Origin of the sequence: Alterileibacterium massiliense (genome assembly GCF_900104645.1) — a bacterium.
Taxonomy (GTDB): Bacteria; Bacillota; Clostridia; order Peptostreptococcales; family Anaerovoracaceae; genus Alterileibacterium; species Alterileibacterium massiliense.
Window position 1 is genome coordinate 1 of record NZ_FNWE01000002.1, and the last position, 57,671, is coordinate 57,671.

Here is a 57,671-nt window from a genome sequence, read left to right on the forward strand (position 1 = left end):
ATAAAAAAACCGGCGACGACCTACTTTCCCGGGCGGCTGCCCACCAAGTATCCTCAGCGCAAAGGAGCTTAACTTCTGTGTTCGGGATGGGAACAGGTGTATCCTCCTCGCTATTGTCACCGGATATTGAGGTTTGTACCCTCAAAATTGAATAACACTAAAGTGTTCTCCTAAACCATTTGGTCAAGTTGTCGACCTATTAGTATCGGTCAGCTAAATACATTACTGCACTTACACCTCCGACCTATCTACGTGGTAGTCTCCCACGGGTCTTACCTTACGGAGGAAATCTTATCTTGAGGGGGGCTTCGCACTTAGATGCTTTCAGCGCTTATCCCGTCCATACTTAGCTACCCAGCTATGCCCTTGGCAGAACAACTGGTGCACCAGAGGTATGTCCATCCCGGTCCTCTCGTACTAAGGATAGCTCCTCTCAAATTTCCAACGCCCACAGCGGATAGGGACCGAACTGTCTCACGACGTTCTGAACCCAGCTCGCGTACCTCTTTAATGGGCGAACAGCCCAACCCTTGGGACCTACTTCAGCCCCAGGATGAGACGAGCCGACATCGAGGTGCCAAACACCATCGTCGATGTGAACTCTTGGATGGTATAAGCCTGTTATCCCCGGGGTAGCTTTTATCCGTTGAGCGATGGCCCTTCCACTCGGAACCACCGGATCACTAAGCCCGACTTTCGTCCCTGCTCGACCTGTATGTCTCGCAGTCAAGCTCCCTTTTGCCTTTGCACTCTTCACGCGATTTCCGTCCGCGTTGAGGGAACCTTTGGGCGCCTCCGTTACTCTTTAGGAGGCGACCGCCCCAGTCAAACTGCCCACCAGACACTGTCCCCATACCGGTTAACGGTACCAGGTTAGAATTCCAACATTACAAGGGTGGTATCCCAACGGTGACTCCTTATATACTGGCGTACATATCTCTCAGTCTCCCACCTATCCTGTACGTGCAATGCCGAAACTCAATATCAAGCTACAGTAAAGCTCCACGGGGTCTTTCCGTCCTGCTGCGGGTAATCGGCATCTTTACCGATATTTCAATTTCACCGAGCCTATTGTTGAGACAGTGTCCAGATCATTACGCCTTTCGTGCGGGTCGGAACTTACCCGACAAGGAATTTCGCTACCTTAGGACCGTTATAGTTACGGCCGCCGTTTACTGGGGCTTAAGTTCACTGCTTCGCTTACGCTAACACTTCCCCTTAACCTTCCAGCACCGGGCAGGCGTCAGCCCCTATACTTCAGCTTTCGCTTTAGCAGAGACCTGTGTTTTTGGTAAACAGTTGCCTGGACCTATTCACTGCGGCCTGCATTCGCAGGCACCCCTTCTCCCGAAGTTACGAGGTTATTTTGCCGAGTTCCTTAACAATAGTTCGCTCGCTCACCTTAGGATTCTCTCCTCATCTACCTGTGTCGGTTTGCGGTACGGGCACCTTGGATCTAATTAGCGGCTTTTCTTGACAGCGTGAAATCAGTTGCTTCGTCTCTATCGACTCCCCATAACAGACCAGCCTTTCAATATGCGGATTTGCCTACATATTAGCCTCTCTGCTTAGACACGCTCGACCAACGGCGTGCTCAACCTATCCTTCTGTGTCCCCACTTCATTCATGCAATCCTCGGTGGTACAGGAATTTCTACCTGTTGTCCATCGCCTACAGCTTTCGCTCTCGGCTTAGGCCCCGACTAACCCTGAGTGGACGAACCTTCCTCAGGAAACCTTAGATTTTCGGCGGACGGGATTCTCACCCGCCTTACGCTACTCATGCCAACATTCTCTCTTCTATACAGTCCACCTCGCCTTTCAGCTCAACTTCTACCCGTATAGAATGCTCCTCTACCAATTATTTCTAATTCCAAAGCTTCGGTGGTAAGTTTTAGCCCCGTTTATCTTCGGCGCAACATCACTCGACTAGTGAGCTATTACGCACTCTTTAAATGTATGGCTGCTTCTAAGCCAACATCCTAGCTGTCTGTGCAATCTCACATCCTTTTCCACTTAACTTACTCTTTGGGACCTTAGCTGTTGATCTGGGCTGTTTCCCTTTCGACCATGGAACTTATCTCTCATAGTCTGACTCCCAAGTTTAATATCACGGTATTCGGAGTTTGAGAGTTGTTGGTAGCCGGTGAAGGCCCCGCGAACAATCAGTGCTCTACCCCCGTGTATCTTGACTTGAGGCTAGCCCTAAAGCTATTTCGAGGAGAACCAGCTATATCCGAGTTCGATTGGAATTTCACCGCTATCCACAAGTCATCCTAACCTTTTTCAACAGATATAAGTTCGGTCCTCCATAACCTTTTACGGTTACTTCAACCTGCTCATGGATAGGTCACCCGGTTTCGGGTCTACAGCATATAACTTTCGCCCTTTTAAGACTCGATTTCTCTTCGGCTCCGTTACTCCAGTAACTTAACCTCGCTACATACCATAACTCGTTGGCCCGTTCTACAAAAAGTACTAGGTCACTTTCGCTCCCTACGCTTGTAAGCATTAGGTTTCAGATTCTATTTCACTCCCCTCCCGGGGTTCTTTTCACCTTTCCCTCACGGTACTTTCCTCTATCGGTCACTGGGTAGTATTTAGGCTTGGAGGGTGGTCCCTCCTGCTTCAAACCGGGTTCCTCGTGTCCGGTCCTACTCCGGTGCCACCTGTCTTGACTTCGCTTCGCTTACGGGAATTTTACCCTCTTCGTTTGTACTTTCCAGTACTATTCAGCTCACTAAGTCTTCAACTTTTTGGTGGTCCACTACCCCTAACTGCTTGCAGTTAGGTTTGGCCTCTTTCCATTTCGCTCGCCGCTACTTTGAAAATCGATTTTTCTTTCTCTTCCTAGGGCTACTTAGATGTTTCAGTTCACCCCGTTCCCTCCGTATGACTATGTGTTCACCATACGGTACCAGTGCATTACCACTGGTGGGTTCCCCCATTCGGATATCTATGGGTCAAGGGATATGTGCTCCTCACCATAGCTTTTCGCAGCTTATCACGTCCTTCTTCGGCTCCCAGTGCCAAGGCATCCACCTGATGCTCTTCTTTACTTGACCTTGCCTGATTTGCGTTAATCAGGTCTTTCTCTTCACTATTGTTTCTCGTGTGAATCTCTTTCTGGTTTTCTCTCAACAAATTCTTCTTCGAAATTTACCCTTACTCTGATTTCTCAAGGAAATCAGGCTTCTCTCGATTTCGTTGTCTATTTGTCTTTTCTACACTTCTGTGTTATTCAATTTTCAAGGTGCTAACCGTTATTTTATAAAAAAATAACATGGTGGAGAATAAGGGGCTCGAACCCTTGACCCCCTGCGTGCAAGGCAGGTGCTCTCCCAGCTGAGCTAATTCCCCAAATAAAACTAACATAGTATAGAGACCTTAGTCTCCTTAGAAAGGAGGTGATCCAGCCGCAGGTTCTCCTACGGCTACCTTGTTACGACTTCACCCCAGTCATCGGATTTGCCTTAGGTAAACTGTTTTTGTCCAACTTCGGGCACCCCCAACTTCCATGGTGTGACGGGCGGTGTGTACAAGACCCGGGAACGCATTCACCGCAGCATTCTGATCTGCGATTACTAGCAACTCCATCTTCGTGCAGGCGAGTTTCAGCCTGCAGTCCGAACTGAGATCGGTTTTTATGTTTTGCTCCGCATCGCTGCTTTGCTTCTCTCTGTACCGACCATTGTAGCACGTGTGTAGCCCAGAACATAAGGGGCATGATGATTTGACGTCATCCCCACCTTCCTCCGAGTTAACCTCGGCAGTCTCGTCAGAGTCCTCAACTTAATGTTAGTAACTGACAACAAGGGTTGCGCTCGTTGCGGGACTTAACCCAACATCTCACGACACGAGCTGACGACAACCATGCACCACCTGTCTCCTCTGTCCGTAGAAAAAAACGATTAAGTTCCTGTCAGAGGGATGTCAAGTCCTGGTAAGGTTCTTCGCGTTGCTTCGAATTAAACCACATGCTCCGCTGCTTGTGCGGGTCCCCGTCAATTCCTTTGAGTTTTAGTCTTGCGACCGTACTCCCCAGGCGGAGCACTTAGTGCGTTAACTGCGGCACCGAAGTCTATCGACCCCGACACCTAGTGCTCATCGTTTACGGTGTGGACTACCAGGGTATCTAATCCTGTTTGCTACCCACACTTTCGTGCCTCAGTGTCAGTTGCTGTCCAGAAAGCCGCCTTCGCCGCCGGTGTTCCTCCTAATATCTACGCATTTCACCGCTACACTAGGAATTCCGCTTTCCCCTCCAGCACTCAAGTAACCCAGTTCGCATGGCAATTAACGGTTGAGCCGTTAGTTTAAACCTTGCGCTTAAATTACCACCTACGCACGCTTTACGCCCAATAATTCCGGATAACGCTTGCCCCCTACGTATTACCGCGGCTGCTGGCACGTAGTTAGCCGGGGCTTCCTCCTTGGGTACCGTCATTTTTTTCTTCCCCAAGAACAGAAGTTTACGACCCTAAGGCCTTCTTCCTTCACGCGGCGTTGCTGCATCAGGCTTTCGCCCATTGTGCAAGATTCCCTACTGCTGCCTTCCGTAGAAGTTTGGACCGTGTCTCAGTTCCAATGTGGCCGTTCACCCTCTCAGGTCGGCTACTGATCGTCACCTTGGTGAGCCGTTACCTCACCAACTAGTTAATCAGACGCAGGCCCATCTCTCACCGATAAATCTTTGGTCAGCTTAACATGTGTTATTTTGACTTTATGGGGTATTAATCACCGTTTCCGATGGCTATCCCCCTGTGAGAGGCAGGTTGCCTACGCGTTACTCACCCGTCCGCCGCTTTCCATCACTTTACTTCTTCCGAAGAATTAGTAATGTGACTTCTCGCTCGACTTGCATGTATTAGGCACGCCGCCAGCGTTCATCCTGAGCCAGGATCAAACTCTTAATTAATTGTATTTGCTCTGACCTTCTTCGTCAGTTCAAATCTATCCTCTCAGAACGACTTTTGACTTGCGTTCTCTCGAATTACTCTCGAATTGTACGTGAACCTGTTTGTTCTTTGTACTTCATCAATTCATTTCGAAGATTTTATCTTCTTTTTATTGACTAGGTTCTATACTATGTTGTTTTCAAGGTTCTCTGCCACTTTTTTAGGGGCTACCTTGTACCCCCTGCCTTAGTGACAGCTTATACAGTATAGCCCCTTTTCTTTTACTTGTCAATCTCTTTTTTTGCTTTTTTATGCTTTTTTTGTATTTTTTTCTTTTTTTATGTTTTCCTATTATTTATCTCGGTTTTTTGCTATATTTTTTACTCTTCCTTCTTGATTCACCTATCTTGTTATGCAAAGTTTCTTCTTTTATAAGCTCTTCTGTATATTTTGATATTCTCTCCCTTGCTTCTTTGGAGTCTTTCATTGCCTCTTTTGCTCTCTCCATGGCTTCCTTCTCGTCCATCTTAGCATCCTCAAGTTTTTCTTTCGTGCTACTAAGGAGCTCAGACTTTTTATATTCAATTTGAAGTGAAAGCTTGAAGCAGTCAAGCCCGATAAGCATTATAGATATTCCTACTAAAATTAGAAGTCTTATATCAAAAATAATTTCATTAAAGAAAGTGTATAATCCAACCAAGGTCGTTATTATGCCAAGAATCTGAGAAATGTTTTCTATGGTAGAATTAATTCTGTAGTTCATCTTATTGATAGATATGGACTTCAGTCCCTCTAAAGTTGTCCAAAGTGCGAAAACCGGAAGTACCCCAGTAGCATCAACAATCTGCCCCGATAAAAATACAATTCCTATAATTGTTGATAGCGTAGCTTCAATTCTCACAAAATTTCTTACCCTGTCATCAGCATTTATCTTGCAAAATAGGCTGACAAACAATTTTGCTATTCCCATTATAATTGCAATTATTCCAATAATAGCAGCCAGTGATATAAATGGCATATTGGCATTCGCAATGCAGAATGCTCCTGCTCCTGTCATAAGCAAGCTAGAAATCAGCATGAATATTCTCATTTAAGTCGCACCTCCTAAATTTCTCTGATATGATAACATTTTTTTAATCTTCTTTCAATTTTTATCTTCTTTAAATTAATATCAGCTTGTCTAATGATATGTGAATATGCAAACTTCATATATCTTCATATATAATGTGTCTAATGTGTGCAGTTTTTCATCTTTTAAAATTAATTTCCTTTTTAATGTCAGATTTAAACTAAAAATTTAAATAAAAACGCCCTCGCATAAAGCGAAGGCGTTTCTTTCTTAAATATTTCATTTTAGATGGTTATAATATTGTAAAATTATACTAATTCATAACCCTTTTTAAATGCTTCGATGTTTAGCTCTTTGAACTTTGGCTTTACATTAGCTGCGATATATTTATCCCAGTCAACATCGTCAAGTCCACCGATTGCCTTAACTAGAGCACCAAGAAGAACGATGTTCATTGCCTTTGGATTTCCAAGTTCTCCAGCAATCTCTCCAGCCTTTAGAGTTGTAACTTCTGCCTTACTCTTTAGAAGTTCAATTATGTCAGCTGGATATTCTGCTGCACCTAGATTTACAGGAGCAGGCTGGATAGCAAAATCATTTATTACCATCTTTCCGCCAATCTTGAGATATTCTAACCATCTCAATGCTTCCATTCTCTCAAATGCAACGATTACATCGGCTGAACCCTTACCAACGATTGGTGATTCAACTTCTTTACCGTAGCGAACCTGTGTTGATACATTTCCTCCACGCTGTGACATTCCGTGAATCTCACTCATTTTTACATCATATCCTGCTTCCATAAGACCGCTTGTTAAAATCTTACTTGCAAGGATTGTACCCTGTCCACCTACTCCTACGAGTAGAATATTTTTTACATCACTCATTATCTTGGCACCTCCTGAATAGCTCCAAATGGACATACCTGTTTACATACTGTACATCCTACACAGTTGTTCTTATCGATAACAACGCTGTCCTTAGTAGAGATTAGAGCTGGGCAACCTGTCTTAACGCACATCTTACAGTTTCTGCACTTCTCCTGATCAATCTCGCACTGTCTTGTCATCAATCCTGAAGATGTAAACTCATCAATATCCTGCTGGCTGAATTTCTTTAGCGCACATGGCCATCTTGTTATAACAACTGTAGGCTCATCCTTAGCGATTGCTGCCTTAACTGCTTCCTTAGTCTCCTCAAGCTTGTTAGGGTTTACAATCCAGATATTCTCTTCCTTGATTCCTATTGCCTTACATACTGCAGGAATGTCAATCTCTGCTGCTTCATCTCCCATGAGGGTAAATCCTGTTCCTGGGTTCTGTTGATGTCCTGTCATTCCTGTAATTCTGTTGTCAAGAATGATTGCAGTATTGCTTCCCTTATTATAAGCCAAATCTTCAAGTGAGTTAATTCCTGTATGGAAGAATGTTGAGTCACCAATTACAGATACAACCTTAAGGTCCTTATCGCCAAACTCTCTAAGAGCGATAGATGCACCGTGACCTGTAGAAATACTTCCACCCATGCAGAAGCAAGTGTGAAGAGCATTAAGAGGTGCTGCTGAACCAAGTGTGTAGCAACCGATGTCTCCTGTAATCATAATGTTCTTAATCTTAGAAAGAACATAGAATAGACCTCTGTGTGGGCAACCAGCACAAAGTACAGGAGGTCTAACAACAGCCTTAACATCAGATGAATAATTTTCTGGCTTTTCTCCGAGAAGAGAAGCTCTTACGATGTCTGTATTTAGCTCGTAATATCTAGGAATTAAATCCTTACCAATGCACTCAATACCATTCTGCTTCATGTATTCTTCGAGGTATGGATCCATTTCTTCTACTACATATACCTTGTCAACCTTAGAACAGAAGTCCTTAACAAGCTTCGTAGGGAATGGGAATGTCATACCAAGCTTTAGATATGAAGCCTTATCTCCGAATGTCTCCTTAACATACTGATATGAAATACCTGATGTTACAACACCAATCTTTGTATCATTCCACTCAGGCTGGTTGATTTCGATAGTATTTGCATACTCTTCCATTGCCTCAACTCTATCCTGAAGTTTAGCTCTTAGAACTGTAGCATTTGCAGGTGTAGCAACATATTTCTTGATATTAGGTTCAAATGGGATTGTTTCCTTAACAACTCTCTCACCTAATTCTACGATACCCTTTGAGTGGCATACTCTTGTTGTAACATGGAAGAGTACAGGTGTATCGAATTTTTCTGAAAGATCAAAAGCAATCTTCATATAATCCTTAGCTTCTTGGCTTGAAGATGGCTCTATCATAAGTAATCTTGCAGACTTGGCTGTGTTTCTGTTGTCCTGCTCATTCTGTGAGCTGTGTAGACCTGGGTCGTCTGCAACAACAATTACGAGTCCGCCTGTTACTCCAGTATATGCAACTGTAAATACAGGGTCAGCAGCTACATTAAGACCTACATGCTTCATTGCCGACATAGCTCTTACGCCTGCAACAGATGCTCCGATAGCAGCCTCTACAGCTACTTTCTCATTAGGAGCCCACTCTGAATAAACGCCCTCATCTTTATACTGAGGCATATTCTCGAGAATTTCGGTACTCGGTGTTCCCGGATATGCTGAAGCAAACCTAACTCCGGCCTCATAAGCACCGCGAGCAATTGCTTCATTGCCCGACATAATTACTTTCATCTATTTACCTCCTTAAAATCAAGTAATACAACTTGTGTTTTTAACTCCGAATATTATACATCTCGTCAAGCTATTAGTCAACAAAGATTATTTGCTTAGTTAGTTGCCTCTAACATAGTAATGCGAACGCTTACAATATCCCTGCCCTTATATTTTTATTAATTTTAATTTGATGATTTTCACAAAAATATTTCTGTCTTTTTTGTTTTTTCTATTGACAATCAACAAATTTTGTTGTTTAATATTGAACAACCATTTGAATAACAACTGACACGATAGAGGTTGCGGTATTCATCAGTAACAATTGTATATTCTCGGGAAGGAAGCAATTGCGAAAGGGAAAACCGCCGAAGATTAGATATTTCCCGATATTTATTCTGGGGCGTAGTAATAAGATGCTGCGTACTGTCACATTTATGTGGAGCGCTATCAATGGTCATGAATTTAGTAAATTCTTTAAATGCCATGGATAGGTTTCAGACGATATTCATGGTTTTTTATTTACTATTTTTTATTTTGAATGGAGGTTTATCATTATGAATCGTTCATTAAGAAGCAGGATATTATATATAATGTGTCTTGCAAGTTTTCTAATTATTTCCGCTACTTCCCTATCCTTGGCTGCAACCGAGCCGGCTCTTTACGCAACTGCTTGGTCTATCTTGCCACCAATTGTAGCTATTACTTTGGCTCTCATAACTAAGGAAGTATATAGCTCTCTTTTCCTAGGAATCCTTACAGGTGCTTGCTTATATGCAGGTCCGAATTTTTCCGGAATTGTTAAGAGGGTGGTAAATGACGGAATCGTTGCCTCATTATCCGACCCATATAATGTAGGAATTTTAATCTTCTTAGTCGTCCTTGGAATGTTAGTTTCGATGATGAACAAATCGGGTGGGTCCATGGCTTTCGGTCGCTGGGCTTCATCAAAGATTAGATCTAGAAAGGGTGCTGAGCTTAGCACAGTAGGTCTTGGTCTATTGATTTTTGTAGATGATTATTTCAACTGTCTTACAGTCGGAAGCGTAATGAAGCCTTTGACAGATACGCATAAGGTTTCAAGAGCAAAGCTCGCATATTTAATCGATGCCACAGCTGCACCAATTTGCATACTTGCCCCAATTTCATCTTGGGCGGCGGCTGTAAGCGGTTTTGTAAAAGGTCAAAATGGTTTGACTTTGTTTATAAAAGCAATTCCATATAATTTCTATGCCTTGCTAACAATCGTCATGATGATCGCTATTACATTGATGAACTTCGATTATGGAAAAATGGCAAAGTATGAAAGAAATGCTATTGAGAAGAATGACCTATTTACAGTTAAAGATATAAATTCAGAAAATGCTGATTCACAAAAAGACGAAGTAAATCCTGACGGAAAGGTCATAGACCTTATCTTCCCTGTAATCGTGCTAGTAATTTCATGTGTCATAGGAATGATATACACTGGTGGATTTTTCAAGGGGACTTCATTTGCAGCAGCATTTGCAGGCTGTGATGCGGCAGCAAGCTTGTCCATGGGTTCTCTTGTAGCCTTGATTATTTCAATAATCTACTATGCTATCAGGAGAGTACTGACCTTCGAATCATTAATGAAGTGTGTTCCTGATGGTTTTCAATCAATGGTAGCCCCTATACTTGTTCTAACCTTTGCATGGTCGTTAAAGGCAATGACAGATCAGCTTGGACTTGCAGAATATGTAGCCAACCTCGTTGATAACCTAGGTGATGGCTTTGTATCATTCTTCCCAGCAATTATATTCTTAATTGCCTGCGGACTTGGAATAGCTTCTGGAACATCATGGGGAACATTTGGAATATTAATTCCTATAGCTCTCGCAATTACATCAAACAGACCTGACCTTATGATAATTGTGATTTCTGCTTGTATGGCAGGAGGCGTTGCAGGAGACCACTGTTCACCAATTTCTGATACAACAATCATGTCATCTGCAGGTGCGGGTTGCAACCATGTGAGCCATGTTGAGTCGCAGTTCCCTTATGCTCTAACTGTTATGGGCGTATCATTTGTAACATATGTGATTGCAGGCTTTACAAGAAATGCTTGGATTTCACTTCCTGTAGGAATTATTGCAATGCTACTTGTGCTATTCTTTATTAAAAAATCAAGGCTGTTTGGAGCTGTTTGCCTAGACGAGCTTTCGGAAGAAAAATGATTGATCTTACAAAGAGTATTAGAAGATTCCTCGGAGAAAATTGATTTACTTCGCAAAGAATATTGATTCATTTTGCAAATAAAATTAATTGGCATAAAAAGATTAAAACCCTTTTCACAGATGAAAAGGGTTTTATTTATGAAATAATTTAATAGTAGTTCAACTTTTTAAATCTGATTTCATTTGCCTAAATCTAATTGTAATTGTTTTAATGCAACTAGATTTTTCTAGTTATTTGAAACCAAGGCTTGCAATGTATCATTCGCAACCTCTCCTGCTGTAATATATCCGGTTCCTCCACCCTTTACCCATGTGACAAAGGCATATGGGTGTGCCTCATCTCCAAGAAATCCTACGAACCATGAATCCGATTTTTTTCCTCCTGTTTCAGCTGTTCCGGATTTCGCATAGATGTCTAGCCCTGAAAATCTCGAACTTCCATAATTATCTTCTACAGTGCTTTTCATCATCGACTTTATCTTATTTGCAATATCAGGAGAAATATATTCTCCGATGATTTTTCCACCCTTTTTCTTTTTAAAGAAATTCGTTTTGTCAATCATAGTAGGTTTTACAGCCTTGCCATCATTTGCAATAGCTCCCATAAATACCATCATTGAGCAAGGGTTGATGAGGTCCTTATGCTGTCCTATTCCCGCCCAGCTTAGCTCTATATCGTCATTATTAGGAAAATCGAAGCTTCCTTTTTCAGCCTGAATACCATCGACATCAATGCTATCCATTAGTCCTGCGTCTTTTGCTGCTGCTTTTAAATTTTTAGAACCAACCGTCCTTGAAATTTCGCCATAGGCTCCATTGCAGGATTTGACAAGTGCTTCTTCAAAATCAACATTACCATGATTTCCTGTGCACCTGATATTTACACCATGAAAATTATTAATTCCATCACATTTAAATGAAAAAGCGTCCGTATCCATATTCCTAATAGCTGCAACTGATGTAACAAGCTTAAATGTCGAGCCGGGGGTGAGCTTACCAAGCATAAATGTGTTAAAGAAAACAGGTGAATCTGGATTTTGGGGAATATCTCCAAGTGGATCAATCGCAGGGGAGTTGACAAGTGTCATAATTTCACCAGTTTTATAATTAAATACACCTATAAATCCCTCTCTGCCATTGAGCGAGTTATATGCGACCTTAGATGCCCCCGCATCAATACTGAGTTTTAATTTTTTACCGCCCTGTGATTTATCATATGTTCCATTTAGTAAGTCATATCCTATCAGCTCGCTTTTCCACATATTAATTGCACCCGTGGAAATATTACCCTTCGTATCACCTACTGCAAAAATTGTTCCGGCTCTAACATCCGAATCTTCGTTATATTTTACTCCATCCTTTGAGCAGGAAAGAAGAATATTATCATGTCTATCAGATATTTCGCCTCTATTGATTTCACCCGCCGTATATATCTGAGTATTTCCATAAAATCCAGCCCAGTCACCGCCTTCACTAACATATTTAAATGTAAAAAATACCATTCCTAAGAAAAGTATTCCTGCTATAAGAAGGCAAATCCTTGCTCTTCGCTCAAGCTTAAGCATATCCTTCCACCTCCTCAGTAACTGCAATACTCGCATTTTTCCTCATATCGGATACCTTGAAATAGGATAGCATAGCCCATGAAGCGAGCATACTCGTTCCACCTGTAGATATAAATGGGAAGGTTACTCCTGTAAGAGGGAATAAATCCACAGAGCCAAATACATTGAGCATTGTTTGAACCATGAACATAGTTGCTGCACCGCAAGATGCAATTGTATAAAATGTAGATCTTCCTGCAACGATAGAGTTGACCGCAAAAAGCGACAGCGTGATTATGCAAAGAACCAGCAATATAGCTATTATATATCCCCATTCTTCCATAACATATCCAAATACGAGGTCGGTATTTGCCGCCGGAATATTCTTCAATCCTCCATTTCCGCCGCCAAGACCAAGAAGCCCTCCTCCTGCTCCATAAGACATCGTCCTCGTCTGCTGATAACCCATGCCATTGACAAATTCAGGTTCCCAGACATGACGCCAAGCACCGAATCTGTCTGCTATATATGGCATAAATCTAAGAACGATTAGTCCAAAGAAACCCGCTGCTCCCCCAGTTAGGATTAACCTTGAAAAATCTCCACTCCTTAGATAGGAAACAACAAGGTAGGTCGAAAAGAATATAAGTGCTGTTCCGAAATCCCTCATAATTGCAAGACACAAAAGGCAGAATGCCGAAAAAGCCATATATTGGTATAAATTATTCTTTCTAAAAAGCTCTTCAAGGGTTCCTGCACCTATAAGTATGAAGGCAACTTTAACTAGCTCAGATGGTTGTAAAGACATACCTCCTATCGAAACCCAGTTTGTTGCTCCAAATTTTGCCGTACCAAATATTAGATTAAATAGCAAAAGTCCAATAGAAAGCACAATCAGCGTTAGCCTTATCGTCTTTGTCCTCTCGAGATCTCTTTGAAAATAGCAGAGCACGATTAATAGAAAAACTCCAATACATATAGCGATGAATTGCTTAAATGTTTCGGTTGGTGAAGCCGACGCAGTTACAAGAAGGCTAATCGTTGACATAAAAAATGCAATTATTTCCATTTCAAATGCCTTCCTGCCTTTTTTCTTGAAAAATATGACATAGGCCCACATGAGAAGCGATATTCCTATTATGGACAGAGCCGAACTTTGGTTGAAATTATTTCTCATTCCGATCATAAGCTGAAGTATTGAAAGAATCTGAAAAATCGTCACCGCTATGAGCGATTTCCATGGTGACATAGGCTCTCTATCCATTCTCCTAAGCTCTTCATTATTCCTGCTCTCCTCAAAGCTTATTGCTGCAAGATTGCATTTAACATTTCCAAATACAATCTCATCTCCAGTATTTATGAGATATTTCTTCCCCTGCTCAAGCCTTGTACCATTGACCACTGTTCCATTTTTAGAGCTAAGGTCTTTTATTATCCAGCTTCCGTCTTTTCTCCTCATCATAATCGCATGATTTCGTGATACGGATTTATTATCAATCTTTAAATCTGAAGAACTGCTTCTTCCGATAAGATTTTCCCAGTGTGATATTGGCAGATTGTATCCGCCTTCAACATACATATAACCCCAGACCTCTGGCGTAGCTCTTGTCGATAATAAAGACAAAATAGCCTTGACCAAAATATAAATGGCCAAGACTACGAATATCCACCTGAGAGGCGTTGTAATATGTTTTAATATTTCATAATTGTTATTTATAAGGTTTATTATAAAATCAAACATAATCTATTTTTTCCATGATGTTTTTAAATTAACTATACTATTGAATACCTTTTTGTCTCCCGTAGTCAACTTGCTATCCGCAATATAATATCCTTTTCTGAAAAATTGAATCCTTTCTTCCGGCTTTATATCAGCGACAAGTGGCTCTGCATATCCCCATGTTTCCTTGAGTGAATCCGGATTAAATTCCTGCGTTCCATCTTCTTTTTCTATCATCATATGAGAATACTCTCTAATATCAATCTTAATCGCTGTGCTCGCTTCAACAAAGTGAATAGTTCCCTTTACCTTCCTAGTCTTGCACTCGCCGCCCTTTGTATCAGGGTCATATGTTCCATGAATTTCTTTTATAGAGCCATCTTCATTCTTTATAACTTCATTGCACTTAACAAAATAAGCTCCCTTAAGCCTTACCTCATTGCCAGGGAAAAGCCTGAAATATTTCTTAACCGGCACTTCCATAAAATCGTCGCCGTCAATCCAAAGCTCTCTTCCGAATGGAATTTCACGGGTCCCAAGCTCCGGCACATTTCTATTGTTTTCTACTTCAATATTTTCTATTCTGCCTTCTTCCCAGTTGGTTATTATGAGCTTGATTGGATTTGTAACGATGTGCCTTGTTTCGCACTTGTTCTGAAGGTCGCTCCTGATGCAAGATTCAAGTTGTGCTATATCTACCGTAGAATTTGCCTTTGCAACTCCTATCTCATCGCAGAACTGCCTGATAGCTTCCGGCGTATAACCTCTCCTCCTTATACCCGCAATTGTAGGCATCCTAGGGTCATCCCAGCCTGAAACCGTCCCATCTTCGACCATGGCTCTAAGATACCTCTTGCTCATTATCATGTTCGTAATATTAAGCCTTGCAAACTCTATCTGCCTTGGTGGATTTTTCCAAAAGCCTACTTCTTCAAGAGTCCAGTCGTAGAAAGGTCTATGGTCTTCAAATTCGAGCGTGCAAATAGAATGTGTGATCCCCTCGATTGCATCTTCGATAGGGTGGGCAAAATCATACATCGGATATATAACCCACTTGTCCTTTGTATTGTGATGTGTTTCATGAAGAACTCTGTAGATTACAGGATCTCTCATGTTCATATTTGGAGATGACATATCGATTTTGGCACGAAGCACTGCCTCTCCATCTTTAAACTCACCATCTCTCATCTTCTGAAAAAGTTCAAGATTTTCTAGAATGCTTCTGTTCCTATAAGGGCTTTCCTTGCCTGCCTCTTTTAGCGTACCTCTGGTATTTTTAATTTCCTCAGGAGATAGATTGCAGACATAAGCTTTCCCTTTTTTTATAAGCTCTATTGCTGCATCGTACATAATGTCAAAGTAGTCAGATGCCCACCTATGTTCAGCCCATTCAAATCCAAGCCATCTTACATCGTCCTCAATGGAGTTAACATATTCTATGTCTTCCTTGACCGGATTCGTATCATCATATCTTAAATTGCATTTTCCGCCATACTTAAGTGCCGTGCCAAAATTCAGGCAGATTGATTTTGCATGGCCTATGTGCAGGTACCCATTTGGCTCCGGAGGAAATCTCGTAATTATTTCCTTATGCTTTCCACTCTCAAGGTCCGCTTCAATTATATCGTGTATAAAATTACCCGGCATATCTTTATATCTGCTGTTATCCATAATTTCCTCCGTTTTTAGTGATAGAAGATTATAACATAATATGTTCAGTCTATCAATTTCTATATATCCGTCCTTGCAAGCATCTCTGCAGGTGTCTTTCTCATAGAGCTAGCAACAGGTATAAGTCCTATTATTAGGTTGAAGAACATCAGCATTGCAAAGGTGATAATTGCAACTGCTGGATTTACTGCATACATCTTTGCTAATGTATCAGAGATTTTTATTATGTTAGACCATATATAGTACATAAAAGCAATTCCTGGAATTACAGTTATCAGATTAATGGCTATTATCTCTCCGGCAAACATCGTCGTTATGTCACGCTTCTTTATTCCAATAGCTCTCATAATTCCAACTTCCTTGAGCCTTGAAAGGAAGGACGATCTAAGCATCAGATACATCTCAATGAGTGAGATTGTGAGTATTACCGCTGCGAGGATGAGTGAAGTTATCACGCTCTTATGTCTGCTATCATCATATTTCGCCCTCTCTTCGTCTATATTGATATTTGCATTTATCCCTTGCTTGCTAAGCTCGTCTTTAACCTTAATAGGATCATCTGCATATATTGAAATAACTTTCTGCTTGCCTATGTATCCAGCCCTTAGGGTTTCAGAAGATACATAGTTAAAATCTCCTATTTGACTGCTCTTATAATATCCAACAACTTTTAGCGGATGATCGTTAACCTTAGTAGATATTGTCTTATTGAGTTCAAACTCATCCTGCTGGGATTCATTTACTATGACCTCATACAAATTTGTAGGTGCTCTTCCCTTTTTTATTGTAATATCCTGAGCTCTTGAATAATCTTTCAGCATATCGCTCTTAGATGGATCACCTTGAGCCTTTTCTATCTCTAGTTGGCTTAGTATATCAATGTATGAATTATCACTTACATAAAAAGATAGTGAACCTGTATCTGAAATCGCACTTATGATATATGTCTCATTTCCTCCAAGACTGATTCTTTTCCCTATGAAATCTGAGTAATGGATAACTCCTGCATTCTTGCCTGACTTAGCCTTAAGAAATCTCTTAGCTATCAGCTTATCCAGAACTATCTCATTATCATTTCCCTTGTATTCGCCTTTGATAATATCATCTTTATCAAGCACCTTAGATAGGGCTATTGAGCCTTCAAGCCTTCCAATGGCAGTTGCCGTCTGGTAATAGTCATTCATCATGAGCGAAAGTGTAGCCTTTGAATTGCCAGGTATTACATATTTAACTCCGGATACGCCTGAAGCCTTGGTGATAATTTCTTCATTTTTAGATGAGTTAGTTGCCGTCAAATAATGCTTATTTGTTGAAATATAATCCTCGGTCTTGACCGTCATAAGCCCTACTATATTGCTTACAGCGAGGAACGAAAACATTGCAGCGAAGAAAAATCCTATGAGCAAAATCTTCTTTCCCTTATTAAATTTCCTTATTGATTTAAAGCCCTTGACCACATTGTTAAAAGGTGTGTAGAGCGATGTGTATTTAGCTTTGAAATTCTTAGGAAGATGCTTATCATATTCAAAAGAATGTTTATCATATGTTTCGCTATCTATTACCTTATAGTGGTCATCTATCATCTCTATATTTGAGTCATCGCTTACCACATTGTATTTATTGTCCGTATCTATATAGAGATTTCCACCTCGAATTACAATTTTTATTTCCGCCTTATGTTCTTCATTGCTAAATACATCGACTTTTACATCATCATCAGAAAAACTTTTCTGCACATTCATATCCTTTAGATATATCTTGTTTTCAAGCTGGTAGTCCAGATACCTAGTTGAATCATTAAGTCTATCTGATATTATTTTGCCATCCTTTAATTCAATTATCCTGTCCGAATAAAATTCAGCTATCTTCTTTTCATGAGTGACGAGTAAAATCAGTCTTTCCTTTGAAATAGCTTTTATAATATTCATTACTTCAAGGGTATTTGCACTGTCGAGATTGCCAGTTGGCTCATCGGCGATTATTATTCTAGGATTTTTTACAATCGCCCTTGCTATAGCTACCCTCTGTCTTTGACCACCCGAAAGTGCATCAGCTCTCCTCTTTCTGAACTTATAAATTCCAACAGCTTCTAGGCAGTATCTCACCCTCTCATCAATGATTTTTTCATCTTTAATTCCAATCATTCTTAGAGCTAGTGCAACATTTTCATAGACTGTCCTATCGTCGAGAAGATTATAATTCTGAAAGATATATCCTATCTTTGCATTTCTAAGAGTATCAATCTTACCTGACCTTTTCTTAGATATGCACTCATCATCTATGTAAACCTTACCTGAGCTAAGCTTGTCCAGTCCACCAATCGCGTTTAAGAGCGTAGTCTTTCCGCAGCCAGATGGTCCAAGGAATGATACAAGCCCTGTTTCAGGAAGGTCTATAGATATATCGTTTAAAACATGATTTTCATTGCTTTTATTTTTATAATAATATTTGTTAAGCTTTTCTAATTTAATCATTTTATATCTCCTCCCTGTACGCATTCATAGCACTCTTGCTGAACATCTTTCTCGAATATCTTCTTGCTATCAAAAGAGATAATATTATAAGTATTGCTAATAGAATAATGAAATCTAGAGGCGATATATATGAAAGATTATTTTTTAAAATAGGTATTTTCAAAATATCCTTATTTACAAGTAGTACGAAAATTATATTGAGTACATATGAAATCATCGCCATAGCTATTAACTCTATTTTCATAATATTACTTGCATTATTCCTTTTAGCTCCAAGTATTCTAAGAGTTGAATAATATGTATTTCTCGATTTCATTATCAGCCTTATTACCGCATAAGAGATGAAGAATAACACTATAATCATAGCCATGAATATTGCAAGCTGTAATAATCTTAGTACAAAATATACTATGCGGTCAGGGTTTGTCAGCGATTCCTTAATCGGAAGAACCTTATAACCTGATTTGCTAAGTGAATCAGATAGCTCCTTTACATCTTTTTCATTTTTGGCAAAAGCACTTACCTGATAATTTTCATTGCTATAAAGATCATAGTAATCGTCTTCGTTAATATATATGTGCGTTGATGCTTCTTCAAAGAAATCTTTTTCTATTCCTAAAGCTTTCTTTGCATTCTCGCTATTAACAACCTTTCCTACGGTTAAATTCAAATTATTCGTTTCATGAAGTCCATTAGATGTGATATTAAGTGGCTTATATAAGGCTTCTCCATTTTTATAATAACCGGCATGCGATTCAAATATATATGCCTTGCCCTTGCTTACATTCGCTGACGGGCGAAGAAGGTCACTGCCTTCGCCAGCCCTTATCTCCTGCATTTTACCGTTATAATCCATAAGGAGGTCTGACTGCCTTGCGAGCATTCTCGATGCTATTATCTTATTCGTATTGCTATTGACATATAACCTTCCTGTCTCAAAAGAATCTTGAGCCGCATTTTTATCTCTATTTATAAATGCTATTCCTACTATTTTTACCTTTGAAGTCAGAAGCTCTTCTCCCTCATTGACGCCGTCAAGATAATACTCTTTACCTATCATGTCCTTAGCGGATTTTTTTATAGCCCTTGCCTGATAATGGTCGTTATAAACAGCTATCATAACCTCGTTATCATTTTCCGGAAGCTTGCCATATTTGACATTAATTTTTTCACCCCCTGTATATGTCCTCACCGGCCCATTTATATATGCCTGCTCCGTTGGTATCGCTCCCAAGGTGTCAAGCTGAACATCGTTATTAACTACATGGTCTACAAGCTCATTTTTCTCTATTTCCTTGACTTCCTCAGGCGTGAAATATGTTCCGTCTTCTTTTGTAACTATAACTCTATTACGCCTTAAATCTGCAAAGTATTGATTATAGCCTATCTTATCCATATCTGTGATGCTTGCCTTTGTTGAAGCGTACTGGTTTGTCACTGCGGTTGATATGAACAAATATACAATCAGAAGTAGCATGAATTTTGAGAAGATATTAAATGTATTTCTCATACCTAGGTTTAATTGACTTCCAAAGTTCATTGATTTTATTTCAATGCTATCCTCGCTAACCTTGCTCTCACTATCAATCTGCCTTTTTTTAATTTGCCTTCTTGTTCTTCTGCCTTCTAAGTTTGATGCCTCTGATGTTGGTGCATCTGAAGCTGAACCTGATGCCTCTGAATTTAGTACATCTGAATTTAATACCTCTGAACTTTGTTCACCTGAATTTGGTGCCTCTGAATTTGACGCACCTGAACTTGATGCACTGTCTAAGTCTAGATATGAGCTAAAGCCCTCGCTCATATCTCTCATATCTTGCGAAGTTTTTAGCTTCCTATCTTCAATTATCTTACCGTCGTGCATGGTAATTTTTCTCGTAATATATTCCTCTACCTGTTCATAATTATGGGTAACAATTATTACGAGCTTGCTCCTAGATACTTTTTTAAGAGTCTTAATAACGAGATCTGCTGACTTGCTGTCGAGATTTCCCGTCGGCTCATCAGCAACTATTATCGGTGCATCCTTAGCTAGAGCCCTTGCAATAGCAACTCTCTGTTTTTGACCTCCAGAAAGCTTTGACACCTTAGCATTTTTAAACTCGCTAAGACCTACAAGGTCTATTAGTTCTTCTATTTTTTCCTTGCACTCATTCTTTCTTTTACCCGAAATGAGCATGACAAGCTCTATATTCTGATATACAGTGTAGCTATTTACGAGATTGAAGTCCTGAAAAATATTGCCTATGTATTTCTTTCTATATGCTTCGTAATCCTCAACTTGAAAAGCACTTGTATCTTGACCCGCTACATACATCTCGCCTTCTTCATATGTATCTAGTCCGGAGATTACATTTAAAAGTGTTGACTTACCGCTTCCGCTTTCACCGGTAATAGCGACAAATTCTCCTATGTCAAGCATAAGGTCTACCCTAGAAAAGCCGGTGCTTACCGTGTCTTTATTGGAATAGAACTTCGAGGCTTTTTTCAACTCTATCATGTGATTTGCCATCAGCCTTCCTCCTAAAATATATTATCGTAGTTTTTATACTGTATTACTTTTCTAATACAGTAATATATCTTTTATTATTTGTCAACTATTTTTTTATAGATTAAACTACTTTTTTAATTGACATTCTATTTTCTTCTGCTTGAAAATAATAGGTATGCGTGCTATCATTTACTAAGTTTTATTAAGCAATTACAGATTTTATCTGATACAAATATCAATTTACGAGAGGTGATTTAGATGAATGAAAAGCAACTTGAACGCATGAAAAATGCAAAGGGATTTGTTGCCGCACTCGACCAGAGCGGAGGAAGCACGCCTAAGGCACTTAAGTTATATGGTATAAATGAGGACCAATATAATGGAGAAGATGAGATGTTTCGCCTTGTTCATGAGATGAGGACGAGAATAATCAAATGTCCTACATTTACAAGCGAGCATATATTGGCAGCAATACTTTTTAAAATCACGATGAATAGCAAGATCGACGGAAAATACACTGCTGATTACCTTTGGGAAGACAAGGGTATCGTGCCAATTCTAAAGGTGGACGCAGGTCTAGCTGATGAAAAAGATGGAGTTAGACTTATGAAGCCAAATCCAGCCCTTTCGGAACTTCTCAAGGAAGCAAAGGAAAGAAATATATTTGGAACAAAGATGCGTTCAGTTATCTTGGAGCCTAATGAAGATTCAATAAAAGAAGCTATTAAACAACAATTTGATACAGCAAGACTTATCATAAAAGCAGGTCTTGTTCCAATTATCGAGCCAGAGGTCGATATTAATGCACCTGAAAAAGCAAGGTGCGAGGAGATTCTCCATAAAGAGATCTTAAACGAGCTTAAGACTATGAATGACGATGATTATCTCATGTTCAAGCTGACTATTCCTGAAAAAGCTAATCTCTATAAAGACCTGTTAGACTATCCTTGCACTGTTAGACTTCTCGCTTTATCCGGTGGATATTCTCAGGAAGATGCTAATAAAAAGCTTGCACAAAATAATGGCATGACTGCAAGCTTCTCAAGGGCTCTTACAGAAAAACTTTTTGTAAATCAGACTGATGAAGAGTTTGCTGATGAGATGAAAAAGTCCATTGATAAGATTTATGAGGCTTCGATTTCATAGTTTTATAGAATTAATTCTTGCTTAGGCTTTTTGTTAGATCGATTAAATTATTAGAAAAAATATCGGTTATAATCAAATGATTATAACCGATATTTTTTAATACGATTTAGTAACAACAATAACTAATCTGTGATTTATTTTCTATTTTTTTGTTTATAACAATAAATTCTTTACCTTCATCAGGTTAGAAGAATTCAACTCCATTATTTCTTTCAACTTTAGTTATTGAATATTCAACATCTTTTATAGCTTCATTGGAACTATGAAAGAAATACAATTACACGATAGAAAAATGCATCATTTAAAGGGCACGCAAAATAGCGTGATTGCTAAGATGTAGGGTCTGTCTGATCAGCAAATTGAGGCAAGGATAGCTTTTACGGAGGCGATTGCGGAAATTGTGCAGTATCAAGATGAGATTATGGGTAGATAGGCTTTCCCCAAACAAGCGCACCGCCGGTAGCCGCTGCGCTTGTTTGGGGAAAGCCTAAAATTATTACAGCGCCGCAGTTTCGCTAATATGGCGGGGCGCATGGAGTTGCCGGTGAAGCATGAATATAGTCTAGCTTAAATTTTGGTTGCAAGAAAAAGCCACAATTGATAATTTAATGGTGGCAATATTTTAATGAGCAATAAGATAATCGATCATGCCTAAGGCGAACTCTTCATCTAGATTGGAGAAAGATGAATAGTCTTCTGAGGGGCGACCTTCTCCTGCCTTAAGATAGTCATCTTCGGCGCCTAAACTAATGCCGATATATCTACCGATGACTTTAATGGTTTTTTGGTCGCGCGAGATTACATCATAAGAAGCATCATTTTTAAATATATAAAGTGTGTCTTCTTCTATTTTCTGGCTATCATCATTATACTTTGCTCCTATAACGAAATATTTTAGATTATTGCTCGCAATTGCTTGCGCCACTGTTGACGATAGTCTAGGTTTGTATGCAATAAATTTAAAATTTCCACCAGTGTCATCGGTGGTGCCTTGATAGCAGCCATAAATAGTTCCTGGCTCTGCGTCTGGGTCGTCCACGTTACTGTTGTAGATAGACTGATAAAAGAGACCATCATCATTCTCAGCAGTCTCAGGGAAAGTGAGCTTACTAGGATTATCTGGGTCGGTAGAGATGCTAGCGTGTGAGCCGCTACCACCCGAACCACTACTGCCACCGCAAGCAGCCATGGCTAAAACTAAACTAAAACTAACCAAAAGTGCTTTCTTAAATCTATATTCCGTCATTTAAATCCGATTATGCTCTGAGAACTTATAAGGCATACTGATGATCTTAGACTAAATTAAAACCACCAGCTTCACTGATGGTTGTGATTCATTCCAATTTGATTTTATCATCAAGCATAAAAATTTCTGATTTTTTTTAACTCCACTACTACTCTATTTTTTCTATCCATGAATACGCTTTTAAGCATGCTTCTTTTTCTTCTTGAGTTAGCAAGTTTATTAATCTTTTAACTACACCGCCTCCGAATCGATATGGATACTCATGATGATCATCTATCTGAATAGGAAAATTATAATAGTAGTCATCATCTAACGACATACTTACTTTCCTTCTAGGATCTTCTTTATCGATAGGAATTGCATCTAAAGCACCGGTCACTCCCCCATAACAGAAGTAAAAATGTTGCAGAATGAATTAATATACAGGGCTGGTGTATCTAAAATGCAGTCATATATTTGTTTTGTCAGGTCTTTTGAATTTGAAACAACCAGGTATAACTTTCCATCCAATCCTAAGAAGTAATCAAAAAAACAAATTGATGAATAATCTCCAGATCCTTCTTGCCTACATAGACGCTCTATTCTCCAACCTTTATATACAACCTCTTCTCTTTCTATAAAGGTCTCCGTTTTCGTCTCATGGTCTATATAGTTTTCCTTTTTAAAAAGTCCAACTTTCCTGACTTTTGGAACGTCTACTGTTATTGTTCTGGTTTTTTCTACATCTTTCTCAAATATAGCATCAAAATCTTTTGTTACATATCCAGCAATTATTTTACATGCATCAGCAAGCATTTTTTTATCTAAAAAAAGTTGTGATTTTGAGACTTCGCTTTCAGAAATTTCTTTATAGTATGCATGAAATACACCGCAAGAGTTTTGAACAGATGCAGTTGTCTGTAATAATAATCTTTGCTCTTTGTTATCAATCATGTTGATATATATTTGCATGATTGTTTTGTTAAATCCTACTATATTCTCATTCGTATTAGTAAATTCCAAATACTCCATATGTTTCTTTTCCCTTTCTACATTTAAATGAGCTAAACTTTATTAGTGAATAAAATCTCAGCAATTATATACATATATTAAAGATTGTTTTCCCTTAATCAATAATATTTGCTATCATATAATTGTGACAAATATGTTAAATCCGTACTTTGTTCTTTTATTTGACCATTAACTTCTATCGAATACATACTTCCATTCTGGCATAATTCAACTAAACCATAACTGACTGTCTTTGACTTTAAAACCATTACCTACACCTTCCCTTTCTTTTCCTTTTATTATAATTTTTATTTTTTATTAATTGCTGTACCCTCTGTATAATGAGTGCAGTAGTTAATATACATAATAAATATTAATTTTCATGAAATATGTTGCACCTTGAGAGGTTCCTTATTATCATCGGATTATGCTTCTTAATAATGTGTATTGGTAAGTCTATTGATTTTCAATTTCAAAAAGAAACTTTGTTATCTCTTATGTATTATACTATTTGATTATATCAAGTAGCCTTTTTCTTGTATATTTGTCATGCTCGATAACCTTATATTTTGGTGTGTTGTTTTACATATATCCACTTATTTCATATAACTTTAATATCCTCTTGTTCTCTCCCTAATCAACTTCCTATCATAACGTGCTTTCGTTAAATTATGCACCTTGAAATATTATTATATTCATAAAGGTGTTACGTTGTTTCAACTTTCTTCTAGGATACATCACCCCCCCATTTTGCAAGTTTATATTAAAAATAATCAAATAATTTGTAGATTTTAATGATTGTTAACCAGCATAACTAATTAGCAAGAGAGCCTTGCAATTTTATCGGGGGGGGTCTAGAATGACATCATGAGGAGGAAAATACAATGAATAAATTTACAAAACGAGCAATTGGATTATTAGTTTCTTTATCCGTTGCTATAAGTATGTGCCTAGGTGCAACCGCTATTTTTGCAGCTAACACAACCAATCCTAGTGATAAGCTCACAACATATCAGCATACTACACCACATAAGGCTCCAGTCAATGGTCAAAATGGTAACTCAGATATGTTTTATTTTGAAATATTACCTGAGATTTTGCTAGATAATAATAATGCCATCTTCAAAAGTCCATTTGATACGCCGGGAAACTTGCGTAGCCCTATCGTATTTGGTGGTCCTGTTAAATACCCAACTGCTAAATCTGCATGGGAAAAAGTAGCCTTTAATGTTTATGATGAAAATGGAAATCTGATTGAAACCAAGACTGGTACTATTGGTGACCACGGAAGATGGGGCGGTGCTAAGTATATAGGTCCTTATAAAAAAGGTCATAATTATACAATAAGCGTCGATACATCTACACTTCCTGATGGATATTACTCATATGTTACAGCAGTAGATTCTGGGCATTTTCCACAGGATGTAACAGAAGTCAAAGATTTTAAAAATGCTAAGTATGACAAATCTTTTAAAGAAGACTATGCTTCTGTACGCTTTAATATGGATGTAGTAAGTGTGCTATATGCAAAAATGAAGATGTTGCAAAGAACCAATTTACTTTAGATGATAAAGGCAAGGCAACAGGATGGAATACAAAATACAAAAATGGTGATGATTATGTCCTTAAAACAATTGATAAGTATGGTAATTTTGTAATTCCTACAAAAGAGGAAATGGAAAAACTTGCGGATGAAGGGTATCGTCCTAATGGATTCTATTTCTACATGATAGATGATAATGGGGAGCAACAAAAGATAGGACCTCTCTATGAAAAACTACCAACTACTTTTAAACTGTTCCGCAATGGTTTCAATTATCTAAGATATTATACGGATAATGATGGTATCAACACATTAAATAAATATAAACAATCCGGAATATTCACTATGGTCTTAGATCAGAGTGTTCCAAAAGTAACCTTTGATCGCAATTTTGATGATCCTAAATACCCAAATACTGAAGTTGGCACTTTAAATGTATATTATAAGAAGTCATTAAAGACTAATTGCGTTGGTAATTCTTGCGGTTCAAAGAGTTTACCTAAGGCTCCAACCAGAAAAGGCAAGGTATTTGCAGGCTGGAATACTAAACCAGATGGTAGCGGTGACAAATTCACCATCAATACAAAGGTAACTGATGATGTAATAGTATACGCTCAGTGGAAAGATAAAGAAGTAAATCCTAATCCTAATACTCCAGCTGATACAAAAAATACTCCAAAAACAGGAGATAATACGCTTGATATATTATATGTATTATCTATTGCTATGGTGATGAGTACAGGTCTTTTGCTAATTCTTAAAAAAAGGAAAAGCATTAAATAAAAAATCTACAAGGAAAATCATTTAATAACAAATCTAACTAGAGGGACTTATGACAGTCCCTCTTTTTTTATAAAAGAAAAAGCTGGGAGTTTTCCCAGCTAATTTTTATACCTTGTATAAATTTCAATTTTTTTAACATCTCAAAAAATTAAGTGTGCCTTGTTAGGCACGCTTTTAAATATCCTTAACGCATAAGGCTTAAAACCTTAAAACACCATATCCTTAACTAATAAGGTTTTAGGCAGAATTATGTTACCACATTTTTAATTGATTTCAAGTGGAGCGGGCGAAGGGAATCGAACCCTCGCTGCAAGCTTGGGAAGCTCGCGTTCTACCATTAAACTACGCCCGCATTTCTACCAAATTATGGCACGTGGTAACTATAACAAAAATTCAGGCTAATTTCTATATTTTTCATACATTTATCATCTTTTTAATATCTTTTTTATAAATATTGTTTTATAATATGGCAACATTAAAGTATGGAGGTAATCGTGGACAGTAATATCTTTAGTAAAAGATTTTCATCTTTTCGAATTATTATTTTGGGATTTATGTCCATCATATTTGTTGGAGCGTTATTACTTTCAATTCCATTATCATCAAAATCCGGTGAATGGACATCATTTCATGATGCTTTATTTACCTCTACTTCTGCTATCTGTGTTACCGGCCTTGTCGTTAAGGATACTGCATCTTATTGGTCTTTGTTCGGTCAGATTATTATACTTATTTTGATTCAGGTTGGCGGACTTGGTATTGTCACGGTAGCTGCTTTTATTGCAACCCTTTCCGGCAGAAAAATTTCACTTCTTGAGCGTAATACTTTAGTTGAAAGTTTTTCCGGCCATCAGATTGCAGGTGCCGTAAAGATGACCTTATTTATTTTCAAGGCTGTATTCATATTTGAATTCATTGGAGCCCTAGTCATGCTTCCAACTTTTATTAAAAAGTTTGGAGCGGAGGGAATATGGATGTCGATTTTTCATTCTGTCTCTGCTTTTTGTAATGCAGGTTTCGATATAATGGGAGAACATACGGGTAATTTTTCATCACTTATATCTTTCAGTAACAACTTTAACATTGTTATTCCGATTGTATTTTTGATAATATTCGGCGGAATGGGTTTTCTAACCTGGGATGATATTGCAGAACATAAATTTCATCTAAAGCGATATAGCATGCAAACAAAAACTGTTCTTACAGTTACTATTATTTTGATTCTAATTCCTACGCTAATATTGTTTTTCAATGATTTTTCAGCATATGGATTAAAGGATAGATTCTGCCTTTCTTTATTCCAAGCGGTAACTCCGAGGACCGCCGGTTTTAATACAATCGATCTTAATGCTATCACAAGTTCAGGAAGAGTATTAATAATTATACTAATGCTTATCGGAGGTTCTCCCGGTTCTACGGCAGGCGGTATCAAAACAACAACGGTTGCGGTTCTTATAGCAAATATGATATCTGTTATTAAAAGAGAAAAATCACCACATTTGTTTGGGCGAAGAATTAATGACCATGCTGTAAAAAATGCGGCAACCTTACTTCTTATATATCTTTTTTCTTCAATAGCAGGAGCTATGGCAATAAGTATTATCGAAGGAATTCCTTTTGAAAAGTGCATCTTTGAAACTGCTTCTGCAATTGGAACGGTTGGTTTATCACTTGGGATAACGACTTCAATCGGTCTCGCTTCTCATATGATTTTGATAGCTTTGATGTTTCTCGGAAGGGTGGGCGGTCTAACATTTCTATTTGCCGCCGTAAACAGTGACGGAGTGGAAGTTTCGCAATATCCGGTTGAAAAAATTAATGTCGGTTAAAGGAGGTATCTTAAATGAAATCTATACTATTGATTGGAATTCACAGCTTTGGTTCCCTACTTGCCAAGCATTTTAGCAAGCAGGGGCATGAGGTAATGGCGATTGACAGGGAAGAAAGCCGAATTAATGAAATACTTCCCTATGTCACGGACGCACAGATTGGAGACAGCACCAACGAGAAATTTCTCAGAACACTTGGAATAAACAACTATGACATTTGCATTGTAACAATTGGGGGAGATTTTCAAAGCTCGCTCGAAACGACATCTCTTCTTAAAGAACTGGGAGGAAAGCTCGTAGTTTCGAGAGCGGACCGTGATGTTCAGACAAAGTTTCTCTTACGTAACGGTGCTGATGAGGTATTAAATCCGGAAAAACAGGTCGCTGAATGGGCGGCAATACGTTATGGTTCCAATCACATACTTGATTATATTAAGCTTGATGATGATCATGCGATTTTTGAGGTTCCTGTACCAACGGACTGGGCAGAAAGAAGTATTGGTCAGATAGACATACGTAAAAAACATAACATAACAATCATCGCCGTTAAGGATCATGGGGAAGTTGATCTTTCAATTACACCGGAAACAATTTTGAAACCGAGTATGACTATGCTCGTATTGGGAGAAAAGAAATCTATCAAAAAATGTTTTCATATATAATATCAATAATTTTCCATTGCATTCTTAATTATCAAAGGCAGCTTCTCACATTTGTCCTTAGAAATTGATGCTATCGAAACCCTGACTCCACCTTTATTAAGAGGAACAACAAACACATTATCGTCTTCAAGACTTGTGGCAAGCTCATCAGGTCTTTCGCATGGAATAGTTGCAAAAAATCCCGCTCTAAACGGAAGAATTTCAAGTCCACATTCTTTTGATGCTTTCTCAAACGCTCTTCCTCTATCCATGAGGATCTCACGGAATTTTTTTCTTTCCTCTGAAACCCTTGATAATAATTCATCATCTTTATATATCTTTTCTATAATCTTCTGCGGTGCCTTAGGTGAGTTAGACCAAGTTGCTCTAGATGAATATGTGACTGCAAGTTCAAATTCCTTGGCAAGCTCAGCATTCCCCGCAAGGCAAATCAGTGCTGCACACCTCAATCCATAGAGTGTAAATGTCTTTGAAGCACTATAAGCAAACAAAAGCATTATTTCTTCGTTAAGCTTTTCTAAAATTGGAAGAAAAGACCTCGCGTCATCTTCATCTCCTGCAAAATCTATGTATGCAACATCTATGAGCAGAGAAATCTTTTTATCCTCGCTACTTAACTCATTTAGCACATTTACAAGAGAATCGAAGTCTTTATCAGAAAGCGAATATCCCGTTGGATTGTTCGCAGGCGTATTTATCATTATAAGAAGCCTATCTTGGTTCCTAAGTAATTTCTTAACGCATCTTGAAAAATCAGGTATATTAAAATCTCCATTTGCATCGAAGAGCTCAAAAACTTCCATGCTTCTTCCCTGTTCAGATAGAATGTTCTTATATGGACCCCAGTGCCAGTCGTGAGTCAAGACCTTATCGCCTATGGCTGTGTAATTTGCAACTGCATTTCTTATTGTCGAAGTACCGCCCGCTCCAGCAACAACTCCAATTTTTCTCTTTGGTTTATACTTCCCAAAGGCTGCTCTCACAATAGATTTTTTAAATCCCTCAGTACCTGAAATTGGTGCATAGGTAGCATAATCGGCAGGACATAAGCTTCTCATAACCTCGTCCACCGAGCTCAATATCATGGGATTTCCATCATCATCGAGCATCGTGCCTACTGTAGCATTTATTACATTCTCTTTTCCATATTTTGAAGTAGCAAGCCTTGCCCTTTCGCCAACACCGAATATCTTGTCCTCTTTCGGTATCACTCTTCCATTATAAGCGACCATAGACTTTTGATTCGTCATCTGATTCATATTCTCGTCACTATCTCCCATCGTGCTAAAATGTTTACCTCTCTTAACTCTCACATAGTTTATATTTTCGCCTAGCCTGCTGAATTTTATCTCATATTCTGTCTTTATATTGTTCTCACCAAGCTCGCTTCTATGTAAATCTCTTGTAAAATCCTCAATGCTTAGGTTCTCTGACAGCATTTCCCTGATGCTGAAATCGAAAAGGTCGTCATTATCCGTCTTAAAAAATAACTCTCCCTCCTCATTAAGAATCGTAAAATACTGCCTAAGTTTATCCCTATGAGTGAGCCTATGCTTTGCCGTCCTCGGCTTAGGAAGTGGATCGCTAAAATTTAAATATATCGCATTTACCGAGGTTCTAGGGAACCATTCTCTTAAATCATTTATAAACTCAGGAATAAAGATGACATTATTTAGATTTTTCTCCTTAACTTTTTCCATAGCTCTAAGAAGAACGCTTCTATTTCCTTCAATTGCAATTAAAAGCTCATTTGGTCTATTCGTAGCAAGCGATGCTGTAAATGTGCCCTTCCCGCAGCCGACCTCTACAGAAATTTTTTCCGCAGAAATTCTTTGCATATCTTTAGCCCATAAGTTTTTATGAGCCTTAGGATCATAGACAATCATGTCATCATATATCTTATATTTGTTTTCTAAATCTTTAACTTTTCTCTGTCTCAAATTTCTTCCAATCTTTTGTCTGCCTCGCTTGTCTAAGCAATAAAAACAGTTTAATTTTTTGCAAATCAATTTTTATGCAAAATGCCAAATGTCAATAAATCTCGTCATCGTGGCTAAGGTGAAAAATATAAGCACGATTATCGCAGCTATCAAATCTACCTTTTTAAATGCAATCTGATTCATCCTAGTTCTGCTTTTCCCTCCGTGGTAGCATCTAGCTTCCATCGCAAGTGCTAGGTCCTGTGCAATCCTAAATGAGCTTATAAAAAGCGGAATTAGAATTGGAATAAGGCTTTTTGCTCTCTTTATTATATTTCCCGACTCAAAGTCTGCACCTCTCGCCTGCTGTGCCTTTATTATCTTATCCGTTTCTTCCATAAGGGTCGGAATAAATCTAAGTGCTATGCTCATCATGAGAGCGATTTCTCCGCTTGGTACACCTACCTTTGACAGCGGTGACAAGAGTTTTTCAAATCCGTCCGTAAGTTCAATGGGCTTCGTTGAAAGCGTAAGCATTGAAGTTCCAATAATTAGAAGTATCAGTCTAAGTGCAACAAAGAATGCCCTATATAGACCCTCATAAGTAATCGTCAAAAATTTCCAGTGCCAAAGCACCCTGCCGTCCATCATAAACATATTTAAGACAAAGGTGAAAATAATAATTACAATAATTACCTTTAAACCTCTGAAAATAAATTTAGGTGGGACATGAGATATTCCTATTACTATCGCAAGACCTATAGCCAAAACTAAAAATCCTAGAAAATTATTTACAACAAAAGTTTCAATTATATATAAAAAAGTTATTATAATCTTCGTTCTTGCATCGAGCTCATGGACCTTTGATTCCGCTGGAAAATACTGACCTAATGTTATATCCCTAATCATTTAAGACCCTCGCTATTTCTTCAAGAGCTTCATCAAGAGTGAGCACATCGGTTTTTACCCCTTCTATTTCTTCTGAAATCCTGTGCATAATCTCAGTCACCTTTGGAACACCAAGCCCTATGCTGTTAAGTTCATCTTTTTTTTCAAAAACTTCTCTCGGCGTCCCTTCCATTGCAATTTTTCCCCTGTCAAGCACTATCATCTTGTCAGCAAGTTTTGCAATGTCATTCATATTATGAGATACAAAAATCAAAATTATATTCTCATTTTTCTGAATATTTTGAATCATATTGATTAGTTCGTGCCTAGATTCCGGATCAAGCCCTGCAGTAGGCTCATCAAGTATGAGGACTTCCGGCTTCATCGCAATGACGCCCGCAATGGCAACTCTCCTCTTTTGACCTCCGGATAGTTCAAATGGCGACCTATCCTTTATCATTTCATAGTCGAGCCCTACCTTGCTTATAGCATCCCTTGCTATTTCTTCAAGCTCTTTCTCATCTTCTATTCCTAGGTTTTTGGGTCCGTATATTACATCTTTTCTTACAGTTTCTTCAAAAAGCTGGTACTCCGGATATTGGAACACCAATCCCACCTTTTTTCTTATATTAACAAGGGGAAAATCCTTTTCTGTAATGCAGTCCTCACCTATGAATATTTCTCCATCGTCAGGTCTAAGCAAGCCATTGAGCATTTGAAGAAGTGTAGATTTGCCTGAGCCGGTGTGACCGGCGACTCCCAAAATGCTATTTTTTTCTATGCCAAAACTGACATCATCTAGAGCCTTTGTCTGGTTTGGAAAGTCTTTTGAATATGTATAATTTAGATTTTTTACCTGTATATACATCAATCTCTCCTCGTTGATAGAGAAATAATTGATTTTGCAAATTCATCGCTCGTTAAGATGCCTTGCTCGAGGTCTATTCCCCGTTCTCTTAGCCTTCTAGCAAGCTGTGCTACTATTGGTAACTCAAGGCCTGAAGCTATAACCGAAGCTGAATCTGAAAAAAGCTCTTTAGGGGTTAGGTCTTTACAGATTTTGCCCCTATCCATTACCACGATTCTATCCGCTTGGGTTGCTTCTTCCATGAAATGAGTTATCAAGATCACGGTTATCCCTTTTGAATTTAGATTCTTAATAATTTCAAGTACCTTTGTTCTTCCCATAGGGTCAAGCATGGCTGTAGGCTCGTCAAATACAATGCACTCCGGCATCATAGCTATAGCTCCCGCAATGGCTATCCTCTGTTTTTGCCCACCCGAAAGAGTGTGAGGAGCCTTAGTCCTATGCTCATACATATCTACCGCCTTTAAAGCAAGGTCTACCCTCTTTCTTATTTCTACAGGTGGAATCCCAAGGTTTTCCGGTCCAAAAGCTATATCATCTTCGACAATTGATGATACAATCTGATTGTCTGGATTCTGAAATACCATGGCAACCTTAGACCTTATATCGAAAATTTTCTCCCTCTCGCTTGTTAACATTCCGTCTACGCTGACAGTTCCATGCGACGGCATAAAAATTCCATTGATGGTCTTTGCTAGAGTTGATTTGCCTGAGCCATTTCTACCGACGATTGAAATAAATTCGCCTTTTTCTATGTCGAGGCTGACGCCGTCAAGAGCTTTTCCTACTACCTCGGTTATGTTGCCCGTCTTACCTTGATTGCCTGCACTGCCTGCTTTGCCTGTATCACTCTTGCCTACATTGCTCTTGCTACCTGCACCGTCGGAGTTTTCCGTAGCCATCTTATATTCAAATGTTACATCTCTTATTTCTATAAAAGCCATAGCCGAATTATTATATATTATGTTTTAAATTTATGCAATAAAAGAGCGACAGCCGTGAGGCTAAATAAGCTCGCACTAGCTGTCGCTTTTTATCTAAAATTTACTTCATCAGGTCGAGAATTGCATTCTCCTGCAAAACTCCTGTTTCTTTATATGTAATTTCGCCATTTTTTACAACCATTAGAGTTGGTATGCTCATTACTCCATATTCCATAGCAAGCTCCTGCTGTTCATCAACATTAACCTTGCCAACCTTGAAGCTGTCATTCTCCTTTGCAAGCTTTTCAACTATAGGTCCCTGCATCTGGCATGGCCCGCACCAATCTGCATAGAAATCAACAAGTATAGGCTTGTCTGACTTTTTAACTTCATTTTCAAAATTTTCTTTTGTTAGCTTAATAACTTCCATTTAAATCCTCCTACTTATCTTCTTTTCTTTTTGAACTTGCTACATATATTGCAGCTACTGATGCGATTACGAAGAATATTGATGTGTAAAGCATTTCTGAATCGGATGTCGCTGGCTTTTTATTATCATCTTTCATGCTTTCAGGGCTTTTAGTACCTCTTACAATAACCTCATTAACAGGTTCAGTGTCTGAAATTATATTTTCTTTTGTTTCTATTATTTCTTCATTTCCTGCATCATCTGTGACATATAGAGTTTCTATCTCTGTAATCTTCTTTCCGATTACTCCCTTCACTTCTTTCTTTGTCTTCCCTACGAGCATATTTGGGTCGTCTTTATAGATAGTCTTAAAAGGCTTTTTCTCGACCTTTTGATCTTTCTTCGACTTAATCTTTGAACCTAGCTCAAGATTCCATCCCTTTTCATCGTCGCCCGTTACAGTTAGAGTATAATATTTCTCAAGTTCTGCCTTATTATCCCCATCAAAGCTTGCTACTAGCTTATATGTTGCATATCTTCTTAGAGGTTCGCCATTAATAGATACATACATCCAAGTTACATTGCCCTGTAGAGCTCTTCTAAAAGAGTTGCTTTTTCTATATAAAGGAAGCTTCTCTCCGTCTACAAACTGTCCGATGTGCTCTATTGGCTGACCATTTCTTAGTTTAAGTGGGTTTGTTACTTTTCCACCTTCCTCAGCCTGCTCAACATTGTATTTAATTTTTATATTATCCTTGTGCTTGTCAAGAATAATTGCATCTTTCTTTATACTTGTGCTTACATTTGTATTCATATTCTGGCTAATATCTAGATCAAAGCGATATGGTTTTTTGACATTATGTCTAATTCTATGTACATATATATAATTTTCCTCATCAAATATTATCTCTGCCGCTGATATAGGCTTTGCTTCAATATATGTTTTACCATTTGCCGACCTAACTTCCTCGCCGAGAGGAATAGTGAATGTGCTATTTGTACCAATAGTTACATTTACAGACTGTACTTCTGTTGGGAAAGCTTCAACTTCACCATTTGCCTTATTTTTACCCCTTAGAAATATTACATACTTGATATTAACATTTTTGCCATCGTTAGCAGTGTTATAATAACGCTGATTTATTCCCATTGACCAGTTAATACCGACCGTAATCTCTTTATTAGCTTGCGGTGCTCTAGTTGGAGCAACTTCAGCAAAGGCAAATGACCCCCCCCATGGTCGTAAAAGCTAGCAATATAGCTGTTAATATAGCTATAATTGATTTTTTTATTGTCATCTCCGTGTCTCCTTTTCATTATCATAGCTCGTCTAGCTCGTCATAGTTCTTATAAATAATCGCAATGATTAGATTTTAAACATCTTAACCACTGCGATTATTATACATCAATTAATTATTTATTTCATCTTATTTTATGCTACTTCATACTGCTTTTACGCGTATACATACTGCCCTCTATCGTCGGTATCATAAAAATCTGCAAACGAAAGCTTGAACACCTTGTTTTCATCATCTTTAATTATATCTTCAATATTAATCTTGTTTTTTATGATATGTTGATATACTCCGGCATAGTTGAGATTTTTACCCTGAAGGACAACGCTGTCTAGGACGCCATTTCTAATTATCGCTTTTCTATATCCGAAAGAGTCCTGTTGCTCGATAATCCTGTCACCTTCTTCTTCCTTGCCACTTCCAAGTGAAAGTGTTGCAAGACCGTAGAAGTTCATGGTGTTTTTCATAGCATAGGTGTCATCATATGTTTTGTCAAATCCGCACATATTATATGCTGCAACCTCAGCCTGTTTTTTCGCATTAGGCCATGTACCAGAAAGTCCTGTAGCATTTCCTGCAGCGAAAATATCCTTTACATTCGTCCTCATGTGATCGTCCACTTCTATAAATCTGTTTATTTTTATGGAGCTACCCTCGAGGAATCTTATCGCTGCACGCTCTCCCGCAGCTGCTATTACAAGGTCGCACTTAACTTCTGTCCCATTATCCAAAATTATTGCTGTGATATTGCCATCAGAATCCATCTTTGTATCGCTAACTTTTCTGCCAAGCTCGAATTTACAGCCGTCATCTTCAAAAAGCTTCTGATACATATCTCCGGCTTTTTTACATAATTGCATAGGAATTATCGAAACTGCCATGTCTATCACGGTAACTTTCTTGCCACGCTCAAGCATTCCATATGCTGCGTCGATTCCAACAAGACCTGCACCTATGATTGCAATATTTTCTGAATCCTTTGCCTTTTCTCTGATTATCTCGGCTTCTCTAAGATGTCTAAAGCAGTGAACATTCTTGGCTTCCCTTAGCCCAGGTGCAGGAGGAATAAAACCGTTCGAGCCTGTTGCAATGAGAAGCTTGTCATAGCTAACATCTTCCATTTCTTCCTTAGCTTTTACATCATCAGCTTGGTCTTTTAGCGGGAAAATCTTAACTAATTTCCTATCAGTATCTACAGAAGAAATCGTATATCCTCTAAAAAACTCGATATTTAGTTCATCTTCCATTTCCTTTGGTAAGAATGACATCTCTTCGGTATTTCTCTCTCCGGAAAGATATTTATGTAGCATACATCTTGAGTGAATATTCATATCTTCCATTATGATTGTTATCTTAGAGTCTTTCTCGAGGGAGCGAATTTGCTCTGCAGCCTTAATACCTGCAGCTCCACCGCCAATAATTACATGTTTCATCACTACACCTCCTCTACATAAATTGCCTTCTTAGGACATGCAGCAACACATCTTGGACCGTCTTCTCTTTCTCCGCAAAAATCGCATTTTATTAGAACTCTATGCTCTGCTGTATCCGGTTTTAGAACTCCATATGGACAGCTCATTATACACATAAAACAAGATGCACATCTCGATTCGTCATATTCAACATGACCCGTCTCCGGATTTTTTTGTAAAGCTCCGCTCATACAAGCCATTACACATTCCGGTTCATCGCAGTGTCTACAGAAGATAGGCTTGTAATTTCCATCCTTGTCTTTAACGATATGATTTCTTGATTCATTCTTTATGTCTGTAAGATCTAGGTCATACAAGTCTGACCACTTATGCTCTCCATTTTGATCAACATCATCTCTATGTGCCTGCATACACGCAATACTGCAATTCTTACAGCCATCACACTTCGACGCATCTATGAAAATCCTCTTCATACGATCACCTCCTATATGTTAAGTGCTTTACGCTTCTCTAGGATTATTTGTTCAAGTGTATCTGCGGAAGATTTTGCATCATCATCTATTATTACCTGACCTCCGGTAATTTCTTTCATATCTTCTGTCAAAACTTTTACAGCAACCGGACTTCCCGTGATAAATGGTGGCAAGCCGAGATGAAGTGGAAGACCTAGAGCTAGACCGAAGCAACCGTCAGCAAGTGCCTGCTCTTCGAGCCACTGAGCAGCAGAAAGAACTAGAGGAAGCTGAGGTAGGTCAACTCCGAGATCTCTTGCTATCTCTGTTGCAACTATCTCAAGTCTACCTATAGCAAGACATGGACCGAAGTTAAGGACTGGTGGAATGCCCAGCTTCTCGCATACAGCTCTTAGCTTTGGACCTGCATATTTAGCAGCCTCAGGCTCCATTAGTCCGCAGTTTTCAATACCACCAGACGAACAACCTGCAGTGAGAACTATTATATCCTTAGCGATTAACTCTTTTGTCAATTCTACAGTTAGAATATCATGACCGCCTGCTGTGAGATTTGAACAACCTACAACGCCTGCAATACCCTTGATGTCACCTGAAATAATTAAATCAATAAGAGGTTTCCAGCTGCCGCCTAGGAAGTTTTTGAGAGAACCCTCGCTAACTCCCGTGAGTGAATTTGTAAACCCATGCTCAGGCTGAAGCCTCATTTTCACATTACCGCGTCTTTCTTTATATGCCTCAATAATCTTTTCGATAATAACAAAGCTCTGTTCCTCTCTATTTTCAAAATCAAAAGGAATTAATTCTGCATTAGCTTTCTTTGCTACATCATCTAGACATATCTGCTTTATCTTTAGCTCGTCACAGATTGGCTCAATTCCAGGTAGAGTGCAGTTGAACTCTGAAAGTACTGCGTCAATTGCTCCAGTTGCTAAAATTGCCTCACTTGTGTAATTATTTCCTGCGTGACCATCAAATATATCTGTGTAATGTGCTCCTCTAAGCTGTAAATCCTGACCTACGCAAGTACATCCAACAAGCTTGAATCCCTTTGCACCAACAGCCTTTGCCATTTCTATTGCTTTATCTGAAACGAGCTTTTCCTGAAGGTCAACAAAGATTGTGTGCTGGTGACCGGTAATCATGATGTTTATATAATCTGGATCTATTACATTCATTCCAACTGGAGCCATGCGAATCTCAGGCTGTCCAAGAAGTACATCGTTCAAAAGGTTTGTAAGTGTAAGACCGTAAATACCTGTTGAAATTCCAAGCTTCAAGCAGTCAAGGAGCATATTAACAGGATCTGAATTAAGATTTGTTGAGCACTTTACCACGCTCTTAAAAACCTCAGACTTAGCACCGCCTGGCATAATTCCAAGCTTTTTCCAAAGCTCTACTCTAGGCTCATATCCTACCTTCTCAACTAGCTCAGCTTGTACATATTCTGGCTTGTACAAATCAGTAAGTACGGCATTTGCAACAGCTTCTGCCTTTTTATACTGATCTTCTTCGCTAATTCTAAAGATTTCTGCGAGATGATTGAGTGATTCAGCTCCTTTAAGCTCTCCATGTGCTCTTGCTGTATCTCTTAGATTTCTTGCAGTATTTTCAACTACATGAATGTAGCAACCGCTTCCAGCACCAACCGCACGGAGAAAATTTCTGACTACTATAGTGTCAGCATTAGCACCGCATATTCCCTTTGGCGACTCTGGTGTTATCCTGCATGGACCATTAGAACAAAGTCTGCAGCATACGCCCTGAAGTCCGAATCCGCACTTTGTATCCTGCGTTTCAACTCTGTGATGAGAAGTTTCCATAGGTAGTGAACGAATGAATCCTTCGAGCTTTTTGTCTGCACTTTTGCAAGTGTTACAACCATAGCATTGTTCCATTTTTTTCAACCCTCCTTAATCATCATCATTAAATATACTTTACTAATTAGGTATAGTTAATGATTAAAAAAAATAAAAATTTAAAATTATTAAAACATTACATCATAGATCTAATTATTAAGAATATCGGCAATTGACCTGCTATTTAGGTTCTTAAAGAGATCATCCTGAATTCTTGCAAATTCAGCATGGACCATGCAGGGTGTGTTCACTTCATTATTTGGGCAGTGTGAGTTACCTCTTAGACATTCACTAACATATGAATTAGGCTCCATTATCCTATAAATGTCATAAAGTGTAATCTCACTCAAAGGTCTTACAAGCTTATATCCTCCGTTGCTTCCTCTAACTCCTATTATGAGCCCACCTTTCTCAAGCTTTCTCGACACCTTATAAGCAATCGCTTCTGAGATGTATTCATTCTTAACGATACTGCTTATACTCTTTGGCTGATCTGTTGATAAGTTCCTTATAACCCTTATTGCATAATCTGTTTCTCTGTTAAAAAGCATTTATCCTCTATCTCAATAATTTATTATACCTTCTTTTCAAATGCAGATTAACATATTGTACCAGCTTAGTCAAGAAAAAAGAGCCGAATTTTTTTCGGCTCTTTTCGTATAAATTTCTCGTATCTTTTGTAGCTAATTCATCTAATGATTCGTATCAGATTATTCGATAATCTCTGTTACTACTCCTGATCCTACTGTTCTTCCTCCCTCTCTTATAGCAAATCTTAGTCCTTCTTCTATTGCTATTGGAGTTATCAGTCTGATGTCCATTACTACATTATCTCCTGGCATGCACATCTCTGTTCCTTCTGGTAACTTTAGATCTCCTGTTACATCTGTTGTTCTGAAGTAGAACTGTGGTCTATATCCATTGAAGAATGGTGTGTGTCTTCCGCCTTCTTCCTTCTTTAGTACATATACCTGTCCCTTGAACTTTGTATGTGGCTGGATTGTTCCCTTTGCTGCAAGTACCTGTCCTCTTTCGATCTCATCTCTCTGCACTCCTCTTAGTAGTGCTCCGATGTTATCTCCTGTCTCTGCCTTGTCCAATGTCTTCTTGAACATCTCTACTCCGGTTACTACTACCTTCCTCTTTTCTTCTGTGAGTCCGACTAGTTCTACCTCTTCGCCTACTTCGAGTGTTCCTCTCTCTACTCTTCCTGTTGCTACTGTTCCTCTTCCTGTTATTGAGAATACATCCTCTACTGGCATTAGGAATGGCTTGTCATTATCTCTTTCTGGCTCTGGTATGTATGAGTCTACTGCTTCCATTAGCTCTACTACCTTGTCTCCCCACTCGCCTGCTGGATCTTCTAGTGCCTTTAGGGCTGATCCTCTGATGATTGGTGTGTCATCTCCTGGGAACTCGTACTCATCTAGTAGCTCTCTTACTTCCATCTCTACTAGGTCGAGTAGCTCCTCGTCATCTACCATGTCGCACTTATTTAGGAATACGATTATATATGGTACTCCTACCTGTCTTGATAAGAGAATGTGCTCTCTTGTCTGTGGCATTGGTCCATCTGTTGCTGCACATACTAGGATTGCTCCGTCCATCTGTGCTGCTCCTGTTATCATGTTCTTTACATAGTCTGCGTGTCCTGGGCAGTCTACATGTGCATAGTGTCTATTTGGTGTTTCATACTCTACATGGGATGATGAAATCGTGATTCCTCTTGCCTTCTCTTCTGGTGCCTTGTCTATCTGGTCGAAGGCTACATCTGCTCCCATTCCATATCTATTGTGTAGTACCTTTGTGATTGCCGCTGTTAGCGTTGTCTTTCCGTGGTCTACATGTCCTATTGTACCGATATTAATATGCGGTTTGGTCCTTTCAAATTTCTCCTTTGCCATTTTTTCCCTCCTAGATTATATTTATTTTGCAATTTTCTCTTGAATGCTTTCAGGCATCTTGTCAAAATGATCCATCTGCATAACATATGTTCCTCTACCCTGTGTCTTAGAACGCAGGTCTGTCGCATATCCGAACATCTCTGAAAGAGGAACAAGTCCTCTGACATTTACAACTCCATTGTTCATGTCAGTTCCCTCAATCTTACCTCTCCTTGAGCTTATATCTCCTATAATATCACCCATGTGATTTTCAGGAACGGTTACCTCAACCTTGAATATAGGTTCAAGAAGGACTGGATTTGCCTTGAGAACTGCTTCTCTAAATGCCATCGATGCAGCAATCTTAAATGCCATATCAGATGAGTCAACTTCGTGATATGAACCGTCATATAGTTCAACGCCCACATCTACTACTTGATAGCCTGCAACAGGTCCTGTCTGCATTGCCTCAATGATACCTTCCTGAATTTTTGGAATGTATTCCTTAGGAATAGCACCACCTGTGATTGAATCCTTAAATTCAAATCCGGAACCTGCCTCCGTTGGATATACCTTAATCTTAACATGACCATACTGACCATGACCACCGGACTGCTTTGCATACTTATGATCTACATCAACGCCCTTGGTAATCGTTTCTTTGTATGATACCTGTGGTTTTCCAACATTTGCTTCAACCTTAAATTCTCTTAGAAGTCTATCAACGATAATCTCGAGGTGTAGCTCTCCCATTCCTGCAATTATCGTCTGCCCTGTATCTCTATTTGTATAAGTCTTAAAAGTAGGGTCCTCTTCTGCGAGCTTATTTAAGGCTATTCCCATCTTTTCCTGTCCTGCCTTGGTCTTAGGCTCTATAGCAATTTCTATTACAGGATCTGGGAAATCCATTGATTCAAGGATAATTGGATTATCCTCATCACAGAGCGTATCTCCTGTTGTAGTTGTCTTTAATCCTACAGCTGCCGCTATGTCACCAGAGTACACCTTGTCTATTTCCTGTCTATGGTTAGCGTGCATTTGTAAAATTCTTCCAATCCTCTCCCTCTTGCCCTTTGTCGCATTGTACACATATGAGCCTGTGGTTAGAACTCCGGAATATACTCTAAAGAATGCGAGCTTTCCTACATATGGATCTGCAACAATCTTGAATGCAAGTGCTGAGAATGGCTCCTTGTCCGATGCCTTTCTTTCGTCAGGTTCTTCGGTATCAGGAGTTACTCCGCTAATAGCAGGTATGTCTAGTGGTGAAGGCATATACTCAACTACACCATCGAGCAACATCTGAACTCCTTTGTTCTTATATGCAGAGCCACAGAACATTGGGAACAGCTCTCCAGCGATTGTAGCCTTTCTAAGAGCTTTCTTTACATCTTCAATTGGAAGCTCTTCTCCCTCTAGATAAAGCATCATAAGATCTTCATCTGTATCTGCAACAGCTTCGAGAAGTTTATCTCTCCAAGCCTCAGCTTCTTCCAACATATCCTCAGGAATTTCTTCTACTTCTATTACCTTGCCGAGATCGTCTTTATAAACCTCAGCCTTCATTTTTAATAAATCTATGATTCCTGTAAACTGATTCTCAGATCCGATTGGAAGCTGCACTGGCACTGGTTTTACCTTGAGCCTATCCTGTATCGTATCGATTACATGGAAAAAATTAGCTCCCAGTACATCCATCTTGTTTACAAAAATTATTCTCGGAACATTGTATCTTTCAGCCTGTCTCCAAACTGTCTCCGACTGTGGCTCAACTCCCTCTTTTGCAGATAGAACCATAACAGCACCGTCTAGTACACGAAGTGACCTCTCAACCTCTACGGTAAAGTCCACATGTCCTGGGGTATCTATTATATTAATTCTATGATCCTTCCACTGTGCTGTAGTTGCAGCCGATGTAATTGTTATTCCACGCTCCTGTTCTTGAGCCATGAAATCCATGGTTGCAGCACCATCGTGAGTTTCACCAATCTTGTGAGTTTTTCCTGTATAAAATAGGATCCTCTCAGTAGTCGTTGTCTTGCCGGCGTCAATATGAGCCATTATTCCGATATTTCTAGTTCTCTCTAATGGAAAACTTCTACCAGCCATTTATAACTCCTTCCGACTACCATCTGAAATGTGCGAATGCCTTGTTTGCTTCAGCCATCTTGTGAGTGTCTTCCTTCTTCTTTACAGAAGCTCCGGAATTATTTGCTGCATCCATAAGCTCTGCTGCAAGTCTTTCTGACATCGTCCTCTCGCCTCTTAGTCTTGTATACTTAGTAAGCCATCTAAGTGCTAGAGTCTGTCTTCTCTCCGGTCTAACTTCAATTGGCACTTGGTAATTCGCACCACCAATTCTTCTTGCTTTAACTTCTAAAATAGGCATGATGTTGTTCATCGCCTCTTCAAATACTTCCATTGCCTCCTTGCCTGTCTTTTCTTTGATTGTATCAAAGGCATCATAGACAATTCCTTGGGCAATTCCTTTCTTACCATCAAGCATGATGCTGTTGATAAGCTTGGCAACTGTTACACTGCCGTATAACGGATCTGGAAGTACTTCTCTCTTTGGTATATTACCTTTTCTTGGCACTTCTCTTCCCTCCTTGTGCTTCTGGGGTACTCGAACGGTTTCTAACACCGTACGCGGGCCTTAATATATCTATATTAAGGGCATTTACCCGAAATTACTTCTTCTTTGGTCTCTTTGCTCCATATTTGGATCTAGCTTGACCACGATCCGATACTCCTGCAGCATCGAGTACTCCTCTTACAATATGGTATCTTACACCAGGAAGGTCTTTAACTCTTCCACCTCTTACAAGAACAACGCTGTGCTCCTGAAGATTGTGTCCAACACCAGGTATGTAAGCTGATACTTCAATACCATTAGTCAAACGAACCCTTGCTACCTTACGCAAAGCTGAATTAGGCTTCTTTGGTGTTACAGTCTTTACTGCCACGCAAACGCCTCTCTTCTGTGGTGAATTAACTGTAGTCTGAACCCTTCTCAATGTGTTTGTATTCTTGCTGAGTGCAGGTGAAGTAGACTTATGTGTTAATCTTGTTCTGCTCTGACGCACCAGTTGGTTAATTGTAGGCATTATTTTCCTCCTTTCTCATTTAATATATATTTCAAGCACCCCAAGACATTGCCTCGGGGTGGCCCGAACGATTAATTATATCAGTCCCTCGCCAGCAATGTCAATCTCATTTGCATTATTAGGTGCTGATTCCACTGCTGCCCTAGGTGCCAACTCCGGATATGCTTCTTCTCCATTCTGATTATCTTCAGAACCTAGCGGAGCATTCATATATTTCTCATACTCACCGTAGTCGACACTGATATTTCTATAGGTTTTCATACCCGTTCCTGCAGGTATGAGTTTGCCAATCATTACATTCTCTTTGAGTCCGATTAGATGATCTGTCTTTCCTTTTATTGCGGCGTCAGTGAGCACCCTTGTCGTCTCTTGGAATGATGCCGCTGAGAGGAATGAGCTTGTTGCAAGTGCAGCCTTTGTAATTCCAAGTAGAACTCTGCTATAAGTCGCAGGCTCAAGTCCCTTGCTACTTGCTTCCTCATTAGCCTTATCGATCTCAAATTTGCTATAAGTGCTTCCAGGAAGAAGTCCAGTATCTCCTGATGTGATGATCTTATACTTTGAAAGCATACGGCTTATTATCATTTCAATATGCTTATCATTGATGTCTACACCCTGCTGTTTATATACTTTCTGAACTTCGCTTAGAAGATATTGATATACGCCATCAACTCCGAGTGTCCTCATTATATCTTGCGGATTTAGAGGTCCCGGTGTCAAATTCCTGCCCGCATACACCTTGTCTCCGACCTTTTTATTGAAGAGCTTTGAATTATCATAGCTAATCTTGTATTCTTCGATTTTTCCATCCCCTTCATCTACGAACACATAGGTCCTATTATCTTCTCTATGCTCAATGCTTTGAATTACACCATCGTGTTCAACAATATCAGCAAGTCCCTTAGGATTTCTTGATTCAAACAATTCCTCTACCCTTGGAAGACCTGATGTTATATCATTTCCAGCTACTCCTCCGGTGTGGAAAGTTCTCATTGTTAGCTGAGTTCCCGGTTCTCCGATCGATTGTGCTGCGATAATTCCTACTGCCTCTCCAGGTAAAACCTTAGTTCCCGTCGCCAGATTTCTACCATAGCACTTAGCACACACGCCACGCTTGCTATTACAAGTCATGACAGACCTTATCATAACAGTCTTAATACCCACTTCTTCGATTTCGTCGGCAATATCGTCTGTTATCTCCTCGTCTTTAGCACATAGAAGCTTACCAGTTTTTGGATTTATTACATCTTCAGCTGCAAATCTACCCTTTATTCTTTCTGATAAGTGCTCAATTATGCTTTCATTTCCAACTTCTGCTGAATCTGTGTCAAGAAGTGCAGAAATTGCTATTCCCTGATCAGTTCCGCAGTCGTCTTCAGTGACTATTACGCTGTGTGATACATCGACAAGACGCCTTGTCAAATAACCTGAGTCAGCTGTTCTAAGTGCTGTATCAGCTAGACCTTTACGAGCACCATTTGCAGATATGAAATATTCCAAAATCGAAAGACCTTCTCTAAAGTTAGCCTTAACAGGTACCTCAACGACATGACCTGTAGCATTCGCCATAAGTCCACGCATTCCGCCTATCTGACTAATCTGCCTTTCGTTACCTCTAGCTCCTGATTTCGCCATGATGTTAAGATTGTTCATAGAGTCAAGGGATTTCATAAGTGCTGTTGAAACTCTAGCTGTCGCACTCTCCCATGTCTTCTGTACAAGGGTTTTTCTCTTTTCATCTGTCAGAGTTCCCTTTGCATATTCATGCTCTATCTCATCTACTCTCTTATCTGCCTCTTCTACGATCGTATATTTTTCTTCTGGAACAACCATGTCCGAAACGCTGATTGTAACCGCAGCAAGTGTGGAATACTTATATCCCATGCTCTTTACATAGTCCAGTATTAGCACTGTCTTTGTATTGCCATGCTTTTTAAAGCAAGCTCCTATTATCTGCTCAAGCTGTTTTTTGCCACAGAGGAAATCAATTTCAAGACCATATGGATCTTTCTTTCTATTGACAAATCCCATGTCCTGAGGAAGCCCTTGGTTGAAAATAAATCTACCAACTGTAGACTCTACTCGATGTCCTTCTGTGTCATTTTCGTCTATGAACTTTCTGACTTTAACCTTTGCATGGATACCTACCACGCCATTCTGATATGCCATCATCATCTCATCGAAGTCAGCGAAGCACTTGCCATCTCCCTTTTCATCAGGTCTATTTCTCTCTTCACTTCCTGGGTGAGTTAGGTAGTATGTTCCAAGTATCATATCCTGAGTTGGAATTGTAATAGGCGAACCGTCCTTAGGTGCCAAAATATTATTCACAGACAGCATTAGGAACCTTGCCTCCGCCTGTGCTTCTACCGATAGCGGTACATGTACAGCCATCTGGTCTCCGTCGAAATCGGCGTTGAAGGCTGTACATACTAGAGGGTGAAGCTTGATAGCTTTGCCCTCTACAAGCACAGGCTCAAATGCCTGTATTCCAAGCCTATGAAGGGTTGGTGCTCTGTTGAGAAGAACCGGATGGTCCTTTATTACATAATCAAGAGCATCCCAAACCTCAGGTGCCATCTTCTCAACCATGTTCTTTGCACTCTTAATATTCTGTGCATGACCTTTTTCAACAAGATCTTTCATGATAAAAGGCTTGAATAACTCAAGTGCCATGGTCTTTGGAAGTCCGCACTGATAGAATTTCAACTCCGGCCCTACGACAATAACCGATCTTCCTGAGTAATCGACACGCTTACCTAGCAGATTCTGACGGAATCTACCCTGCTTTCCCTTAAGCATATCTGAAAGAGATTTTAGCTGTCTTCCAGCTGCTCCTGTTACCGCTCTACCTCTTCTACCATTGTCTATAAGCGAATCGACCGATTCCTGAAGCATTCTCTTTTCATTCCTAACGATTATGTCAGGAGCTCCAAGCTCTATAAGCTTCTTTAATCTATTATTTCTGTTGATAACTCTCCTATACAAGTCGTTCAAATCAGAAGTTGCAAATCTACCGCCATCGAGCTGAACCATAGGTCTTAAATCAGGTGGTATAACAGGAATTACATCGAGTATCATATACTCAGGCTTGTTCCCGCTCTGTCTTAAAGCTTCGATTACTTCAAGTCTTTTTACAAGTCTTGCTTTCGTCTGACCCTTTGCCTTTTCAAGTTCTTCTCTAAGCTGAGTTTCGAGTTCATCTGTATCAACATGGGTTAGCAATTCCTTGATTGCCTCTGCACCCATTCCAGCTTTGAAGCTCTTTCCATAAAGCATCTTAGCTTCTATATATTTATTCTCTTCGATTATCTCCTTGTATTTAAAAGGTGTATCTCCAGGGTCTGTGACAACATAAGAAGCAAAATATAGTATTCTTTCAAGATTCTTTGGTGTCATATCAAGCACTAGACCTATTCTCGACGGTATTCCCTTGAAATACCAGATATGAGAGACAGGAGATGCGAGCTTGATGTGCCCCATTCTTTCTCTTCTTACCTTTGCCCTTGTGACCTCTACTCCACATACAGGACATACCATGCCTTTGAAGCGAATTTTATTATACTTTCCGCATGAACATGTCCAGTCCTTTGTAGGTCCAAATATTCTCTCGCAGAAAAGACCGTCACGCTCAGGTTTTAAACTCCTGTAGTTAATGGTTTCAGGCTTAGTTACTTCACCATGTGACCATTCAAGCATTTTCTCTGTAGAAGCTAACTTAATCTGCAGGGATTCAAAATTTCCTAAATCATAATTCACGCTTTTGCTCATTATTTTCCTCCCTTTCAATTAGTCATCAATTGAAGCAAAGTCTGCTTCGTCAATTTCTTCTAAGTCGTCTAAGTCAATAGCTTCATCAGCACCAAATTCATCATCAATATCTATCGATGCCTCAATATCTCTTGCTGCATTAGCTTCAAATTCTGCGGCTGCATCGTCCTCATCTTCCTCATCATCTGAGCCGAAATTTACCGCATCGAGAAGATTCTGAATTCCGCTCTTTGGCATATCGATCTCATCTTCCATCTCTTCCATCTCGGATTTTCTCGCATCATCATTTATCATGCGATCTACGGTCGATATATTCTCATATTCAGAAGTTTCCTTTAACTTAATTTCCTTATTGTCCTGTGACATAACCCTGATGTCAAGTGCAAGGGCTTGAAGCTCTTTGATGAGAACCTTAAATGATTCTGGAATGCCAGGTTCAGGTATATTATTCCCCTTAACAATGGCTTCATATGTGTTAACTCTTCCAACTATATCGTCAGACTTAACTGTTAGAATTTCCTGAAGTGTGTATGCTGCACCATATGCCTCAAGTGCCCATACTTCCATCTCTCCAAATCTCTGTCCACCGAACTGAGCCTTACCTCCTAGAGGTTGCTGGGTTACCAGTGAATAAGGACCCGTACTTCTAGCATGAATCTTATCATCTACAAGATGGTGAAGTTTCAGCATATACATATATCCAACCGTTACTTCATTGTGGAAATATTCTCCTGTACGGCCATCTCTAAGCCTTAGTTTTCCTGTCTTAGGATAACCGCAGTCCTCAAGAAGATCCATTACATCGTTTTCATTAGCTCCGTCGAATACCGGAGTTGAGATATACCAACCCTTTGTTTTAGCAGCAAGTCCTAGGTGCACTTCGAGTACCTGTCCTACATTCATTCTTGACGGAATACCGAGTGGGTTAAGCATTACCTGTAATGGCTCTCCATCTTCCTTAAATGGCATATCCTCCTCAGGTAAAATTCTTGATATTACACCCTTATTACCATGTCTACCAGACATCTTATCTCCGACAGTTATCTTACGCTTAGTAGCAATATATACTCTTACTACCTTTTCAACACCTGGTGGAAGCTCAGAATCTCCGCCTTTCTTATCGAATACCTGCCTTGCAACTACAATTCCCTCTTCACCATGTGGAACTCTAAGCGAGGTATCTCTAACCTCTCTAGCCTTATCTCCGAAGATAGCACGGAGAATCCTAATCTCTGCTGAAGGGTCTGTATCGCTCTTAGGTGTCAGCTTTCCGACAAGAATATCTGTGGACTTAACCTCTGCTCCTACTCTTACTATGCCGTCCTCATCAAGCTCTTTTAATGCTTCTTCGCTTACATTAGGAATATCCCTTGTTATAGTTTCTTTTCCAAGTTTTGTATCTCTAGCGTCGCACTCATATTTTTCTATATGTAAAGATGTCAAAACATCATCCATTACAAGTCTTTCATTTAGAATAATGGCGTCTTCGTAATTGTATCCTTCCCATGTCATAAATCCGATGAGCAGGTTTTTACCGAGAGAGATTTCTCCGAGGTCTGTTGACGGGCCATCAGCAATTACCTCTTTCGCCTCGATGTGCTCTCCCTCCGAGACGATAGGTCTTTGGTTGATGCAGGTGCCTTGATTTGACCTTTGGAATTTAAGCATCTTGTATTCATCAACAATTCCATCCTCATCTCTTTCTATCTTTATATTCTTGGCATCTACATATTTTACAACGCCTGAGTGTTTTGCAAGAACAACTGCACCTGAGTCGCAGGCTGCCCTATACTCGATACCTGTTCCAACATAAGGAGCTTCTGTTATGAGAAGCGGAACTGCCTGCCTCTGCATATTAGAACCCATGAGTGCACGGTTAGCATCGTCATTTTCGAGGAAAGGAATCATCGCTGTAGCTACCGATACAACCTGCTTAGGGCTGACATCTCTGTAATCAACCTTATCACGGCTAACCATGGTTATCTCTCCATGGATTCCTCTTACTCCGACTTTATTATTTAGGAAACGACCCTCAGAATCAAGAGGCTCATTAGCTTGAGCAACTATCATCAGTTCTTCATCATCTGCAGATAGATAATCAACCTGTTCTGTTACAATTCCTGTTTCCTTGTCAACCTTTCTATAAGGCGTTTCAATAAAACCATAGTTATTTATAATTCCATATGTTGTCAACGAGCCTATAAGACCGATGTTAGGACCTTCAGGTGTTTCAACAGGGCACATTCTTCCATAGTGAGAATAGTGAATATCTCTTACCTCAAATCCTGCCCTTTCTCTTGAAAGACCGCCCGGTCCAAGTGCAGACAATCTTCTCTTATGCGTTAATTCTGCAAGTGGATTATTCTGATCCATGAACTGCGATAACTGTGAACTTCCGAAAAATTCTCTCACGGCTGCAGTTACCGGCTTGATGTTTATAAGCTGCTGAGGAGTTGCACTGTCTGTTGTCATCCTCTCTCTTACTGACCTTTCCATTCTTGCAAATCCAATTCTGAACTGGTTCTGGAGAAGCTCTCCAACAGTCCTGAGTCTACGATTTCCAAGGTGGTCGATGTCATCAACCTCTCCAAGTCCAAAGTTTAAGTTGAGAAGATAGCTGACTGATGCAATTATGTCCTCAAGTATAATGCTCTTTGGAGAAAGCTCATCTCTACGCTTAGCAAAGGCTACCTTGATTTCTTCTTCGTTTTCAGAATTATCAAGTATATCCTTAAGCACAGGATAAAAAACCTTCTCAGAGAGCTTGTATGGAGTTAAATCGAAATCCACATACTTCGATGGGTCAACGAAATTGTTTCCTATTACCTTTGTTGTATCATTTTCGTTGTCATCTTTTTTTCCATTTACAAATACATAAACGACTCCTGCGTCCTCAATGGTCATAGCCGTCTTTCTGTCAATTTTCTGTCCTTCTTCAACTATAATCTCACCCGTATTAGGATCGAGGACATCTTCTGCAGCTATTGCATTTATAAGTCTATTATGTATTCCGAGCTTTTTATTATATTTATATCTTCCTACCTTTGCCAAATCATATCTCTTAGGGTCAAACAACAGAGAATTGAGCATAGACCTTGCATTATCAACAGATGGAAGTTCTCCCGGTCTAAGCCTTCTATAAATCTCCTGAACTCCTGCATCGCTATCTGTCGTCGTGTCTTTTTCAAAGGTCGTCATAAGCCTCTGGTCCGCACCGAACATTTCTATTATGTCCTTATTCGTGCTAAAACCTAGAGCTCTTAGAAAAGCAGTTATAGGAAGCTTTCTAGTCCTATCAACTCTTACATTGATTACTCCGGAAGCATCTGTTTCATACTCTAGCCATGCACCCCTGCTTGGGATTATCTGTGATGAGAAAAGGTCATTATTCGATTTATCCTTTGTAACATCATAATATGGTCCCGGAGAGCGAACAAGCTGAGTGACTACAGCTCTTTCTGCTCCGTTGTAAATAAATGTTCCCTGCTCTGTCATCAATGGGAAGTCTCCCATGAATACGGGTTCCTGAAGCTGAACATTCGTATCATTTTTTATGAGATTTGCGTATACTGTAAGGGAGGTCGCATATGTTGCATCTCTTTCCTTGCACTCTTCCTGAGTATACTTAGGCTTATCTGCAAATGAATATTTTACAAATTCAAGGGACATCGTATTTGTAGCATCTTTGATTGGAGATACATCGTCAAGTACCTCTTGAAGTCCCTCTTCCATAAACCATTTATATGATTTGGTCTGTATGTCTATAAGGTTCGGCATCTCGCATACTTCATCGAGCTTGCCATAAGACATTCTTTCTTTTCTACCTACTTTAATTGGTTTTGGCATCTTGTCTCCTTATATCATAAATCTTATTTCTTAATGTAAAAACTTATCATCTATTAACAATCTTTTAATTGTCTTTATTTTTATATTTTTGTATTGCTTTGTCTATCTTGTCTTTCTTTATGCACTTTACACTTTTTTCAATATTCTATATTTCATATTTAATTTTATGCTTAGGTTCTATCATATCTATCATAGTACTATTTGCCGGATATTGTTTTCACCCTGAAAAAACTGCAAAATGCGTATAGCAGAAAATTGGGCCCGCTTAAAAGAGCCCAATTTTCTGATGACTCACATTTATATTATTGAAGCTCAGCAACTGCTCCAACCGCTTCGAGAGCTTCCTTAAGCTTCTTAGCTTCTTCAGCCTCAACATTTTCCTTAACTACGCTAGGTGCTCCGTCAACAAGAGCCTTTGCTTCTTTAAGACCAAGACCTGTAGCTTCTCTTACAGCCTTGATAACCTTAATCTTTTCTCCGCCGATTTCCTTGAGAAGTACATTGTATTCGCTCTTCTCTTCTGAACCGCCTTCAGCAGCTCCTGCAGGTGCTGCAACTACAGCTGCTGCTGCAGATACTCCAAATTCTTCTTCGCAAGCTTTTACAAGCTCGTTTAGCTCAGTTAGGGACATAGCCTTTAGGGCTTCAATTATCTTATCTTTATCCATTTCTATCTCCTTTTATTATTTTTATTTATTAGTAGTTTTGTGATTAATCATTTGCTACAGCTTCTGATTCAGGCATATTGTCGGCAATAGCCTTGAATGTTCTGACAACCTTTGAAATAGGTGCCTGTACGCTTCCAAGGAAGCGTGCAATGAGTTCTTCTCTTGATGGAATATCAGCAAGAGCTTCTACTCCAGCCTTATCATAGACCTTACCTTCAACAAATCCGCCCTTGAACTCCATTTTCTCAAAGTCCTTTATAGCTTTTTTGATGATTCTTGGTCCTGCCGTCGCATCATCTTCGCTTAGAGCAAATGCACTTGAACCCTTTAGGACATCTACAAGTCCTTCATATTCAGTCCCTTCGATAGCTCTCTTTACAAGCGAATTTTTGTAAACTTTGAACTTAACATCTGATTCTCTAAGCTGTTTACGAAGTTCATCAGCCTGAGATACTGTGATGCCAAGATAGTCTACGGCAACAATTGACACAGACTTGTCAAAATTAGCTCTGATTTCGTCTATGACAGCCTGTTTTGCTTTCTTTGCTTCTACAGACATATATTCTCCTTTCTTGGATTTTTAATCCATTATCTTCGTTCTTTCTCCACAAGATGGAGTAGGTACAAAAACCTCGCTAAGGACAGCGAGGTATTATATATTGTACCTCGGCGGGATATTAAGCTAATGCACCCGCTGTCTTAGGTTAGTATTCATATTCTTTAATTATTTGATTTTTTCAAATCGTCTAAGCTTATTTGATCTTCTATTCTATACGAATGATGCAACATTCAGCTTAACTCCAGGTCCCATTGTAGAAGCCATTGTTACACTTCTAAAATATTGTCCCTTTGCAGCTGCTGGCTTAGCTTTAGCGATTGCTGAGATGATTGTATTGATGTTCTCAACAAGCTTTGCTTCTTCAAATGAGCTTTTTCCAACTGTTACATGAATGATGTTTGCTTTATCGAGTCTGTACTCAACCTTTCCTGCTTTAACTTCCTCAATGGCTTTTGCAACATCCATTGTAACCGTTCCTGCCTTAGGGTTAGGCATGAGTCCCTTAGGTCCGAGAACTCTACCAAGTCTACCAACAACGCCCATCATATCTGGTGTTGCTATTACTGAGTCGAACTCAAACCAATTCTCTTTCTGAATCTTCTCTGCCATGTCCTCAGCCCCAACATAGTCCGCACCTGCCTCAGATGCTTCATCTGCCTTAGGCCCCTTTGCAAATACGAGGACTTTCTTTGTCTTTCCTGTTCCATGTGGAAGAACGATAGCTCCTCTAACCTGCTGGTCTGCGTGTCTTCCGTCAACGCCCAGTCTTATGTGAAGTTCAACGCTTTCATCAAATTTTGCACCGGACATCTCTTTTACTTTCTTTACGGCTTCTGTGATGTCATATGCTTCAGACTTTTCACGCTTTTCTGCCGCAAGATTATACCTTTTGCTTCTTTTCATTAATATCCTCCTTGTGGTTCAACCGGCATATGCCTCCCACCAGATTATTCTTCTACAGTAATTCCCATGCTTCTTGCTGTACCCTTTATAAGGTTCATAGCTGACTCAATTGATGCTGCGTTTAAATCAGGCATCTTTGTCTTTGCAATCTCTTCAACCTGTGCAAGTGTTATCGATGCAACCTTGTTCTTGTTAGGTTCACCGGAAGCCTTGTCTATGCCTGCCGCTTTCTTAATAAGAACCGGTGCAGGTGGCGTCTTGCATATGAATGAAAATGATCTGTCAGCATAAACAGTTATGACTACCGGAATTGTAAGTCCACTCTGATCTGAAGTCTTTGCATTGAACTGCTTGCAAAAATCCATGATGTTCACACCGTGCTGACCAAGTGCAGGACCTACAGGTGGTGCAGGTGTTGCTGCTCCAGCAGGAATCTGTAGCTTGATATATCCTTCAATCTTTTTCGCCATACAAATTCTCTCCTTTCTATATTATTTTGTTCACCTGTGGAAATTCTAACTCCACCGGTGTATCTCTCCCGAACATCGAAACCTTTGCCTTAACAATTTGCTTCTCGGGATTGATTTCTTCAACAATGCCTACTTGACCTTCAAATGGCCCGCCTATAATCCTTATAGCGTCGCCAATCTCTACATCAATATCTATACGCATTTTCTCTACTCCCATTCTTACCACTTCTTCTTTTGTAAGTGGGATAGGGTTAGAACCGTGACCGACAAAACCTGTAACGCCTTCAGTATTTCTGACGAGGTACCAAGTTTCGTTATTCACTATCATCTTTATTACAACATAACCGGGATAGAGCTTTCTCGTCTTAACTTTTTTCTGACCCTCGGAATTAATTTCAATTCTTTCTTCGGTCGGAATGTTTACTTCGAGAATCTGATCTTGCATCCCTCTATATTCAACCATCTTGTCGATGTTGGTCTTAACTTTATTCTCATATCCGGAATAAGTATGAACTACATACCACTTAGGAGTTCCATCACCTCTAAGACCCTCACCCTCAAGTGGTGATAGAGATGCACTTATATCTTTTTCTTTTTCATTTATATCCGTCATTAGTGACCTCCTTCTCACGCGGGATAATAGGGTCAGCGAATTATGATAATGTTATTCCAAGCAGATGTTTTAGTGCTGCGAGGAAGCCCGTATCGATAAGCCAAAAAGCAACTGCAAATATTCCTACTGCAACAAATACTGCAATTGTATCCGTAACGAGTTCATCTCTTGTAGGCCATACAACCTTGCTAAGTTCCTGCTTTACACCCTTAAAGAAATTGAGAAATCCCTTTTTCCCAGATGTAGAAGCATTTTGTGTAGCCTTTCTATTAACTTGTTTCTGCTTTCCCTTAGCAGTATTCCTGTTCTTATTTGCCATTGTTTACTCCAGTATTAAAATTATTTAGTTTCCTTATGAAGAGTTTCCTTGCCACAGAATTTGCAATATTTCATTAGTTCAATTCTGTCCGGTGTATTCTTCTTATTCTTCATTGTGTTGTAGTTCCTTTGCTTGCATTCAGTACAAGCCAGAGTTACCTTCGTTCTCACGCTTCCGTCCTCCTACTCAAAGTTATCAATTCTTGATTGTTATATCCTGCATATCTTTTGCATATCTTTATTTAACTCAAATCCAGAGCGGTTTACCTACCGCTCTGTATAAATTTCGCTAAAGTTGCCCATATATAATACTCCGAGCCTGTGTCAAAGTCAAGGAATTTTACCAATTAGTTGCAATATCTATTTGTGTTGGATTTCTCGATGCAAATCCTCCGGTGTCAGCGACAATACCGATGCCCATAGATGTTGTAACAAGGGTTCCACGAGGTCTTAAATTGAGATTGGCAGCAACCAATATGAATCTGCCGAGCATCTTAGCTCCATCTTCTCTTATATGGTATGGATAATTTGCTTCGTCATATCCCATGCCCCTCATTATGCTGACAACACTCGACATATCGAGATTATAATAGGTTTCTTTCCCTGATGGGCCCTCTTGTGCACCTCTTGATGCAGAAAGTGGCAAGCCTCTCCAGTTAGGATTGATAATGCTCTTTGCCGCCTTTGCCTTTATCTCCTCTTCCTCTTTCCGCTTAGCTTCCTCAGCTTCTTTTTTATCTATGTATGCTATTCCTACTTCTTTAGCCTGACTTCCAAAATCATTTAACGCCTTTGGTGCCGTCTTAGACATCATCTTATATGCTTTGCTCGCCCTCTTGTATTCCTCAATATTATTGCTTCCGATCTTATGTGCAATGATTAATTCCATCGCAAAAACCAAAATTCCTACTATTATGAATATTAAAATTTGTTTTTTACTAAGCGAGCTCAACCTTAATTTTATAGATTTTAGAATTTTGCCTACCTTTGTTTTGATTATATTTTTAAAATTTGGGCGGGTTCTATTTGAGTGAGTTTTGTTTAATTGCGTTTTATTTAAGTGAGTTTTATTTAGCTTGGCTTTATTTAAATGCGTTTTAAAATTTAACTTTTTTAAAGAAAATCCTTTGCTTTTTATATCCCCTGTTATATCCTCTGCTTTATTTTTTTCGCCAGTATTGGTAGGTTTGCCAGTGTCTCTTGGCTCGCCATCATCTTTACCCTTTATCCTTAATATTTTACACGAAAAATGGCTATGCTTTGACAGCCCACCTTTCGACACAGCATAATCGAAGAATTTGCTCGCATTTAATTGCTTTCTTTTTTCATTTTGCATAAAAATCCTTTACGAGCCTTGCACAAAATCATCTACGCCAGCTTTGGTTTATATAAAATCTCTAATCTTCTCAGCATCGCTTACCCCGTAGCTGTAGAGCTTTTCCATGGCATCACGATCTCTTTTGAGAGTTGTCATTCCCTCAATGTCCTTTGGAGCAAGTATCAATGCCTTGCCATCTTTTTCAAGCTCCTTCACCTGATCCATTTGGAAATTATACAGATCCGCCCTTCTCATAACTCTCTTTGCTACTTCCGGATAATGTCTTTCTAATAATTTTGCAGAGATTTCATCATCTTTGCTATCACGATAATAGTCTCGCGGTCTTGTCAATATAACGACCACCTTGTCACAGCCTGCGTCAAAAGCCTTCTTAAAAGGTATTGGATCGCTGATTCCGCCGTCATAATAACCGTTTCCATCAATGTCGCAGGGACGCTCTATAAGTGGCAAGCATCCTGAAGCCATTATAACCCTGTAGTTATCCTGAGAAATATCATCATTCGTAAAATAAATCGGAGCCCCTGTTTCAACTTCAGTTGCAACGAACAAAGCCCTTTTATCGCTTTTAGCAAAGGTATCATAATCTATCGGATCTTCGCCGTCGCTATTGCTGAGAGTTCCATATATGTAATCATATCCTATGAAGCTTCCATTTTTTATGAGATTTCGGGCTCCCATATACTCATCTCTAAATGTGTATTCCGTATAAAACCTGTAATTTCTGCCCGGTTGATTTGCGATATATGATATTATATTTGCCGCTCCTGCACTAACTCCAACGCAAAAATCAAAATTTATAGCATTGCCCATGCAAAAGTCAAAAACTCCTGCACCATATACATCTCGCAAGCCTCCGCCTACATCTACTACTCCTATCATATATTATCCTGCCTTCTCCTGCGTCTTATCTCATACATCACAATTGCTGCTGCATTTGACGCGTTAAGTGAATTTATCTTGCCCTGCATAGGTATTGATATGGTAAAATCGCATTTTTCTTTTATAAGCCTACTTATTCCCTTGCCCTCGTTTCCGATGACAATTGCAACAGAACCATCTAGGTTATTGCTTTCAAAAAAATTCTCTCCATTCATGTCGCAGGCTGCAATCCATACACCGCTTTCCTTTAATTCATCTATTGTCCTTCCTATGTTTGTGACCCTAGCAATTTTGATATTCTCAATTGCACCAGCTGATGTTTTATAAACCGT

43 protein-coding genes, 2 tRNA genes, 3 rRNA genes, 1 riboswitch and 1 other annotated feature (1 of these 50 running past the window's edge) are annotated in these 57,671 nt (G+C 39.4%); of the genes, 6 read left to right on the forward strand and 42 right to left on the reverse strand.

What is annotated here, in order from left to right; translation table 11 throughout:
• Positions 1–7 precede the first annotated feature (7 nt).
• The 7 genes from rrf to iorA all read right to left on the reverse strand — a co-directional run bounded on the left by rrf (position 8) and on the right by iorA (position 8,643).
• Positions 8–124, reverse strand: a 5S ribosomal RNA gene (gene rrf / locus BQ5371_RS01870).
• 55 nt (positions 125–179) lie between these two features.
• Positions 180–3,064, reverse strand: a 23S ribosomal RNA gene (locus BQ5371_RS01875).
• Between the two features lie 219 nt (positions 3,065–3,283).
• Positions 3,284–3,359 (reverse strand) — tRNA-Ala (locus BQ5371_RS01880).
• A gap of 40 nt (positions 3,360–3,399) precedes the next feature.
• A 16S ribosomal RNA gene (locus BQ5371_RS01885) occupies positions 3,400–4,917 on the reverse strand.
• Together the 16S, 23S and 5S rRNA genes with 1 tRNA gene alongside form the textbook arrangement of a ribosomal RNA operon.
• Positions 4,918–5,252: 335 nt before the next feature.
• Positions 5,253–5,987, reverse strand: a complete 735-nt coding sequence (locus BQ5371_RS01890; RefSeq protein WP_071132268.1) for a DUF308 domain-containing protein — start codon at positions 5,985–5,987, stop codon at positions 5,253–5,255.
• A 287-nt stretch (positions 5,988–6,274) separates the two neighbouring features.
• Positions 6,275–6,853 (reverse strand): indolepyruvate oxidoreductase subunit beta, encoded by a 579-nt coding sequence (locus BQ5371_RS01895; RefSeq protein ID WP_071132269.1) that lies wholly within the window; start codon positions 6,851–6,853, stop codon positions 6,275–6,277.
• The gene (gene iorA, locus BQ5371_RS01900; protein WP_071132270.1) at positions 6,853–8,643 is read right to left on the reverse strand and encodes an indolepyruvate ferredoxin oxidoreductase subunit alpha; all 1,791 of its coding nucleotides are present in this window, start codon (positions 8,641–8,643) and stop codon (positions 6,853–6,855) included. Before iorA ends, BQ5371_RS01895 begins: the two co-directional genes overlap by 1 nt.
• A 268-nt stretch (positions 8,644–8,911) precedes the next feature.
• A riboswitch (Lysine riboswitch) is annotated at positions 8,912–9,080 on the forward strand.
• Positions 9,081–9,179: 99 nt separating this feature from the next.
• On the opposite strand from iorA, the gene BQ5371_RS01905 reads away from it, so the two are divergent.
• Positions 9,180–10,820, forward strand: a complete 1,641-nt coding sequence (locus tag BQ5371_RS01905) for a Na+/H+ antiporter NhaC family protein (RefSeq protein ID WP_071132271.1) — start codon at positions 9,180–9,182, stop codon at positions 10,818–10,820.
• Between the two features lie 227 nt (positions 10,821–11,047).
• Here the strand turns inward: BQ5371_RS01905 and BQ5371_RS01910 are convergent, their stop codons facing one another.
• The 5 genes from BQ5371_RS01910 to BQ5371_RS01930 are packed head-to-tail and all read right to left on the reverse strand — an operon-like array spanning position 11,048 to position 20,741.
• Positions 11,048–12,385, reverse strand: a complete 1,338-nt coding sequence (locus tag BQ5371_RS01910) for a penicillin-binding transpeptidase domain-containing protein (RefSeq protein ID WP_071132272.1) — start codon at positions 12,383–12,385, stop codon at positions 11,048–11,050.
• The gene (locus tag BQ5371_RS01915) at positions 12,378–14,105 is read right to left on the reverse strand and encodes an FtsW/RodA/SpoVE family cell cycle protein (protein WP_071132273.1); all 1,728 of its coding nucleotides are present in this window, start codon (positions 14,103–14,105) and stop codon (positions 12,378–12,380) included. Before BQ5371_RS01915 ends, BQ5371_RS01910 begins: the two co-directional genes overlap by 8 nt.
• A 3-nt stretch (positions 14,106–14,108) precedes the next feature.
• Complete coding sequence (locus BQ5371_RS01920; protein ID WP_071132274.1) at positions 14,109–15,755, reverse strand: glutamine--tRNA ligase/YqeY domain fusion protein; 1,647 nt, start codon at positions 15,753–15,755, stop codon at positions 14,109–14,111.
• A gap of 59 nt (positions 15,756–15,814) precedes the next feature.
• Positions 15,815–18,229, reverse strand: a complete 2,415-nt coding sequence (locus BQ5371_RS01925) for an ABC transporter ATP-binding protein/permease (RefSeq protein WP_071132275.1) — start codon at positions 18,227–18,229, stop codon at positions 15,815–15,817.
• 1 nt (position 18,230) lies between these two features.
• Positions 18,231–20,741, reverse strand: coding sequence for an ABC transporter ATP-binding protein/permease (locus BQ5371_RS01930; RefSeq protein WP_071132276.1), 2,511 nt, complete (start codon positions 20,739–20,741; stop codon positions 18,231–18,233).
• A gap of 237 nt (positions 20,742–20,978) precedes the next feature.
• On the opposite strand from BQ5371_RS01930, the gene BQ5371_RS01935 reads away from it, so the two are divergent.
• Positions 20,979–21,866: a fructose bisphosphate aldolase gene (locus tag BQ5371_RS01935; protein ID WP_071132277.1), complete on the forward strand. Its 888-nt coding sequence runs from the start codon at positions 20,979–20,981 to the stop codon at positions 21,864–21,866.
• A 622-nt stretch (positions 21,867–22,488) separates the two neighbouring features.
• On the opposite strand, the gene BQ5371_RS01940 is transcribed toward BQ5371_RS01935, so the two are convergent.
• From BQ5371_RS01940 to BQ5371_RS01950, 3 genes are all read right to left on the reverse strand, one after another.
• Positions 22,489–23,112 carry a hypothetical protein gene (locus BQ5371_RS01940; RefSeq protein WP_135354779.1) on the reverse strand — a complete coding sequence of 208 codons (624 nt, stop codon included), beginning with the start codon at positions 23,110–23,112 and terminating at the stop codon, positions 22,489–22,491.
• 148 nt (positions 23,113–23,260) lie between these two features.
• Positions 23,261–23,491, reverse strand: coding sequence for a hypothetical protein (locus tag BQ5371_RS01945; RefSeq protein ID WP_071132279.1), 231 nt, complete (start codon positions 23,489–23,491; stop codon positions 23,261–23,263).
• Positions 23,488–24,123: a hypothetical protein gene (locus BQ5371_RS01950; RefSeq protein WP_071132280.1), complete on the reverse strand. Its 636-nt coding sequence runs from the start codon at positions 24,121–24,123 to the stop codon at positions 23,488–23,490. Before BQ5371_RS01950 ends, BQ5371_RS01945 begins: the two co-directional genes overlap by 4 nt.
• A gap of 863 nt (positions 24,124–24,986) precedes the next feature.
• Here BQ5371_RS01950 and BQ5371_RS01955 point away from each other — a divergent pair.
• Together BQ5371_RS01955 and BQ5371_RS01960 are read left to right on the forward strand one after the other, a co-directional pair.
• A complete protein-coding gene (locus BQ5371_RS01955) occupies positions 24,987–25,667 on the forward strand; it encodes a hypothetical protein (RefSeq protein ID WP_071132281.1) in 681 nt (226 codons plus the stop codon).
• Between the two features lie 110 nt (positions 25,668–25,777).
• Positions 25,778–26,428 (forward strand): InlB B-repeat-containing protein, encoded by a 651-nt coding sequence (locus BQ5371_RS01960; RefSeq protein WP_071132282.1) that lies wholly within the window; start codon positions 25,778–25,780, stop codon positions 26,426–26,428.
• A 278-nt stretch (positions 26,429–26,706) separates the two neighbouring features.
• Here the strand turns inward: BQ5371_RS01960 and BQ5371_RS01965 are convergent.
• Positions 26,707–26,780, reverse strand: a tRNA-Gly gene (locus BQ5371_RS01965).
• 142 nt (positions 26,781–26,922) lie between these two features.
• Between BQ5371_RS01965 and BQ5371_RS01970 the strand changes: the two genes are divergently transcribed.
• Positions 26,923–28,257, forward strand: coding sequence for a TrkH family potassium uptake protein (locus BQ5371_RS01970; protein WP_328586033.1), 1,335 nt, complete (start codon positions 26,923–26,925; stop codon positions 28,255–28,257).
• A gap of 14 nt (positions 28,258–28,271) precedes the next feature.
• A complete protein-coding gene (locus BQ5371_RS01975; protein ID WP_071132284.1) occupies positions 28,272–28,919 on the forward strand; it encodes a potassium channel family protein in 648 nt (215 codons plus the stop codon).
• A gap of 2 nt (positions 28,920–28,921) precedes the next feature.
• Here BQ5371_RS01975 and trmB read toward each other — a convergent pair whose 3' ends face one another.
• The 26 genes from trmB to rlmB all read right to left on the reverse strand — a co-directional run.
• Entirely contained in the window at positions 28,922–30,859 is a 1,938-nt protein-coding gene (gene trmB / locus BQ5371_RS06815) for a tRNA (guanosine(46)-N7)-methyltransferase TrmB (RefSeq protein ID WP_083377380.1), read from the reverse strand.
• Between the two features lie 72 nt (positions 30,860–30,931).
• Positions 30,932–31,747: an energy-coupling factor transporter transmembrane component T family protein gene (locus BQ5371_RS01985; protein ID WP_071132285.1), complete on the reverse strand. Its 816-nt coding sequence runs from the start codon at positions 31,745–31,747 to the stop codon at positions 30,932–30,934.
• The gene (locus BQ5371_RS01990) at positions 31,740–32,594 is read right to left on the reverse strand and encodes an energy-coupling factor transporter ATPase (protein ID WP_071132286.1); all 855 of its coding nucleotides are present in this window, start codon (positions 32,592–32,594) and stop codon (positions 31,740–31,742) included. Before BQ5371_RS01990 ends, BQ5371_RS01985 begins: the two co-directional genes overlap by 8 nt.
• Entirely contained in the window at positions 32,594–33,538 is a 945-nt protein-coding gene (locus BQ5371_RS01995) for an energy-coupling factor transporter ATPase (protein WP_135354780.1), read from the reverse strand. The genes BQ5371_RS01990 and BQ5371_RS01995 overlap by 1 nt, the downstream gene beginning before the upstream one ends.
• Positions 33,539–33,638: 100 nt before the next feature.
• Positions 33,639–33,947: a thioredoxin gene (gene trxA / locus BQ5371_RS02000; RefSeq protein WP_071132287.1), complete on the reverse strand. Its 309-nt coding sequence runs from the start codon at positions 33,945–33,947 to the stop codon at positions 33,639–33,641.
• 10 nt (positions 33,948–33,957) lie between these two features.
• Entirely contained in the window at positions 33,958–35,076 is a 1,119-nt protein-coding gene (locus BQ5371_RS02005; RefSeq protein ID WP_071132288.1) for a G5 domain-containing protein, read from the reverse strand.
• Between the two features lie 303 nt (positions 35,077–35,379).
• Positions 35,380–36,654 carry an NAD(P)/FAD-dependent oxidoreductase gene (locus BQ5371_RS02010; RefSeq protein WP_071132289.1) on the reverse strand — a complete coding sequence of 425 codons (1,275 nt, stop codon included), beginning with the start codon at positions 36,652–36,654 and terminating at the stop codon, positions 35,380–35,382.
• A gap of 2 nt (positions 36,655–36,656) precedes the next feature.
• Positions 36,657–37,127 (reverse strand): 4Fe-4S dicluster domain-containing protein, encoded by a 471-nt coding sequence (locus BQ5371_RS02015; RefSeq protein WP_071132290.1) that lies wholly within the window; start codon positions 37,125–37,127, stop codon positions 36,657–36,659.
• A gap of 11 nt (positions 37,128–37,138) precedes the next feature.
• A complete protein-coding gene (gene cooS / locus BQ5371_RS02020) occupies positions 37,139–39,022 on the reverse strand; it encodes an anaerobic carbon-monoxide dehydrogenase catalytic subunit (protein WP_071132291.1) in 1,884 nt (627 codons plus the stop codon).
• Between the two features lie 110 nt (positions 39,023–39,132).
• Complete coding sequence (locus BQ5371_RS02025; RefSeq protein WP_071132292.1) at positions 39,133–39,534, reverse strand: RrF2 family transcriptional regulator; 402 nt, start codon at positions 39,532–39,534, stop codon at positions 39,133–39,135.
• Between the two features lie 159 nt (positions 39,535–39,693).
• On the reverse strand, positions 39,694–40,887 hold the full coding sequence (gene tuf / locus BQ5371_RS02030; RefSeq protein WP_071132293.1) for an elongation factor Tu: 1,194 nt from the start codon (positions 40,885–40,887) through the stop codon (positions 39,694–39,696).
• A 21-nt stretch (positions 40,888–40,908) separates the two neighbouring features.
• The gene (gene fusA / locus BQ5371_RS02035) at positions 40,909–42,975 is read right to left on the reverse strand and encodes an elongation factor G (protein WP_071132294.1); all 2,067 of its coding nucleotides are present in this window, start codon (positions 42,973–42,975) and stop codon (positions 40,909–40,911) included.
• Positions 42,976–42,991: 16 nt separating this feature from the next.
• A complete protein-coding gene (rpsG, locus tag BQ5371_RS02040; RefSeq protein ID WP_071132295.1) occupies positions 42,992–43,462 on the reverse strand; it encodes a 30S ribosomal protein S7 in 471 nt (156 codons plus the stop codon).
• Positions 43,463–43,556: 94 nt separating this feature from the next.
• The gene (rpsL, locus tag BQ5371_RS02045) at positions 43,557–43,973 is read right to left on the reverse strand and encodes a 30S ribosomal protein S12 (protein WP_071132296.1); all 417 of its coding nucleotides are present in this window, start codon (positions 43,971–43,973) and stop codon (positions 43,557–43,559) included.
• 75 nt (positions 43,974–44,048) lie between these two features.
• Positions 44,049–47,744, reverse strand: coding sequence for a DNA-directed RNA polymerase subunit beta' (gene rpoC, locus BQ5371_RS02050; RefSeq protein ID WP_083377381.1), 3,696 nt, complete (start codon positions 47,742–47,744; stop codon positions 44,049–44,051).
• An 18-nt stretch (positions 47,745–47,762) separates the two neighbouring features.
• The gene (rpoB, locus tag BQ5371_RS02055) at positions 47,763–51,590 is read right to left on the reverse strand and encodes a DNA-directed RNA polymerase subunit beta (protein WP_071132297.1); all 3,828 of its coding nucleotides are present in this window, start codon (positions 51,588–51,590) and stop codon (positions 47,763–47,765) included.
• A gap of 302 nt (positions 51,591–51,892) precedes the next feature.
• Positions 51,893–52,258: a 50S ribosomal protein L7/L12 gene (gene rplL / locus BQ5371_RS02060; protein ID WP_071132298.1), complete on the reverse strand. Its 366-nt coding sequence runs from the start codon at positions 52,256–52,258 to the stop codon at positions 51,893–51,895.
• A gap of 43 nt (positions 52,259–52,301) precedes the next feature.
• Entirely contained in the window at positions 52,302–52,817 is a 516-nt protein-coding gene (gene rplJ, locus BQ5371_RS02065) for a 50S ribosomal protein L10 (RefSeq protein ID WP_071132299.1), read from the reverse strand.
• 56 nt (positions 52,818–52,873) lie between these two features.
• Positions 52,874–52,980 (reverse strand) — a sequence feature (ribosomal protein L10 leader region).
• Between the two features lie 47 nt (positions 52,981–53,027).
• Positions 53,028–53,720, reverse strand: a complete 693-nt coding sequence (gene rplA / locus BQ5371_RS02070) for a 50S ribosomal protein L1 (RefSeq protein ID WP_071132300.1) — start codon at positions 53,718–53,720, stop codon at positions 53,028–53,030.
• Positions 53,721–53,764: 44 nt separating this feature from the next.
• Positions 53,765–54,190 (reverse strand): 50S ribosomal protein L11, encoded by a 426-nt coding sequence (gene rplK, locus BQ5371_RS02075; protein ID WP_071132301.1) that lies wholly within the window; start codon positions 54,188–54,190, stop codon positions 53,765–53,767.
• Between the two features lie 16 nt (positions 54,191–54,206).
• Positions 54,207–54,803 (reverse strand): transcription termination/antitermination protein NusG, encoded by a 597-nt coding sequence (gene nusG, locus BQ5371_RS02080; RefSeq protein WP_083377382.1) that lies wholly within the window; start codon positions 54,801–54,803, stop codon positions 54,207–54,209.
• 40 nt (positions 54,804–54,843) lie between these two features.
• Positions 54,844–55,122 carry a preprotein translocase subunit SecE gene (secE, locus tag BQ5371_RS02085; RefSeq protein WP_083377383.1) on the reverse strand — a complete coding sequence of 93 codons (279 nt, stop codon included), beginning with the start codon at positions 55,120–55,122 and terminating at the stop codon, positions 54,844–54,846.
• Between the two features lie 20 nt (positions 55,123–55,142).
• Entirely contained in the window at positions 55,143–55,292 is a 150-nt protein-coding gene (gene rpmG, locus BQ5371_RS02090; protein WP_071132302.1) for a 50S ribosomal protein L33, read from the reverse strand.
• Positions 55,293–55,461: 169 nt separating this feature from the next.
• On the reverse strand, positions 55,462–56,457 hold the full coding sequence (locus BQ5371_RS02095; protein ID WP_071132303.1) for a hypothetical protein: 996 nt from the start codon (positions 56,455–56,457) through the stop codon (positions 55,462–55,464).
• Positions 56,458–56,505: 48 nt separating this feature from the next.
• Positions 56,506–57,339: a patatin-like phospholipase family protein gene (locus BQ5371_RS02100; protein WP_071132304.1), complete on the reverse strand. Its 834-nt coding sequence runs from the start codon at positions 57,337–57,339 to the stop codon at positions 56,506–56,508.
• A protein-coding gene (gene rlmB / locus BQ5371_RS02105; protein WP_071132305.1) for a 23S rRNA (guanosine(2251)-2'-O)-methyltransferase RlmB crosses the window boundary here: on the reverse strand, positions 57,336–57,671 show its end. 438 nt of this gene lie beyond the right edge of the window; 336 of the gene's 774 nt are visible here — the last part of the coding sequence; its start codon lies beyond the right edge, outside the window; it ends in the stop codon at positions 57,336–57,338. Before rlmB ends, BQ5371_RS02100 begins: the two co-directional genes overlap by 4 nt.

Excerpts from the sequence above, each read along its gene's own strand:
- BQ5371_RS01890 (WP_071132268.1), bottom strand. The coding sequence starts at position 5,987 with ATGAGAATATTCATGCTGATTTCTAGCTTGCTTATGACAGGAGCAGGA.
- BQ5371_RS01895 (WP_071132269.1), bottom strand. The coding sequence starts at position 6,853 with ATGAGTGATGTAAAAAATATTCTACTCGTAGGAGTAGGTGGACAGGGT.
- iorA (WP_071132270.1), bottom strand. The coding sequence starts at position 8,643 with ATGAAAGTAATTATGTCGGGCAATGAAGCAATTGCTCGCGGTGCTTAT.
- BQ5371_RS01905 (WP_071132271.1), top strand. The coding sequence starts at position 9,180 with ATGAATCGTTCATTAAGAAGCAGGATATTATATATAATGTGTCTTGCA.
- BQ5371_RS01910 (WP_071132272.1), bottom strand. The coding sequence starts at position 12,385 with ATGCTTAAGCTTGAGCGAAGAGCAAGGATTTGCCTTCTTATAGCAGGA.
- BQ5371_RS01915 (WP_071132273.1), bottom strand. The coding sequence starts at position 14,105 with ATGTTTGATTTTATAATAAACCTTATAAATAACAATTATGAAATATTA.
- BQ5371_RS01920 (WP_071132274.1), bottom strand. The coding sequence starts at position 15,755 with ATGGATAACAGCAGATATAAAGATATGCCGGGTAATTTTATACACGAT.
- BQ5371_RS01925 (WP_071132275.1), bottom strand. The coding sequence starts at position 18,229 with ATGATTAAATTAGAAAAGCTTAACAAATATTATTATAAAAATAAAAGC.
- BQ5371_RS01930 (WP_071132276.1), bottom strand. The coding sequence starts at position 20,741 with ATGGCAAATCACATGATAGAGTTGAAAAAAGCCTCGAAGTTCTATTCC.
- BQ5371_RS01935 (WP_071132277.1), top strand. The coding sequence starts at position 20,979 with ATGAATGAAAAGCAACTTGAACGCATGAAAAATGCAAAGGGATTTGTT.
- BQ5371_RS01940 (WP_135354779.1), bottom strand. The coding sequence starts at position 23,112 with ATGACGGAATATAGATTTAAGAAAGCACTTTTGGTTAGTTTTAGTTTA.
- BQ5371_RS01950 (WP_071132280.1), bottom strand. The coding sequence starts at position 24,123 with ATGGAGTATTTGGAATTTACTAATACGAATGAGAATATAGTAGGATTT.
- BQ5371_RS01955 (WP_071132281.1), top strand. The coding sequence starts at position 24,987 with ATGAATAAATTTACAAAACGAGCAATTGGATTATTAGTTTCTTTATCC.
- BQ5371_RS01960 (WP_071132282.1), top strand. The coding sequence starts at position 25,778 with ATGGAAAAACTTGCGGATGAAGGGTATCGTCCTAATGGATTCTATTTC.
- BQ5371_RS01975 (WP_071132284.1), top strand. The coding sequence starts at position 28,272 with ATGAAATCTATACTATTGATTGGAATTCACAGCTTTGGTTCCCTACTT.
- BQ5371_RS01985 (WP_071132285.1), bottom strand. The coding sequence starts at position 31,747 with ATGATTAGGGATATAACATTAGGTCAGTATTTTCCAGCGGAATCAAAG.
- BQ5371_RS01990 (WP_071132286.1), bottom strand. The coding sequence starts at position 32,594 with ATGTATATACAGGTAAAAAATCTAAATTATACATATTCAAAAGACTTT.
- BQ5371_RS01995 (WP_135354780.1), bottom strand. The coding sequence starts at position 33,538 with ATGGCTTTTATAGAAATAAGAGATGTAACATTTGAATATAAGATGGCT.
- trxA (WP_071132287.1), bottom strand. The coding sequence starts at position 33,947 with ATGGAAGTTATTAAGCTAACAAAAGAAAATTTTGAAAATGAAGTTAAA.
- BQ5371_RS02005 (WP_071132288.1), bottom strand. The coding sequence starts at position 35,076 with ATGGGAATAAATCAGCGTTATTATAACACTGCTAACGATGGCAAAAAT.
- BQ5371_RS02010 (WP_071132289.1), bottom strand. The coding sequence starts at position 36,654 with ATGAAACATGTAATTATTGGCGGTGGAGCTGCAGGTATTAAGGCTGCA.
- BQ5371_RS02015 (WP_071132290.1), bottom strand. The coding sequence starts at position 37,127 with ATGAAGAGGATTTTCATAGATGCGTCGAAGTGTGATGGCTGTAAGAAT.
- cooS (WP_071132291.1), bottom strand. The coding sequence starts at position 39,022 with ATGGAACAATGCTATGGTTGTAACACTTGCAAAAGTGCAGACAAAAAG.
- BQ5371_RS02025 (WP_071132292.1), bottom strand. The coding sequence starts at position 39,534 with ATGCTTTTTAACAGAGAAACAGATTATGCAATAAGGGTTATAAGGAAC.
- tuf (WP_071132293.1), bottom strand. The coding sequence starts at position 40,887 with ATGGCAAAGGAGAAATTTGAAAGGACCAAACCGCATATTAATATCGGT.
- fusA (WP_071132294.1), bottom strand. The coding sequence starts at position 42,975 with ATGGCTGGTAGAAGTTTTCCATTAGAGAGAACTAGAAATATCGGAATA.
- rpsL (WP_071132296.1), bottom strand. The coding sequence starts at position 43,973 with ATGCCTACAATTAACCAACTGGTGCGTCAGAGCAGAACAAGATTAACA.
- rpoC (WP_083377381.1), bottom strand. The coding sequence starts at position 47,744 with ATGAGCAAAAGCGTGAATTATGATTTAGGAAATTTTGAATCCCTGCAG.
- rpoB (WP_071132297.1), bottom strand. The coding sequence starts at position 51,590 with ATGCCAAAACCAATTAAAGTAGGTAGAAAAGAAAGAATGTCTTATGGC.
- rplL (WP_071132298.1), bottom strand. The coding sequence starts at position 52,258 with ATGGATAAAGATAAGATAATTGAAGCCCTAAAGGCTATGTCCCTAACT.
- rplJ (WP_071132299.1), bottom strand. The coding sequence starts at position 52,817 with ATGTCTGTAGAAGCAAAGAAAGCAAAACAGGCTGTCATAGACGAAATC.
- rplA (WP_071132300.1), bottom strand. The coding sequence starts at position 53,720 with ATGAAAAGAAGCAAAAGGTATAATCTTGCGGCAGAAAAGCGTGAAAAG.
- rplK (WP_071132301.1), bottom strand. The coding sequence starts at position 54,190 with ATGGCGAAAAAGATTGAAGGATATATCAAGCTACAGATTCCTGCTGGA.
- nusG (WP_083377382.1), bottom strand. The coding sequence starts at position 54,803 with ATGACGGATATAAATGAAAAAGAAAAAGATATAAGTGCATCTCTATCA.
- secE (WP_083377383.1), bottom strand. The coding sequence starts at position 55,122 with ATGGCAAATAAGAACAGGAATACTGCTAAGGGAAAGCAGAAACAAGTT.
- BQ5371_RS02095 (WP_071132303.1), bottom strand. The coding sequence starts at position 56,457 with ATGCAAAATGAAAAAAGAAAGCAATTAAATGCGAGCAAATTCTTCGAT.
- BQ5371_RS02100 (WP_071132304.1), bottom strand. The coding sequence starts at position 57,339 with ATGATAGGAGTAGTAGATGTAGGCGGAGGCTTGCGAGATGTATATGGT.